Annotated in this window: 52 protein-coding genes and 3 pseudogenes (1 of these 55 only partly in view); 16 read left to right on the forward strand and 39 right to left on the reverse strand. The window is 62.6% G+C overall.

The features are described 5' to 3' along the window. Positions 1–238: 238 nt before the first annotated feature. From MRBLAR12_RS06880 to MRBLAR12_RS06890, 3 genes are read right to left on the reverse strand one after another with little or no spacing between them, the layout of a single operon-like run. The gene (locus tag MRBLAR12_RS06880) at positions 239–1,684 is read right to left on the reverse strand and encodes an FGGY family carbohydrate kinase (protein ID WP_364744626.1); all 1,446 of its coding nucleotides are present in this window, start codon (positions 1,682–1,684) and stop codon (positions 239–241) included. Between the two features lie 37 nt (positions 1,685–1,721). Next, positions 1,722–3,167, reverse strand: coding sequence for an FGGY-family carbohydrate kinase (locus MRBLAR12_RS06885; RefSeq protein WP_364744628.1), 1,446 nt, complete (start codon positions 3,165–3,167; stop codon positions 1,722–1,724). 13 nt (positions 3,168–3,180) lie between these two features. Then, positions 3,181–4,020: a class II fructose-bisphosphate aldolase gene (locus tag MRBLAR12_RS06890; RefSeq protein WP_364744631.1), complete on the reverse strand. Its 840-nt coding sequence runs from the start codon at positions 4,018–4,020 to the stop codon at positions 3,181–3,183. 345 nt (positions 4,021–4,365) lie between these two features. Between MRBLAR12_RS06890 and MRBLAR12_RS06895 the strand changes: the two genes are divergently transcribed. The 5 genes from MRBLAR12_RS06895 to MRBLAR12_RS06915 all read left to right on the forward strand — a co-directional run bounded on the left by MRBLAR12_RS06895 (position 4,366) and on the right by MRBLAR12_RS06915 (position 10,298). Next, positions 4,366–5,751, forward strand: coding sequence for an ABC transporter substrate-binding protein (locus MRBLAR12_RS06895; protein WP_364744633.1), 1,386 nt, complete (start codon positions 4,366–4,368; stop codon positions 5,749–5,751). A gap of 71 nt (positions 5,752–5,822) precedes the next feature. Then, positions 5,823–6,758 carry a carbohydrate ABC transporter permease gene (locus tag MRBLAR12_RS06900; RefSeq protein WP_364744635.1) on the forward strand — a complete coding sequence of 312 codons (936 nt, stop codon included), beginning with the start codon at positions 5,823–5,825 and terminating at the stop codon, positions 6,756–6,758. Further along, a complete protein-coding gene (locus tag MRBLAR12_RS06905) occupies positions 6,755–7,639 on the forward strand; it encodes a carbohydrate ABC transporter permease (RefSeq protein WP_364744637.1) in 885 nt (294 codons plus the stop codon). Before MRBLAR12_RS06900 ends, MRBLAR12_RS06905 begins: the two co-directional genes overlap by 4 nt. A gap of 328 nt (positions 7,640–7,967) precedes the next feature. Beyond that, positions 7,968–8,963 carry an alcohol dehydrogenase catalytic domain-containing protein gene (locus MRBLAR12_RS06910; protein WP_364744639.1) on the forward strand — a complete coding sequence of 332 codons (996 nt, stop codon included), beginning with the start codon at positions 7,968–7,970 and terminating at the stop codon, positions 8,961–8,963. A gap of 27 nt (positions 8,964–8,990) precedes the next feature. Beyond that, positions 8,991–10,298, forward strand: coding sequence for an MFS transporter (locus MRBLAR12_RS06915; RefSeq protein WP_364744641.1), 1,308 nt, complete (start codon positions 8,991–8,993; stop codon positions 10,296–10,298). 68 nt (positions 10,299–10,366) lie between these two features. Here the strand turns inward: MRBLAR12_RS06915 and MRBLAR12_RS06920 are convergent, their stop codons facing one another. Next, positions 10,367–11,149 carry a GntR family transcriptional regulator gene (locus MRBLAR12_RS06920; RefSeq protein WP_364744644.1) on the reverse strand — a complete coding sequence of 261 codons (783 nt, stop codon included), beginning with the start codon at positions 11,147–11,149 and terminating at the stop codon, positions 10,367–10,369. 285 nt (positions 11,150–11,434) lie between these two features. On the opposite strand from MRBLAR12_RS06920, the gene MRBLAR12_RS06925 reads away from it, so the two are divergent. From MRBLAR12_RS06925 to MRBLAR12_RS06935, 3 genes are all read left to right on the forward strand, one after another. Continuing rightward, positions 11,435–12,217: a class I fructose-bisphosphate aldolase gene (locus MRBLAR12_RS06925; protein WP_364744646.1), complete on the forward strand. Its 783-nt coding sequence runs from the start codon at positions 11,435–11,437 to the stop codon at positions 12,215–12,217. 43 nt (positions 12,218–12,260) lie between these two features. Further along, complete coding sequence (locus MRBLAR12_RS06930; protein WP_364744649.1) at positions 12,261–13,601, forward strand: FGGY-family carbohydrate kinase; 1,341 nt, start codon at positions 12,261–12,263, stop codon at positions 13,599–13,601. 198 nt (positions 13,602–13,799) lie between these two features. Next, a complete protein-coding gene (locus tag MRBLAR12_RS06935; RefSeq protein WP_364744651.1) occupies positions 13,800–14,102 on the forward strand; it encodes a hypothetical protein in 303 nt (100 codons plus the stop codon). A gap of 209 nt (positions 14,103–14,311) precedes the next feature. On the opposite strand, the gene MRBLAR12_RS06940 is transcribed toward MRBLAR12_RS06935, so the two are convergent. From MRBLAR12_RS06940 to MRBLAR12_RS06950, 3 genes are all read right to left on the reverse strand, one after another. Beyond that, positions 14,312–14,776, reverse strand: a complete 465-nt coding sequence (locus MRBLAR12_RS06940) for a RidA family protein (RefSeq protein WP_364744654.1) — start codon at positions 14,774–14,776, stop codon at positions 14,312–14,314. Next, complete coding sequence (locus MRBLAR12_RS06945; protein ID WP_364744657.1) at positions 14,739–15,290, reverse strand: amidohydrolase family protein; 552 nt, start codon at positions 15,288–15,290, stop codon at positions 14,739–14,741. The genes MRBLAR12_RS06940 and MRBLAR12_RS06945 overlap by 38 nt, the downstream gene beginning before the upstream one ends. Positions 15,291–15,437: 147 nt before the next feature. Next, positions 15,438–15,818: an amidohydrolase family protein gene (locus MRBLAR12_RS06950; protein WP_364744659.1), complete on the reverse strand. Its 381-nt coding sequence runs from the start codon at positions 15,816–15,818 to the stop codon at positions 15,438–15,440. A 1,505-nt stretch (positions 15,819–17,323) separates the two neighbouring features. Between MRBLAR12_RS06950 and MRBLAR12_RS06955 the strand changes: the two genes are divergently transcribed. After that, the gene (locus MRBLAR12_RS06955) at positions 17,324–17,560 is read left to right on the forward strand and encodes a hypothetical protein (protein ID WP_229993626.1); all 237 of its coding nucleotides are present in this window, start codon (positions 17,324–17,326) and stop codon (positions 17,558–17,560) included. 37 nt (positions 17,561–17,597) lie between these two features. Here MRBLAR12_RS06955 and MRBLAR12_RS06960 read toward each other — a convergent pair. The 18 genes and pseudogenes from MRBLAR12_RS06960 to MRBLAR12_RS07045 form a co-directional block, all read right to left on the reverse strand. After that, a pseudogene (locus tag MRBLAR12_RS06960) lies at positions 17,598–17,699 on the reverse strand (DUF4193 family protein); the annotation flags it as partial. 186 nt (positions 17,700–17,885) lie between these two features. Then, on the reverse strand, positions 17,886–18,254 hold the full coding sequence (locus tag MRBLAR12_RS06965; RefSeq protein WP_364744668.1) for a PDDEXK nuclease domain-containing protein: 369 nt from the start codon (positions 18,252–18,254) through the stop codon (positions 17,886–17,888). A gap of 302 nt (positions 18,255–18,556) precedes the next feature. Continuing rightward, entirely contained in the window at positions 18,557–20,542 is a 1,986-nt protein-coding gene (locus MRBLAR12_RS06970) for an FAD-binding monooxygenase (protein ID WP_229993624.1), read from the reverse strand. 362 nt (positions 20,543–20,904) lie between these two features. Then, complete coding sequence (locus tag MRBLAR12_RS06975) at positions 20,905–22,278, reverse strand: pyridoxal phosphate-dependent decarboxylase family protein (RefSeq protein ID WP_229993623.1); 1,374 nt, start codon at positions 22,276–22,278, stop codon at positions 20,905–20,907. 17 nt (positions 22,279–22,295) lie between these two features. Then, on the reverse strand, positions 22,296–22,826 hold the full coding sequence (locus MRBLAR12_RS06980; protein WP_229993622.1) for a MarR family winged helix-turn-helix transcriptional regulator: 531 nt from the start codon (positions 22,824–22,826) through the stop codon (positions 22,296–22,298). Continuing rightward, positions 22,823–23,110: a hypothetical protein gene (locus MRBLAR12_RS06985; RefSeq protein WP_364744673.1), complete on the reverse strand. Its 288-nt coding sequence runs from the start codon at positions 23,108–23,110 to the stop codon at positions 22,823–22,825. Before MRBLAR12_RS06985 ends, MRBLAR12_RS06980 begins: the two co-directional genes overlap by 4 nt. 49 nt (positions 23,111–23,159) lie before the next feature. Beyond that, complete coding sequence (locus MRBLAR12_RS06990; RefSeq protein WP_229993620.1) at positions 23,160–23,357, reverse strand: hypothetical protein; 198 nt, start codon at positions 23,355–23,357, stop codon at positions 23,160–23,162. A gap of 399 nt (positions 23,358–23,756) precedes the next feature. Further along, positions 23,757–24,032, reverse strand: a pseudogene (locus tag MRBLAR12_RS06995) (carbohydrate ABC transporter permease); the annotation flags it as partial. 327 nt (positions 24,033–24,359) lie between these two features. Next, complete coding sequence (locus tag MRBLAR12_RS07000) at positions 24,360–25,469, reverse strand: Gfo/Idh/MocA family protein (RefSeq protein WP_229993619.1); 1,110 nt, start codon at positions 25,467–25,469, stop codon at positions 24,360–24,362. A 770-nt stretch (positions 25,470–26,239) separates the two neighbouring features. Then, a complete protein-coding gene (locus MRBLAR12_RS07005; protein WP_364744677.1) occupies positions 26,240–26,971 on the reverse strand; it encodes a helix-turn-helix domain-containing protein in 732 nt (243 codons plus the stop codon). Between the two features lie 97 nt (positions 26,972–27,068). After that, positions 27,069–27,992, reverse strand: a complete 924-nt coding sequence (locus MRBLAR12_RS07010; RefSeq protein ID WP_364744680.1) for a sugar phosphate isomerase/epimerase family protein — start codon at positions 27,990–27,992, stop codon at positions 27,069–27,071. A gap of 12 nt (positions 27,993–28,004) precedes the next feature. Beyond that, positions 28,005–29,108: a zinc-dependent alcohol dehydrogenase gene (locus MRBLAR12_RS07015; RefSeq protein WP_364744683.1), complete on the reverse strand. Its 1,104-nt coding sequence runs from the start codon at positions 29,106–29,108 to the stop codon at positions 28,005–28,007. A 47-nt stretch (positions 29,109–29,155) separates the two neighbouring features. Then, positions 29,156–30,211 carry a maleylacetate reductase gene (locus tag MRBLAR12_RS07020; RefSeq protein ID WP_364744686.1) on the reverse strand — a complete coding sequence of 352 codons (1,056 nt, stop codon included), beginning with the start codon at positions 30,209–30,211 and terminating at the stop codon, positions 29,156–29,158. Next, a complete protein-coding gene (locus MRBLAR12_RS07025; RefSeq protein WP_364744689.1) occupies positions 30,208–31,155 on the reverse strand; it encodes a dioxygenase in 948 nt (315 codons plus the stop codon). The genes MRBLAR12_RS07020 and MRBLAR12_RS07025 overlap by 4 nt, the downstream gene beginning before the upstream one ends. A gap of 44 nt (positions 31,156–31,199) precedes the next feature. After that, complete coding sequence (locus MRBLAR12_RS07030) at positions 31,200–31,934, reverse strand: SDR family NAD(P)-dependent oxidoreductase (RefSeq protein WP_364744692.1); 735 nt, start codon at positions 31,932–31,934, stop codon at positions 31,200–31,202. A gap of 37 nt (positions 31,935–31,971) precedes the next feature. After that, a complete protein-coding gene (locus tag MRBLAR12_RS07035; protein ID WP_229993612.1) occupies positions 31,972–33,015 on the reverse strand; it encodes an ABC transporter permease in 1,044 nt (347 codons plus the stop codon). A gap of 62 nt (positions 33,016–33,077) precedes the next feature. Next, complete coding sequence (locus MRBLAR12_RS07040) at positions 33,078–34,607, reverse strand: sugar ABC transporter ATP-binding protein (RefSeq protein WP_364744696.1); 1,530 nt, start codon at positions 34,605–34,607, stop codon at positions 33,078–33,080. Between the two features lie 57 nt (positions 34,608–34,664). Then, positions 34,665–35,720, reverse strand: a complete 1,056-nt coding sequence (locus MRBLAR12_RS07045; RefSeq protein ID WP_364744699.1) for a sugar ABC transporter substrate-binding protein — start codon at positions 35,718–35,720, stop codon at positions 34,665–34,667. 417 nt (positions 35,721–36,137) lie between these two features. On the opposite strand from MRBLAR12_RS07045, the gene MRBLAR12_RS07050 reads away from it, so the two are divergent. Continuing rightward, positions 36,138–36,884: a helix-turn-helix domain-containing protein gene (locus MRBLAR12_RS07050; RefSeq protein ID WP_364744702.1), complete on the forward strand. Its 747-nt coding sequence runs from the start codon at positions 36,138–36,140 to the stop codon at positions 36,882–36,884. Positions 36,885–37,089: 205 nt separating this feature from the next. On the opposite strand, the gene MRBLAR12_RS07055 is transcribed toward MRBLAR12_RS07050, so the two are convergent. Genes MRBLAR12_RS07055 through MRBLAR12_RS07085 form a run of 7 tightly spaced genes read right to left on the reverse strand, consistent with a single transcriptional unit; the run spans position 37,090 to position 43,731 of the window. Continuing rightward, the gene (locus MRBLAR12_RS07055; protein ID WP_364744705.1) at positions 37,090–37,527 is read right to left on the reverse strand and encodes a nuclear transport factor 2 family protein; all 438 of its coding nucleotides are present in this window, start codon (positions 37,525–37,527) and stop codon (positions 37,090–37,092) included. Positions 37,528–37,561: 34 nt separating this feature from the next. After that, a complete protein-coding gene (locus MRBLAR12_RS07060; protein WP_364744707.1) occupies positions 37,562–38,362 on the reverse strand; it encodes an SDR family NAD(P)-dependent oxidoreductase in 801 nt (266 codons plus the stop codon). 34 nt (positions 38,363–38,396) lie between these two features. Further along, entirely contained in the window at positions 38,397–39,197 is an 801-nt protein-coding gene (locus MRBLAR12_RS07065; RefSeq protein WP_364744710.1) for an SDR family NAD(P)-dependent oxidoreductase, read from the reverse strand. Between the two features lie 11 nt (positions 39,198–39,208). Then, on the reverse strand, positions 39,209–40,225 hold the full coding sequence (locus tag MRBLAR12_RS07070) for a sugar ABC transporter substrate-binding protein (protein WP_364744713.1): 1,017 nt from the start codon (positions 40,223–40,225) through the stop codon (positions 39,209–39,211). An 8-nt stretch (positions 40,226–40,233) separates the two neighbouring features. Next, a complete protein-coding gene (locus MRBLAR12_RS07075) occupies positions 40,234–41,226 on the reverse strand; it encodes an ABC transporter permease (protein ID WP_364744715.1) in 993 nt (330 codons plus the stop codon). A gap of 4 nt (positions 41,227–41,230) precedes the next feature. Beyond that, positions 41,231–42,244, reverse strand: a complete 1,014-nt coding sequence (locus tag MRBLAR12_RS07080) for an ABC transporter permease (protein WP_364744718.1) — start codon at positions 42,242–42,244, stop codon at positions 41,231–41,233. Next, complete coding sequence (locus tag MRBLAR12_RS07085; protein ID WP_364744721.1) at positions 42,241–43,731, reverse strand: sugar ABC transporter ATP-binding protein; 1,491 nt, start codon at positions 43,729–43,731, stop codon at positions 42,241–42,243. Before MRBLAR12_RS07085 ends, MRBLAR12_RS07080 begins: the two co-directional genes overlap by 4 nt. Before the next feature lie 440 nt (positions 43,732–44,171). Here MRBLAR12_RS07085 and MRBLAR12_RS07090 point away from each other — a divergent pair, with 440 nt between their 5' ends. The 4 genes from MRBLAR12_RS07090 to MRBLAR12_RS07105 are packed head-to-tail and all read left to right on the forward strand — an operon-like array spanning position 44,172 to position 47,204. After that, on the forward strand, positions 44,172–44,567 hold the full coding sequence (locus tag MRBLAR12_RS07090; RefSeq protein ID WP_364744724.1) for a nuclear transport factor 2 family protein: 396 nt from the start codon (positions 44,172–44,174) through the stop codon (positions 44,565–44,567). A 38-nt stretch (positions 44,568–44,605) separates the two neighbouring features. Next, a complete protein-coding gene (locus MRBLAR12_RS07095) occupies positions 44,606–45,805 on the forward strand; it encodes a thiolase family protein (RefSeq protein WP_364744727.1) in 1,200 nt (399 codons plus the stop codon). Positions 45,806–45,808: 3 nt separating this feature from the next. After that, entirely contained in the window at positions 45,809–46,510 is a 702-nt protein-coding gene (locus MRBLAR12_RS07100; protein WP_364744730.1) for a 3-oxoacid CoA-transferase subunit A, read from the forward strand. A 1-nt stretch (position 46,511) separates the two neighbouring features. Further along, positions 46,512–47,204 carry a 3-oxoacid CoA-transferase subunit B gene (locus tag MRBLAR12_RS07105; RefSeq protein WP_364744733.1) on the forward strand — a complete coding sequence of 231 codons (693 nt, stop codon included), beginning with the start codon at positions 46,512–46,514 and terminating at the stop codon, positions 47,202–47,204. A gap of 330 nt (positions 47,205–47,534) precedes the next feature. Here MRBLAR12_RS07105 and MRBLAR12_RS07110 read toward each other — a convergent pair whose 3' ends face one another. Beyond that, positions 47,535–48,065, reverse strand: coding sequence for a GNAT family N-acetyltransferase (locus MRBLAR12_RS07110; RefSeq protein WP_229993598.1), 531 nt, complete (start codon positions 48,063–48,065; stop codon positions 47,535–47,537). Between the two features lie 84 nt (positions 48,066–48,149). Beyond that, on the reverse strand, positions 48,150–48,638 hold the full coding sequence (locus tag MRBLAR12_RS07115; protein ID WP_364744736.1) for a winged helix-turn-helix transcriptional regulator: 489 nt from the start codon (positions 48,636–48,638) through the stop codon (positions 48,150–48,152). A gap of 405 nt (positions 48,639–49,043) precedes the next feature. Between MRBLAR12_RS07115 and MRBLAR12_RS07120 the strand changes: the two genes are divergently transcribed. Then, positions 49,044–49,568: a PaaI family thioesterase gene (locus tag MRBLAR12_RS07120; RefSeq protein ID WP_229993596.1), complete on the forward strand. Its 525-nt coding sequence runs from the start codon at positions 49,044–49,046 to the stop codon at positions 49,566–49,568. Beyond that, on the forward strand, positions 49,565–50,563 hold the full coding sequence (locus tag MRBLAR12_RS07125) for a TDT family transporter (RefSeq protein ID WP_364744739.1): 999 nt from the start codon (positions 49,565–49,567) through the stop codon (positions 50,561–50,563). The genes MRBLAR12_RS07120 and MRBLAR12_RS07125 overlap by 4 nt, the downstream gene beginning before the upstream one ends. Positions 50,564–51,723: 1,160 nt before the next feature. Here MRBLAR12_RS07125 and MRBLAR12_RS07130 read toward each other — a convergent pair. From MRBLAR12_RS07130 to MRBLAR12_RS07150, 5 genes and pseudogenes are all read right to left on the reverse strand, one after another. Continuing rightward, a pseudogene (locus MRBLAR12_RS07130) lies at positions 51,724–52,513 on the reverse strand (alcohol dehydrogenase catalytic domain-containing protein); the annotation flags it as partial. A 146-nt stretch (positions 52,514–52,659) separates the two neighbouring features. Then, a complete protein-coding gene (locus tag MRBLAR12_RS07135; RefSeq protein WP_364744742.1) occupies positions 52,660–54,045 on the reverse strand; it encodes an MFS transporter in 1,386 nt (461 codons plus the stop codon). Between the two features lie 95 nt (positions 54,046–54,140). Continuing rightward, a complete protein-coding gene (locus tag MRBLAR12_RS07140; RefSeq protein ID WP_364744744.1) occupies positions 54,141–55,379 on the reverse strand; it encodes an NAD(P)/FAD-dependent oxidoreductase in 1,239 nt (412 codons plus the stop codon). A gap of 16 nt (positions 55,380–55,395) precedes the next feature. After that, positions 55,396–55,719 (reverse strand): 2Fe-2S iron-sulfur cluster-binding protein, encoded by a 324-nt coding sequence (locus MRBLAR12_RS07145; RefSeq protein ID WP_229994182.1) that lies wholly within the window; start codon positions 55,717–55,719, stop codon positions 55,396–55,398. Positions 55,720–55,747: 28 nt separating this feature from the next. After that, positions 55,748–56,793 carry the 3' portion of a cytochrome P450 gene (locus MRBLAR12_RS07150; RefSeq protein ID WP_364744747.1) on the reverse strand. The gene runs 250 nt beyond the window's last position, so only the last 1,046 of its 1,296 coding nucleotides appear in the window; its start codon lies off the right edge, out of view — the gene reads right to left on this strand; the stop codon is at positions 55,748–55,750.

The following is a 56,793-nucleotide window of genomic DNA, read 5'->3' on the forward strand; positions in this document are numbered from 1 at the left end:
CACGTTAAAGCAAAAACCCCCTCTGACGAGGGGGTCTACTGTGCCCGAGGTGGGACTCGAACTGCATTCCCTCCCTTGCAAACACTGGGCTCCCGCGGAAACATGCGGAATTCGGCCCGATCCGACCGATGTACGACCCAATCCGAGGCCCAAAGTGTGTACTTTGTACACACCCCCTATTCGCCGCTCCAGAGCACCGCATCCGAGTTCGAATGGATGCGGCTCCTGTTTGCGAGGATCACCCGGCCAGTTGGTGCGACTTCGCCTCGTCATAGCCCAGCATCGTCTTGACGGCGGCGTGCTGCTCCACAATTTGTGCTTCCAAAGGGGCGGCGGGTAGTTCGGCCACGGCCACCTGCCACGAGGGGAACGAACCGGTCAGGGCTGCGGCCGCTTGCATCGCGGCGCCCTTGGTCACGTACTCGTCGAATTCGGGTACCACGACGGGTATGTCCACCATCTGATTGAGGATTCTCTGCACGGCAGGACTCTCCGCCGCGCCGCCGATGAGCAGCAGCCTGCCGGCGTTGACGTTGCAATCGCGGAGGGTGTCAAGCATCGCGACCTGGCTGGCGAGTGTTCCTTCGATGACGGCACGTGCGAAGTTGGGGCGATTGAAATTCGTTAGGGACGCCCCGTGCAGGGAGCCTCGGGCATTGGGCAGGTCGGGGGTTCGTTCGCCTTCAAAGTAGGGCAGCAACGTCAGACCGCTGGCCCCCGGAGCGGCCTGCAATGCCAAGTTGGAGAGCTCTGTGTAACTGCAGCCCAGCAGTGCTGCGCCCAGATCGAAGTTGCGCGCCGCGTTCAGCGTGGCAACCAAGGGAAGGTGGACGCCCGTAGCGTCGGCATAACTGCAGACGTATCCGGCGTAGTCATGTACCGGGGTTGCCGATTTGGCGTAGACAACCCCTGAAGTCCCCAGGGATAGCACCGCGTCCCCCTCGGAAAGTCCGAGGGCAAGGGCTGCGGCGGCGTTGTCGCCACTGCCTATACCGATCGGGATGCCGGCAGGGATGCCCGGGATTCCGGTACCGGTCACGCCTGCTTTGTCGAGTGGGTCAAGGACGCGTGGAAGGAACGCGGATTTGCCGAATGCATGCTCAAAAAGATCCACGCAGTACTCGCCGGTTTCACCGGACCAGTACGCCGTGCCGCTCGCTTCGGACCGGTCAGTGACCAGTTGGTCCACGCCGCCGGTTCCCGGGCCGAAGCCCATCAGACGCCAGGTCAGCCAGTCGTGGACGACGGCCACCGCCGCGGTCCGTCCCGCAGCTTCGGGGTTGGTATCCCGTAGCCACCGGACTTTCGTGACAGTGTCAGAGAGTGTCAGGGGCAGGCCGGTGCGGCGGATCCACTCCTCCCTGCCAAGTTCGTTGTTGAGGTCGGCCATCTGCGAGTGCGACGCGGTGTCATTCCACAGAGGCGACTCGCAGACGACCTCGCCTGCCCCGTCGAGGAACACGGGGGTGTGCTGCTGTCCACTAACGGAGATGGCGACAACGTCATCCAATCCGCCCGCGCGTCGCACCGCTGTGAGCAGTGCGTTCCACCAGGCGTCAGGGTGGACGATTGTTTCGGGCGGGTGCGAGGCTTTGCCTTCACGAACCCGCATTCCGGTGGCAAGGTCCCTCACGGTGACCTTGCAGGTCTGGGTGGACGAATCAACTCCTGCAACCAGCATCATTGCTGCCCTCCTCGATCTTGGTCGCTCGTTCCGGGTTTCACGCGGGGACTCCTTTCAGGTACTCCCACTGGGGTTGATTCTCGGCATGCCACTCGCCCAGGCGGGCATGTCGGCGGTCGTTGACGAGCACGTCTTCGGGTTGGCAGCTGTCCCAGTCGCATGAGACGTCGGAGGCCAGGGCTTGGGCTCCTCTGGAGACAACCTCGTTGAGCTGTGAGACGCTCAGCGGTGTTCCCAGCAGGTCGGCCTTCAGCTGCAGCCATAGCGGGTTGAGGCTTGCCGGTCCGATGACCTTGATGCGGTCCGGTTGTGTGGGGAAAAGCTGGAGCACGTCCTGGAACTGCAAAGCCATGCCCAGGAAACATCCGAGGACGAGGTCCTCGGCGCTTGTATCGGTTCGAAGCCCCGCGATTACTCCGCGTGCGGAGGCACGTTTCGTCGGCGGCGGGCTCCCGCGGAACTGCGGCAGGACCAGCGGGACAGCACTCAAATCCACTTGCCCCGCGACGTAGCGTTCATGCAGCGTGATGATGCACGCTGAGAGCTGTTCGGCCGTCATTGCGAGCATGCTTTGCAACGTCGCGAACGCAGAACCGCCGGTAGGTATGGAGGCGAACAGCGTGTAGTCGGCTCCTGTACAGGAAAGCCCGTTCGCCAGCTTGGACTGTTCAGAGGACTCATCGAGGCTGGGCGCATCACGGAGGAACAGCAATCCCTCCGTGGTGCCGGTGGAGTTCAGCAGCTCGCCGCGGTGGAGGCCAGCTCCGACCGCGCCGACCATGTGGTCGTGGCCGGCTACATGGATCCGTACGTCCTCGGGCAGACCCGTCTCCCGGGCATAGCCGCCTGCGATAGCGGAACCGTCCACGGCGTTGCGCAGTTCGGGAAAAATGCCGACGTCGAGGCCGACGAGGGCGCACGCCTCGACTGACCACTTGCCCAGGCTCAGGTCCAACGCCATGGTGCGGCTGGCCAGGGAGTATTCCGACCAGCGCTGGCCCGTCATCAGTGCGGCCAGATACTCGGCGATATTCAGCCACTGGGCATGGTTGCCTGCACCGCGGGCCTGCCCCGCTGCCCATGCCACCTTCGATAACCCGTAGTTGGCGTTAACCGGCAGGCCGGTGATCCGGTAGATCAGTGCACGGTCGGCCGGCTCCAGCGGGGCAAGATAGTCGGCGCCGCGGTGGTCGTGCCAGAGAATCATCGGAGATGCCAGCGAGAGGTCCGGACGGACGAGGCCGCCGGACTCGCCAACGCCCGTGATTGCTACCCTTTTCACGGTCGCCCGTGCGGATGGTTCCAGATCGCGGATGAAGTCGACGACGGCTTCCGTCAGGGATTCCAGGTCGTAGATTTCTCCCCAGGCGTCCTGGACGGTGGGCGTGGCGTGGCGCGCCGAGGCCACCAGTCCTCCGCCTGCGCCAAACATGCACAGTTTGATACTGGTCGTTCCGACGTCGACCGTGATTGTGGGTAGCACCGGTGTTTCCTCGCTATGCCGCGGACGGGTTCAGGGTGCGGATCCGGCGCTCGACGACATCCGTGATGGCGGTGACGGCGTTCTTTGAAACGCGGATCAGTGAGGTCTCGTTGGGGTTGGCCGCGTAGGCCTCACCGAACGTGCGGATCATGGCGTTGCGCAGGTCGCTGGCGACGTTCACCTTGACCACGCCGAATTCGTGCAGTCGGCCGAGCTGTTCGGACGGCAGGCCGGAGCCGCCGTGAATAACCAGCGGAACAGGGCTTTCCTCCCTGACCTTGGCCAGCAGGTCAAAATCGATCCTGGCGTTCGGGGCATACCCGTGCTGGTTGCCGACCGAGATTGCGAGCATGTCGCAGCCCACGGTGTCGACGAAGTGCTTTACCTGGTCCGGGTTGGTGTAGCTGGCGTGCTCGGGTGCGACGTCGTCCTCTTTGCCGCCGATGCTGCCCAGTTCAGCTTCCAGAGCCACGCTCGGGGGGCACATGAGGCGGGCCTCGGCCGAGACTTTGATGTTCTCTTCGTAGGAGTACTCCGAGTAGTCGATCATGATCGACGTGAACCGGGCGGCCAGGGCTCCTTCGACGGACTCCAGCGACTTGCCGTGATCCAGGTGCAGCGCGACGGGTACGTCGCAGGTCGCCAGGCGGCGGCTGACCATGTCGTAGATGTACTCGTAGCCGGACAGGGAAACGTTGGTCGGTGCCACCTGGATGAAGGTCGGCACTCCCACCCGCTCGACTGCGGCGATGATGCCCATCGTGGTCTCAATGTTGGTGGTGTTGAACGCACCGGCCACGAGTCCCCGGGAGGTGCATTCCTTGATTACATCGATGCCGCTGACCAAAGCCATTGATAGTCCTTTCGAAGCCCGCCGCCTGACAGCGGCGGCGGGGACACGGGTGATGCGCCTGAATCCGGCGTTCGTGTCTGCGTATGAATCTGAGGGGTGACGGCTTCGCGGGTGCCAAGCTGTTCCGTCAATCACAATAAACCGTCATGTACATATTGTCGAGTCTGTACGTACAAAAAGACACTCTAAACGAAGAATCCCTGGGCGCCGAATGGCGGGCATGTGACCAAAAGCCCACACTTGTTGACCACTTCACCCCCCGACCCTATGCTATAGACAGTCCAGCCGATACGTTCTGTACGTACAAGCTTGATAACCAGTGTTGTTTATCCAGGAAGGTTTAAGATGCAAATCGGACCACAGCGCACCAAGGCAGTTGCCCGGGTGCTAGCCGTTACGGCGGCGGGGGCGCTCCTCGCGGGCTCCTTCACCGCCTGCTCCACAGACAACGGCGGCAGCACCGCCGGAGGCGACGTCACCATCAATGTGGCCCTCGCCGCCAATCCCCAGATGAAGACCGCCGAATCCCTCATCAGCGACTTCGAACAGAAGAACCCGGGGATCAAGGTCAAGTTCACGACCCTGCCCGAGAATGACCTCCGGCCCACAGTGACCAAGGACGTGGCGACCAAGGCCGGACAGTTCGACGTGGCCATGATGGGCAGCTACGAGGTCCCGATCTGGGCCAAGAACAACTGGATCATCCCGCTGGAGGACTACGCCACGAAGGATAACGCGTGGAAGAAGGATGACCTTCTGCAGCCCATCAAGGACATCGTCTCCTCCGACGGCAAGCTCTATGGGGCCCCGTTCTACGGGTCCTCGTCGTTCCTGTTCTATCGCAAGGACCTCGCCCAGAAGGCCGGGGTCACGATCTCCCAGACCCCGACGTGGGAAGAGATAGCAGCGGCGGCGGCGAAGATGGATGACAAGGCCAAGGGAACGTCGGGTATCTGCCTCCGCGGCCTGCCGGGCTGGGGCCAGAACCTGGCATCGCTCACCACGGTCATCAACACGTTCGGCGGCCGGTGGTTCGACGAGAAGTGGAATCCGCAGCTGACCTCGCCGGAGACCACGAAGGCGGTCAAGTTCTACGTGGACCTCCTGCGTGCACACGGCCAGGCCGATGCCGCCAAGGACGGCTGGGAGGGCTGCCTGCAGAAGATGAGCCAGGGCACCACGGCCATGTGGTACGACGACACGGTCTTCGCGGGCTCCGTCCTCAATTCCGCGACACCTGAGGTCAAGGCCAACCTTGGCTTCGCCATGGCGCCCACCGGCCCGGCCGATATCAAGTCCGGCTGGCTTTGGTCCTGGGGCCTGGGCATCACCGCAAGCAGCAAGCACCCGGATGCGGCCTGGAAGTTCATCTCATGGGTCACGAGCCCTGACTACATCAAGCTTGCCGGGCAGAAGGCCGGCTGGGACTCCATCCCCCCGGGATCACGCACCTCTACCTACGAACTCCCGGAATACAAACAGGCAACCGCCGCGTACGCAGGCCTGACCTTGGATTCGATCAACGCCGCGAACCCGCTGCAGCCGACCAAGGACAAAGTGCCCTACACGGGTGTTCAGTACGTTCAGATCCCGGAATTCGTCGACATCGGAGATTTTGTCTCCCAGCAGATCGCCGGCGCCATCAGTGGCACCCAGTCCGTGGAGGAAGCCCTTCAGAAGGGCCAGGACTACGCCACCAACGCGGTCAAGTCCGCAGGGTATCTCAAGTAGGACAACTGCGTCGTCCGCGGGAACTCCCCGGAGTTCCCGCGGACATCGCTTAGCTACGATCGGACAATTCCATGGCTACGACCATCACCGCCCCCCCGACCCCCTCCCCGTCCATCGTCCGCGAGCTCACCCGCGTGGAACGCTGGAAGGCGCGCAGCCCGCTTCTGCCGGCCCTCATCTTCACCATCCTGCTGACGCAGCTGCCATTCGTGCTCACGCTGATTTACAGCTTCATGAGCTGGAACCTTCTGAGCAACAAGCCCCCACAATTCAATGGCGGCGCGAACTACCTCGCAACCCTCCAGGACGAAGTCTTCTGGCGCTCCATCGGTAACACCGGAGTCATGACCGGCGTCTCCACGGTGGCCTGCATCGTCATCGGGCTGCTTCTGGCACTGCTGCTCAATCACTCCTTCCCGGGGCGGGGACTCGCGCGCACGCTGGCGATCACTCCCTTCTTCGTGATGCCGGTGGCCGCCACGCTTTTCTGGCGGTCCGCCATATTCGATCCGGGTTTCGGGCTCCTTGGCTGGCTCGCCCGCCAGGTGGGGCTGCCCGCGGTCTCATGGCTCAGCGAGTATCCGATGGCGGCACTGATCATCCTGCTGACCTGGCGCTTCACCCCCTTTGCCATGCTGATTCTGATCGCCGGACTGCAGTCCGCGCCGCAGGATCAGCTTGAAGCGGCAAAGGTGGACGGAGCCGGACCCTTGCGCCAGTTCGGCTCCATCCTCGTCCCGCACCTGCGCCCCTACATTGAGCTGGCCGCCCTGCTGCTGGCCATGAACCTCATCCAGACATTCGGCGAGATCGCGCTTCTCACGGCAGGCGGCCCCGCCTACCAGACCACCAACATCACCTATTACATCTACCTCAAGGGCTTCAATTCCTTCGATTTCGGCCTGGCTTCAGCCCTCGGCGTCGCCGCGCTGCTGATCACCATCGCACTCATACTGCCGGCGCTGCGCCTGCTCTCGGGCATCTTCCAGAAAGAAGGCCGTCGATGACCGCCACTACGACCCGTCGGGCCGCCGGCATCCGCGCCGAAAGCCACACACCCATCCGCCGGCGCCGCCCGACCAAACGACTGAAAAACACGATGATGGGCATCGGGGGATGGCTGGGAAGTCTCATCTTCTTCCTTCCGGTCGCCTACATGCTCCTGAAGAGCTTCCAGACGGAAACAGATGCGGCAGAAGCCACACCCAAACTGATCTTCACACCCACCCTCGGGAACTATGCCGGCGTCTTCCAGGCGGGCTTCTGGCCCTATGCCATCAACTCCCTGATCGTCGTGCTGGCGTCCACGGCCGTGGTTCTCATCCTCGCAGTACCCGCGGCCTACGCCTTGTCGATCCGGCCTGTCGAGAAGGCCCAGGACAGCCTGTTCTTCTTCATCTCCACCAAGATGATGCCCGTGGCAGCAGCCATCATCCCGGTCTACGTCATTGCCTCGGCACTCGGGGTCCTGAACACGCTCGGCATTCTCATCGTCATGCATATCGGCATGAACCTGCCCCTGGCCATCTGGATGATCCGTTCATTCATGCAGGAGATCCCGGAAGAAATCATGGAGGCCTCTGCCGTCGACGGCGCGACCCGGTGGCGCGCCGCACGGTCGATCATTCTCCCGCTGATCAGGCCCGGGCTGGCATCGACGGCACTGCTGTGCGCCGTGTTCTCTTGGAACGAGTACTTCTTCGCGTTGAACCTCACCAATTCGACGTCGACACTGCCGCTGTTCATGCAGAAGTTCCTCAGCTTCGGCGAGCTGTACACCGCACACATCGCCGCGGCAGCCACCATCGTCAGCATTCCCGTTGTTATCGCCGGCTGGATGGCACAGAAATCCCTGGTCCGCGGACTCCTCTTCGGCGCCGTGAAGTAGCGAGCCAGACACGTTTGTCCTGCATGCAGAACATCCGTACCACGAGTTAGGCCCCCGCCGCGCGGCGGGGGCCTTACTCGTGCGTGCAGTGAAGCGTTCCCTGACTGTCGCAGGATGGCCGCGCCCGGCCGGAATATGCCCGGAACCTGGCACGCCTTTGCTCAGTCAAATCAATTTGTACGTACAGTACGTTTCGTCTAGACATATGGGGTAAACCTGACGTATTCTTGTGATCCAGTAGACATCCCGCTCCTGGTGTTCCGGAGCCGGACCAAACTCTCACGGTCGAGGATCGCCCTCTGCCGTAACGAAGCGGAGAGGAGCGCAGATGCGCGCAGTAATTCTGGACGGAACTGGATCAGTTGAGGTTACCGAGATCGAGGACCCGGTCGCAGGAGCCGGCGAGCTCGTCATCGCCCCTGAAGTGGTGGGCATTTGCGGCACCGACATCCATCTTGCCTCCGGCGACTACCCCACCGGCACTTTCCCCGTCGTCCCTGGGCATGAGTTTGCCGGCACGATCGTCCAGGTTGGGTCCGATATCAACGGCTTCAAAATCGGCGATCGGGTCTGCGTGGACCCGAACGTGGCATGCGGCACCTGCGACCAGTGCCAGGCCGGGGCAACGAACCTCTGCCGGAACCTCGTCCCCATCGGAGTCACCAGCAACGGCGCCGTCGCGGAACTGGTCAAGGTCCCGGTTTCTGTGGTTTTCGCCCTGCCCGACGGTATCGACTGGACTACCGCGGCACTGATTGAACCGCTGGCCTGCGTTCTGCACGCCCTGGGCCGGGTCGCCCCGGTCACCGGCAAGCGGGTCCTGATCTACGGCGCAGGCTCCATCGGCCTCCTCGCCGCCGCCCTGGTCAAGGCACGTGGCGCGGCCAGCATCGACATCGTCGAACCCAGCCCGGTTCGGCGGGAGGCAGCCCTCGAGTTCGGCGCGGACCACGCGTACGCCCCCGGGAAACGAACCACCGAACGCGACGTCGACCTGGTCATCGAAGCCAGCGGCCACCCCTCGGCCGTCTCGGACGCCATCGCAAAACTCGCCGAACGAGGCACACTGCTGCAAATGGGCGTCGTCAGCCCAACCGCCAGCATCGATCTCTTCCCCTACGACCTCTTCGACCGGGAACTGTCCTTCGTCGGCTCGCAGTCACTCGCGACGTCCTACCCGGCGGCGGTCGAGGCCATCCAGGAACTCCCGGAACTTGCATCCCGCATGGTGACCCACACGTTCGGGCTCGAAGACTACGCCGCTGCCCTTGAAGCGGCGCACTCCGAATCCGCCCGGAAAGTCCACATCCTGCCGCAGCGCTAAGCCCGGCCTTCACGAAAGTACTCACTGATGTCTGTACAATCCGCTGCAAACAGCGCCACCCGGCCGGCTCTTCTGGACCGGATGGGGCTGCCCCGCCCCCTGATCTGGGGATTTGTCGGGCTCCTGCTCTTCATGGTTGGCGACGGGGTCGAATCCGGCTACATCGCACCCTTCATGGCCTCCCACGGCGCCGGCACCGAAACCAACGCCGCCGTCATCATTACCGCCTACGGCCTCATCGTCACACTAGGCTCCTGGCTCGCCGGGGCGCTTTCCGACGTGCTGGGCCCCCGACGGGTCATGCTGTTCGGCCTCGCTGTCTGGGCTGTCTTTGAGGTGCTCTTCCTGGCCGTCGCCGTCCCGTCCCAGAACTACACACTGATCCTGCTCACCTACGGCATCCGGGGCTTCGGTTATCCGATGTTCGCCTACGGCTTCCTGGTCTGGATTCTGGCAGGAAGCCCGGCGAACCGGCTCGGTTCGGCAGTGTGCTGGTTCTACTTCGCCTTCACCGGCGGCCTTCCCACGCTCGGCTCCCTGCTGGCCAGCGGCACCGAACCCGTCATCGGTGAATATATGACGCTGTGGATCTCACTGGGCACGGTCATCGCCGGCGGCATCATCTGCCTCGTCGGGATCCGCAATGCAAAGGGCGGCGACCGTCTGGCCGCCCCCGGCGTTACAGCCCGCCAGAGCATCATCAACAGTGTCTCCATCGCGGTGAAAATTCCCCGCGTCGGCCTCGGCTGCCTCATCCGTGTCGTCAACACCGCACCCCAGTTCGGATTCCTGGTCTTCCTTCCGACCGTCTTCGCCACACAGCTCGGCTTCGGCACCGCCGGTTGGCTGCAGCTGATCTTCACCATGGGATTCGCGAACATCTTCGCCAACCTGTTCTTCGGCGTCCTCAGCGACAAGCTCGGCTGGCACCGCACGCTGCGCTGGTTCGGGTGCATCGGCTCTGCCGTCAGCTCCTTGTGCTTCTACTTCGTTCCCCAAATGACCGGCCCGCAGTACTGGGTCGCGGTTGTTTGCGCCGCCTTCTACGGCGTGACCCTCGCCGGCTTCACGCCCATCTCGGTACTGATGTCCTTGATGGCACCTGGACAAAAAGGCAACGCTGTGGCTCTGCTGAACCTGGGCGCCGGCGCGGCAACCTTCGTCGGCCCGCTGATCGTCGCGCTCTTCCTTGGTCTCATCGGACCAGGTGGGGTCACGATCATCTTTGCAGCACTGTACGTCGCCGCGGGCGTGGCAGTACGGTGGCTTCGGATTCCCGAGGAGGCCGAGGCCGACAAAAGCGATGCTCCTGCGTCCGCGTTCGTAGGGGTCTAGCCGTACCCGCTTCTTAAGAGGACGAGCCTCCGTTTCAACACCTGAAACGGAGGCTCTTCCTCTTTGCTTTAGCGGTCGGAACTGAGATCCAAGCTGCTTACATTCACCTCGAGGGGAACGATCTCGCTGCGCACCCACGTCTCGTAGACGTCGAAGCGCTCCCCCGCCCTCGTCCAGGACGTGGAGTGGATCCGGATCAGCGGCGAGCCGTCCGTGACGTTAAGCGCCTGGGCGATCTCCGGCGTCGGGTTGACCGCCCGGATCGTCCTGTTGGCCCCGCCGAGGCCGTAACCGGCGCCGGTCAGCAACGCAGACAAGGAAGCCTGCCCGGCGAGGACTTCCTGTGCGCCGGCGATGATCGGCGCCACCGCCGGTGGGCTGTAGTTGATGCTGTACACCGCAGGGGTGCCGTCGACGGACCGCACACGGACCAATTCAAAACCCCTGGTCCCCTCCGGGAGTTCCAAGGAACGGCACGCACTCTCGGGCAGGACCACAGGTCCGGAACGCAGCACCTGGGTGGTGACAGGCCTGTTCTGGTGACCCAACGCGTTCTCCAGGAAGCCCTGCTCGCCCTGAATCATCCAGCCACGATCGGCCGAGGGCTCGCTGGCGAAGACCCCCCGCCCCGGAATGCGGTGGGCAAGGCCCCTGGATTCCAGCAGCTTCAAGGCCTGGCGCACCGTTGCCCTGGACAACCCAAATTCTGTGCAGAGTTCATTCTCGCTCGGCAGCCGCACACCGGACGCGATGTCCTTGGAAGCAATCCTGCGCTCCAGGACATCGAACAACTGGCGGTAGTACGGGGTTGGGGACTGACGGTCGATCGCCTCAGCAGATGCTATGGACACGAGGCCCTCCTTCGTTGAGGTCTGCGCAGAGTGACATTGTCTACCTCATTATAGACGGACCGTACAGTACAGTCAGCTGCCCCCGGGGCGTGATTTTCCGTATTGCCATCCCCGCGTCGCCCCGGCCGGACTTGACTGGTCCCGGCGAGCACCAATAGAGTGAACCTGCTGTCCATACTGTACATACAGTTCGAGCGAAGCGGCTCGGAGTCTGGTGCTGGACGACATCAATGCAAGCAGGCCGTCCGACAGCGACGTGGCTCGTCTACTGAAAGCAGGGCTTCAATGTCCATGGAATACCGCATGCGCCGCACCCTCCCCAGCGCCCGCGCCGCTATCATCATGCCCGTCGACCACGGCCTGATCTTTAAACGCATCGAGGGTCTTGAAACCCCTGCAGCTCCGTTCGCGGCGTGGGCCGCACAAGGGGTCACCGGCTTCATGATGACCCCTGGACAAGTCAAGCAGACAGAGACCTTCTTCGCCCGGAACCCCCACCTGAGCCGCGTACTTACCATCGACACGTACTATGACTACCGGGAAATGGACGGCCGGGGTTCCCACGGCCTGATCACCACGGTTGAAGACGCCGTCCGGATGGGCGTCGATGCCGTGAAGATGCTCTTCCCCTGGAACATGTCCAACGCCGAGAGAGTCGCCATGTGCACCAGGGTCGGGCAGGTCGTGTCCGCCTGCGACCGTTGGGACATCCCCTCGATTCTGGAGCCGGTTCTCATCGGCGCCCCGCGCACCGAAGACGTCATCGCCGAGGAAGAACAGGTCGCCCGTATCGCCTATGACCTCGGCGCCCACATCATCAAGATTGCTTTCCCCGGGGAGGAGCGCACCAAGCGACTCGTCGACGAACTCGGCGTGCCACTGGTGATCGCTGGCGGCCCCCTCGCCGGCGAGCCTGCAGATACCATCGACGCAGTTGCGGAAACCATCCGCGCTGGTGCTCGAGGTGTGATCGTCGGCCGGAACATCTGGCAGCGTGAACGCGTAGTCGCGGAGAAAACTCTCGCGGAAATTGCTTCCCTGACCCAGAGCGTTTCCTTCAACGACTAAGACCGGCAACCTTTACACCACGTCGATCAAAGGATGGCGAAATATGGGCGGACCAAGCGAACGTACTGAGGTCGCCTGTGGCATCGACATCGGCAGCACGAACCTCAAAGTCGTCGCCCTTGACCGCACCGGCCGCGTCGTCGCACGCGCCAGGCAAACCACACCCCGCGATCCCTCCGACCTTTCCATCGATGCCCAGGGGATCCTGGACGCTATCGAGGACATGATCATTGAGGCCTGCGGGACCGAGTACATCGTTGCCGCGGTGGCATCAGCGGGCGTGGGAGAAGACGGGGTTCTCGTGGACAAGAACCGCCGGCCACTTGGCCGCGCCCTGGCGTGGTTCGACCCGCGCCGGACCCGGCTTTTCGAGGGCTTGGAACCGCGGCTTCCCTCCGCGGAAGGGATCGGCGTCAACACCAATCCCTCCCACACCCTCATCGGTTGGCTTTGGTCCAGCCGACAGGACAACAGCGGCAGTGCCGCCTCATGGGCGGCCGTCACCGACTTCGCCTCATGCTGCTGGTCACGAAAGTCTTTCATCAGCGACACCCTCGCCGCGCGCACCGCGGCCTGGGACATGCGGACACGGACGTGGCTGACGGACCGCGTTGAGATGACGCTGGGTTCGTCCGACCTGCTGCCGGAAGTGGTCCGGACCGGGGAACCGGTCGGGTCCCTGCGTTCCCCTCGCCTAAGCGGCGCTGGCGTACTAGCTCCCCATGCCACCGTAGTCGCCGGTGGCCACGACCACCCCATCGGGGGGTGGGGCGTCGACCAGCTGCAACCGGGCGCGATTCTTGATTCCATGGGCACCGCGGAAGTAGTGGTAGCCCAGTCCCCCACATCGCACGTGCCCCGATTCGGCAACTGCGATGTCGCACCAGGCATACTCAGCCAGGGCAGCACCCTCCTGAACGTCACCGAGCTGGCCCGCAACGTCCATTGGGCGTCACAGGATCCAGCCGTAGCCGCCGCACTTCAGGCTATTTTCGACGGAAGCCAAGAACCTGACGAATATGTCCATTCGGAAAGCTTCATTCCGGGCGGCCCGGGCGGCATGCGGCCGAGGTACGCCCACGACGCGCCGGCCGCCCCAGGATCGCGGGCTTCGGCCGTGGCCGGTGCCCTGGCCCGGGCCGGCGGAGCGGCCATCCAGTCAGTGGCTTCCAGGATGCCCCCCGGCGCTCCCGTATATGTCGCCGGCGGCTGGGCACGATCGCGGGGCTGGATCGAGATCAAAAAGGCCGTAATCCGCACCGATGTCCACATCATCCCGGAGCCGGAAGTCACCGCCGTCGGGGCCGCACTCTTGGCCGCCCATGCCATCAACTGGGACATTCCCGCAGGAAAGGCCCTGTCGTCGCCAGCCGGGATCGCCTAACGTCCCACCGGCACCAAGCACTAAGGAAGAACATGACCGAAAACACTGGGACCTCCTTTCGTTGGGAAGTCACCGGACATGAACCGCTTCAGATCCGCAAGGACCTGGATGAGGCCGTGGACCGCGCAGTCTTCCACGCCCTCCAGGTTGGGAGTCACGGTGTGCTGGTTACCCAACACAGCTGCACCCTCTACACAGTTGCTCTCAGCACCGACGTCCCCTACGGACAAATCCACGAGCGACGAAAAGCTGAACCTCGGAGCACCGACCGACGGAACGCCGGACCAGATGTCCTGGGATGACCTTGGGCTACTGCTGCGGCTCTCCCCTGGGGAACTGATCGAAGCCACAGACGACAGCACCGGCCAGCGGTGGCAAGGAACCGTCGACGTCGTTGCCCCCAAGCAGGGCCGGCTGTGGATGTACACGGACTTGGGCGAGCGGAAGCTGTTCGACGCCGACATGCACACCATCAGCCAAGGACCCGTGCAGCCTTCGTAAACGAACTCACTGGAAATCAGGCAGCGGCCTGTGCTTCTCAGAAATAGTTCTCAAATGGACCAATCGAACTCCGGTCATTAAATCGAGTTCTGGAAGAGGGAACCTCGACTGACCAGCCGCGTTGGCAGTTCTCCTCACGACGCGATCCGCCGCGTCCCCCCGTCGCGGAAATCAGTCCAATTGCTAGGCCGGCTGTACTGCCCGTCTGATCAGCTGCCGGTGAGGGCGGCTGATGCGGTGAGTTCGACTTTCATGCCGGGGATTCCGAGTTCGTTGACTCCGACGGCGCATCGGACCGGGCGCGGAGATGGGAAGTACTCGCGGTATATGTCGTTGAAGACCTGCCGTTCGCGGAGGTCTGTGAAGTAGATCGTGATGTGCAGGACGCTTTCCAGGCCGCTTCCTGCGCGTTCCAAGGCTGTTCGAAGGTTGTCGAGTATCTGGCGCGATTGGGAGGCGATATCAGGTGACAGCGCGCCGTCTTGTCGGGTGGGTATCTGCGTTGTCCAGATTATTCCCCGGGCGGCTGCGGTGTCTGCCACGAGATCCCCGGCTCGCTTGCGTCGGAGATTGTCATCTGCCCTACCCGTTCTCCGGTTCGCTTCATCCGTACCGATCACCCCGCTCACGGGTCGATCAGCCGAACTCCGGGAAGAGGCGAAGGACGTTGTCACGTGCGATCGCCTGCACGTCCGCCGGTGCGAATCCGGCGTAGTTCTGCACGCCCTCGACTCTGATCGGCACCGCCGCCTCGGCCGCGAACACGTAGTCGGTTCCGAAGACGATGTGCGAGCTGTCGACGACGGTGAGCAGCGATGCGAAGCAATGAGCTGAGGCCGACAGAGCCGTGTCGTAATAGAAGGTGCCCAGAAAATGATCAGGGCCCTCCGGGAGGACGTTGTCTTTGAACCGCAGGTAGTAGCTGAGCTGCTCAGGCATCTTCGACTGCCACTTCGACGAGAGCGAATAGATCTTCCCCATCCCCTCGGCGATCGCCGGCATGGCTCCCCCGAGACCGGCCAGCATCGATGCGGTGACGCTCACCCGGCCGGCGAGGTAGGGGACGGCGCCGCCGGCGTGGGCGAGCACGAAGCGGATGTTCGGGTATTTCTTCGTCACCCCGTTCACCACGAGGGAGAAGGCGGTCCGTGTCGTGTCGAACGTGGCATCCGACGTGGACTCCGGCAAGCAGAGATGAGACTCCTCGAGCCCGGGGCGGTGATTGGGGATGCACAAACGCGACAGCATTCCGGCGGTTCAACTCGTCGAACAGCGGATCGAAACGGGGATCACCGAGGTAGTAGCCGTCATAGTTGCTGAGCAACACCACCCCGTTCAGTGCAGCTCGTCGAACGCGTACCTGAGCTCCTCTAGCGCGGCATCCACGTCGGGCACCGGAAGCGTGGCAAAGACGCCGAACCGGCCAGGGTGGTCGCGCACGAGCGCCGCGCACGCCTCGTTCATCGCCCTTGACAACTGCTTGGCGACAGCCGAGGTCGGGTCCTTGGCCGGGAAATAGACGCCGGGCGCGGAGATCGACACCACAGATCTCGCGATGCCGTGGGCATCCATCACGTCGAGGGCTTTCGAGGCCTCCCACTTAGGAAGCTGTACTCCCAGCCCCTCTGTGACGCCCAGTTTCGACAGGGCCTTCGCATACTCACGCGGGACCACGTGATGATGCAGGTCGATCGCCGCCCAGGTCGTGCCGCTCATCGCTCCTCCGTGCTTCAACGGTTTCAGTGATAAGTGAAGCATCCGCTGGGCAAAGGAGGAACCCTGAAGGCCCAGTACTCCTGAAGCTGCCCCACCCTGCAAAGGTCATCTCATGTGGGCGCCCTTTTTCGGGTGCGGAAGGTTCGGAATGGATAGATCCGGTCTATCCGCCGGCGGCGCGATGTCCGTACCAAGGATTAGGGCGCGCACAACGCCACCTAATCGGTGACGGAAATCCTCGAAAGCGCCAGAGGCGCCGGCTAATGCGGTCCCAGCCCCGTCCCATATGCCGGTCCCCCATCGCGGCCTTTCTCCCCCGCCGCAAAAATCCCATACTGACGCTTCGGGATTCCCGTATGCCGCGCCCGCAAAACTGTCCCGGCTAGGTTGCCCAATCACTACGGCTGCAAGAACCAAGGCCAATGTCATGTCACCCAGAAGTCGTGCCTGCATGAACTCGTGTCAGTAGAAATAGGCAACGGGGGTCACCGATGAGCCACGGCATCCCACGCACACCGGTGTGGACACTGTACACATCACCTTTGGCCGGACAAACGGCCACCAGCTTCTCCCCCAGTCCCCAGGAAACAGCGAATCGGGGCCAAGAATCTGGAAAAGAATTTCGCGCAGGTCATGTCATCACCGCAACCCGACGGCATGGATAGGTGCAAGACCAACGACGCCCACCAGAACACGAGAAAGGAGACCCGGATGACCCCATACGACAGCAGGCGGAGGGCCCACCAGCCAGGGCCCTGAACCCGCCACCCACACAACTTCAAAGGCCACCGCGGCGGCCAGGCACCAGCCGCGAGAAGCGTCAGAGGGACCCGCTCCGGGTAATGTACACACGTTAAAGCAAAAACCCCCTCTGACGAGGGGGAATGCTGTGCCCGAGGTGGGACTCGAACTGCATTCCAGCCCCCGCAACCACAGGGCTCCCGCGGAAACATGCGGAATCCGGGCCGGACCGGCACCAGTACGACCCAGTCCGAGACCCAAAGTGTGTACTTTGTACACACCTTAATTTTGATCGCCGGCCCGGCCCCGGTTTATCCGCTTAGTTCCGCCTGAGTCCGACCGCTTCCTGTGCGAGCCTGGTGATCTTGATCTCGGCGCTTCGGTGAGCGCGCGGCTGCCGTTGGAAGCTGTAAACGACGGAATTCGCATGTTTGGGGACAGAACAAATTCCCCGGTGAGGATCGTCATCGAACCCTAGGCGCCGCTTAAACTGCCGCGGGGCAGCTCCAGCCGGGCACGGCACTGCTACAGCCGACTTTTCGGGCTTTGTATTGCGGCTGGCCCGCTGATCATCCAGACTGGCTACAGATCCGCAGGAGATTGCTTCGGCCGATCCAGCCCGCCAAGTACTCCGGCCGGCCCCGCCCCATCAGAGAATGCCGGGCAACCCCTCTGGAACCACCGCTTCCCGCTCTCCGGCTGTGCCCGGTCCCGGAAGCCCGTGCCCGCTGAGAGCCCCGGCACTTCCCGCAGCGAAAGAGACCATGATGATCAAGCGCCACTCGGATGTCGTCCTGGAAGTCACTGCCCACGACCCGGACACCGTCGAGAACGACCTGAACGCCGCCGTGGAGATCGCACGTGAACACGCCATGAAGGAATGCCGACACGGCATCCTCGTTACCCAGCACGGTTACACCAGCTACACCGTCGTCGTAAGCCGCGATGTCCCCTACGGGCAGACACACGAACGGCGCGAAGAGCCCGCGACTCACGGATAGAGACGGATTCGGGTCCGGCATCTGGAGCGGGGTCGTCCTAGCCTTCGCAGTCGATGCAGTATGAGGGGCCGTTCATTTCGCGCGCGAGCTGGGACCGGTGCCGGCCCAGGAAACAGGAGTAGCAGGTGAACTCGTCCTCGCCACTGTCGTCATTCTCTTTCTGGCGTTTCTTGTCTGACGGGAATGCAAGGTATGCCGGGGGCCCGGTGTTTCTGTGCGGCGGGGACTGGCAGGCCTCGCCGGGGCCCGACAACTGGTCCCGGTCCCGGTCCCGGTCTTGGCCGGCAACGTGGGGAAACGCGCCCCAGCGCTGTCCCGGGAGTCCTTATTGGTCTTGCGCCTCCGGGGTCTCGGATTCGGCCCATTCCAGCGCTGCGACGATGTGTCCTTCGTTGGGCAGTGCCTGTTGTTCGGCCGGGGGGAGGTTGTCGTAGGTGTAGGCGGCGACAGCCATGGGTGAGGTGGAGCGTCCCAGGCTGTACCGGACGCTGCGGTCGTTCTTGGTGCCGCAGATGAGGATCCCGATGGTTTCGTTATGGTGCTGGCGCCGGAGCACGTCGTCCACGAGCGCGACGTAGAAGTTGAGCTTGCCGGCATACTCGGGCTGGAACTTGCCGGTCTTGAGCTCAACGACGACGTAGCCCGTTGGCCGCACTAAGCCGGCACGGAGTGCCGGCTCGCCGGCAGCGGTCACCGATGCCCGCTCGCATAAGTTGCTTGAGGCGGCGGGGCGACTGACTGTATAGACGGGCGGTACACCATTGGCATTTGCGCTATCCGGTGAGAGGTCGCCAGAGCGGTGGAAGCGGGGGATTGAACTGTGGTGCAGATTTGCGGATAAGGCCTGAAAGCTTTGTCAGGCGCCGGGATTCCCGGAGTGCTGGCGGTTGTGCCGGTCGTGGTTCCGGCAACCAGACAGCGGTCCGCCTCGCTCATGCCCTGGCGTCGTGTGTGCGGATGCGTGGTCTGAGACGGTGACATCAAGGCTCCATTGTTTTAGTTGTTCATCATGGCTGAGGGTGTGGTGGTTGAGTGAGCGGTGGGCCCGCCAGACAGCGCGGAGGATGGAAGCTCCTCCGGCCGCCGTGGCTGCAAGAGGGGTGCAAAGAACGCGGCGAGCTCGGCCGTTGCCGTGAGCGGCAAGACGTTGGCCACGTACTGGTCAGGACGAACGACTACCACGACGCCGCCGCGGTCGAGACCGCGCAGGTCGAAGATGTCCGCCGTCGGGTCTGTAGCGTAGACCTTTTCGTAATCCGTGAGCTGCAAGGGGCCGACTCGGGGTTTGAACGCCGCGGGTACGGCGCCGAAGTCGATGGCGGTATGGTCCTGCTGGTAGATCACGTTCACGTCGAACCAGGCATCGGGGTCGGCGCCCTCCGGGGTGGCGGCGAGCGGTGATTCCGGTGAGTTTGCGATCCAGTCGGCGAATTGTTCTGTAGGCGACGCGGTTCCGGCTTGCGGGGTTTGGGGCGTGGCCGGGTCGGCGAAGACGTAGATCCGCCACCGGCCATCCGCTTTCGCTTGGTGGCCGAGCTGCACCGGGTTGGCGTCGCAGACCCGTACAACGGGCGCGGACTTGAAGCGTTTGCCGACGGTGAAGCCGGTTGCCAGGTGCTGGTGTTCAGGGGCGGCCACCACCATGGACGGCGCGTACTCGGTCATGAACCCGGCCGGGAACTCGGCGGTGCGGACGTAGAAGTCCTCCAGCTCCGAGGGGTCTTCGAACTCCTCCGGCCTCTTGGCCATGAGGGTGGACCACTCTTTGTCGAAGTCGATGAGGTTCTTTGCCACCACCTGCCGCTCTGCGGAGTAGGTGGACAGCAGGCTTTCCGGGCTGCGGCCCTCGAGGACGTGTCCGAGCTTCCAGGCCAGGTTGAAGCCGTCCTGCATGGAGACGTTCATGCCCTGGCCGGCCTTGGCGCTGTGCGTGTGGCATGCGTCGCCGGTGATGAACACACGCGGTGTGCGGGTGCCGCGCTGCTCCGGCAGGACGTCGTCGAACCGGTCCGTGAGCCGGTGGCCCACCTCGTACACGCTGTGCCACGCGATGTTGCGGACGTCGAGGGTGTAGGGGTGGAGGATCTCGTTCGCCTTGTGGATGATTTCCTCGATGGTGGTGTTGCGCACGGCGCCCTTGTTGTTGGGGTCCACCTCACCGAGGTCAACGTACATCCTGAAGAGGTGGCCGCCTTCGCGAGGGATCAGCAGGATGCTGCCGCCGGAGCCGGACTGGATTGCGCACTTGAGGCGGATGTCCGGGAAATCGGTATTGGCGAGCACGTCCATAACGCCCCAGGCATGGTTGGCCTGATCCCCGGCGAGGGTGCAGCCGATCGACTCGCGCACCTTGCTGCGCGCGCCGTCCGCACCGACAACGTATTTGGCCCGGACAACGCGCTCCTGCCCCTCATTGGGGCCGGAGGTGTGGAGAAGGGTCACGGTGACGGGGTACTCCCCCTCGTCCGCGACGCTCAGGGAACGGAACTCAAAGCCATAGTCGGGTGACATGCGTGTGGGCGAGTCGGCCATGAACTCGGCAAAGTAGTCCAGTACACGGGCTTGGTTAACGACAAGGTGCGGGAACTCGCTGATTTCGGCGGGGTCATCCGGGGTGCGGGCAGTGCGGATGATGCGGGAGGGGTCCGCGGGGTCCGGCTTCCAGAACGCCGTCTCGGTGATCCGGTACGCCTCGGCGATGATCCTCTCGGCAAAGCCGAAGGCTTGAAAGGTCTCGACTGTGCGGGTCTGGATTCCGTCGGCCTGACCAATGGCGAGCCTCCCGGGGCGACGCTCCACGATGCGCGTGGCGACACCGGGGAACTGGGACAATTGCGCGGCCGCGAGCATGCCGGCAGGCCCGGTGCCGACAACCAACACATCGACCTCCTCCGGGAGCTCAGCCGGCCTGTTAATGCCGACTCCTGCTGCCGGCTGGACCCGCGGGTTCCCGGATACGTAACCGTGATGGTGAAACTGCACCGATTCCTCACTTCGTTGTAAGCGGTTAGCGTCGAAGTTCCTCAGAACTAGACGCTTGGTATCTGAAATTTTGACTATCCGCACTTGCCAAGGCGGTACGGACTCCAGGGATCCATCCCAAGTTACTGCTACTGTTGCGTGGCTTCACCGGGACAGGCCCGAACAGAAAAACGTCGGGCGGCGGGCATGGAGCCCGCGAACCTCGGAACGAACCTCCTGGGGATGCCCCGGGTTCAACGCCTGTGGTCGATCGCGGTACCCGTCCAGTTGCCGATGAACCAGCTGAAAGTTCGGGGTGTGCGTGGGGAAATCAGGGGCTATCCGGATTCAAGGCCCCCTGCGAAACAATATTGGCCGCCCCTTTAGTCTGTCCGTGAGGGCTGTTGCTCCATCGATGCAATGAGGCGGTAGCTGAATTCTTGGGCCACTTGGAGATGCTCGGGTTTCATGGTGCAGGATCTCAGGACAGTGGTGTAGTCACTATCAACTACGATCGAAGGATGGTTCCGCGCAAGCCACTTGCTGTCGACCCGATACAGTGCCAAGTGCCAGCCGTCCCGGGCCATGTCCGCAAACGCATCCTCTGTTGCCGCAGATATCTGGCTGCTCGTAGGACGTCGAGGGAAGGCACAAACGATGTCAAGTTCAGGTTCGACCACTAGCTCGGCGCCGTCGGCGGCTCTGATGATTTCAGCTACTTGCAGTGCGGCCCTTCGGCCGTCGGCGATATTCGATCCCATTCCGTCGCGTGACAACCCGAGAGCTTCAACCGTGGCCCAAAAAGCCGCCGCCGACGCCCCCGCTCTCGAGCACTCCAGACTGATCTCCCCAAGATGGAGGTCAGAAGATGTGAAGTAGGTGTAGGGGGAACTGTGCGAATAGAGCTTGCCGACAGATGGGTCAGCGAAGAGAACAGATCCGCATCCGTACGGTTGAAGTCCGTGCTTGTGCGGATCTACGACGATTGAATCCGCCCGGCGAACGGCTAGGAAGGGGGCAGGATCAACCAGCGGTTCCGGACCAGTTGCCAGGAGGGTGTGAAATCCTCCGTAAGCTGCATCGATATGTAGCCGGGCGCCGAATTCGGCTGCCAGGTCGGCGGCCTCATGGACTTGGTCCAGTGCACCAAGACCGGTCGTGCCCAGAGTCACGACAACGGTGCCGACCCCGCCTCGCGCCAGCCTAATCCTTAGATCCGCCATCGAAAGACGGCCCCGGTCGTCTTCCGGAATGGTCTCATGCGGGGTTCCGAGCAACCGGCACATGCGCTCGTGGGTGTAGTGGGCGTTGGTTCCGGACAGTATGACCTTACCTGGATGCAATTCCCTGGCAACCCAGAGCGCCTCAAGGTTAGCGATGGTGCCGGACGATGTCAGATGGCCCAGATGTTCCTCAAAACCGAACATCACTGCGAGTTTGGCCACGACTTCCTTTTCAAGAACCGCGGTGGCCGGGCCGCCGTCCAGAGCATGATTATTCGGATTGATCAATGCTGTGAGGGCCTGTGCAACCCAAGCCACGGGGTGCGGCGGTTTCAGGAGTTGTCCGATATATTTCGCATCCCCGTACGGATACATGTTGGCCAGTCGTTCAACCAGGGAAGACAGGGCGGCTGAGCCTGATGAGTCAATGCTTGGTCCTCCGGCCCACAAAGTGGCGTACGCCTCCAAGTCTTTGGCGCGCTGCCTTAGTTCGGCGATCACGTCGTCGTCCAACCGGACGTCTTGAGCCCTCATTAGTATCTCCTATCGTTCTAGCTGGTCCGGGGAGTCGGGTGGTGCAGCAACAGCTTGCGCAGCAGTTCGGCCAGGATCGAGGCTTCGGTTTCGGTGAGTCCCGCGGCCCAGGCCTGCTCGCGCTGGTTGTTGATCTGGCAGAGATCGGCCACCATTTGCTCGCCTTCGTCCGAAAGCTCCACTATGGTCTTGCGCTTGTCTTCTGGATCCGGCGCTCGGGTAACGAGCCCGGACTTCTGCAATGTGTTGAGCAGGCTGGACATGGAGGCCGTGGAAACGCTGGACAGCCGGGCGAGCTCGTTTGGGTTCACCTGTCCTACCGACCTGATGGTGAACAGCAGGCGGTAGCCGGCGAAGCTGATGCCCATGGGACGGTGCACCGAGACTTCCATGTCTGTGGTCATCCGGTTTGCGGCGCGGATGAGATTAAAGCACAACGCCATGGCGGGAGAATCGACGTCCGGGTACAGCTCGATGGCAGCGGTACGGGCCAATGATTCGTATTCGGAGGACCCGATGCGCTGTATCTTCTGGGTATTAGTGGTCATTCCGACTCCAGAGTCTTTTTCGCGACGGTGACGCCGAACACGCGTATCTGCGCCAGATGCTGTTTCTTGCTCGCCGATGCTGATGTCAACGATGTTGTTGTGGCCCAATAGGATGTCACTGGGAGTACGTTCAGCACGCTGCCCTGAACGTCCCAGCCCATGGTGACCTGTCCCTCTTCGCCCTCGACTACGACAGCCAAGTTCTTGTAGGACTCGTCGAACGGGTACCGGCATCGGAAGCACTCCTCGACAGTGGCGAATTCCTCTGCGGCTGCAGCAATCACATTTTCTCCAAGAGTAACCAAGCGATGGTGGCTGAATTTAGCTAGAAGTCTAGCCTATTTTTTCGAACCGCGCCAGCTCGAACTGAAGCGCGGCGCGCCCGCATTGGTATTTTTTTCCTGCACCATCCGCTTGACCAGCTGTTATCAGGCGGGTAAGACGCGGCTCATTAGAAGTTGTACTCGCCCACTTGCCACATATTTCGAGCACGGTCTTGTTCGCGCACTCCACCTGTGGCTTGTTGTCCATTGGAGTTTGTTAGCTATCTAGCGATTCTTTTCCAGGCATATATTGAGATCGGTACGTTTGCGAGAAAGGCATGCGGCGCCTACCAAACGACTCAATCTGCAGTGGAGAGCAGCCTGATCGGACCACGTATCGCAAACGATGCTTCGTTTACGGAGATCGCTGACACCGTTCACTGACGCGACTTGCCGATGTTGGCCAGATCCAGGCCAAGTATCTTGTGGATGGTCGTTTGCGATAGATGCAGTCGCTGCGTTCACTAGTGAGTTGTCGGAATCCGACAAAGACTGAGAAGAGACACAATCCCCGCAGCAACCGATGCTGAGTCGAGGTCGCAAACGGGTACGGGAAGAGCGGCGGGACACGCGTTTGCATGCCCTCCGCCGCTCTTCCTTTGTGGGTTCATTTGCTGAAGCCTGCTGTCACGCCGGCGACGAGCTGGCGGCGGCCAACGATATAGACAAAGACGAGTGGCAGGGCGGAGAGGACGACCGCGGCGAGGATGGCCGGGGTGTTGATGGTGAACTCTCCCTGGAACGCCCATAGTGATAGTGGCAGCACTCGGTTTGCCGCACTCTGGGTCAGGATCAGCGGGAAGAGGAAGCTGTTCCAGACGTTGAGCGCGTTGTACACGGCGATTGTGGCGATTGCCGGGCGGATCAGCGGGAACGCCAGGCGGTGAATGAGTGACGGCCAACAACTGGCCACCGGAAACAGCAAAAGGACGACACATAACCCTAGATATTCCAGCAAGCAGAGGGCCCACCGGCCAGGGCCCAGATCCCGCCACCCACACAAGCGAACAGGCCACCGCGGCGCCAGCCACAAACCGCGGACAACGTCGGAGGAACCCGCGGAGGGTCAATGTCCACACATTAAAGCAAAACCCCTCTGACGAAGGGTTATGCGTGCCCGAGGGGGCCTGCTGCCGCCTAGCATGCTCGTCGCGTAGCGTGCTCGTTGGGCGATGCGAGCAGTGGCGAGCACTCCCCCAGCGAACGGCTGTCATGTTGTGCGCTGCGCGTCCAGGATCACGCCTTGAGCCACCTGAACTGATGCCCCCAGCTCTTTCTCGGACCGGTAGCAGGCGTCGATAATCCGCGCTACGGCAAGGGCATCCGTGACCGGTGCCACCACAGATTCACCAGTGCGGATGCTGTCGATCCATCCGCGCATTTCCGTGCGGAAATTGCTGATGTTCTCCAACTCGGGCAGCTCAGAGAACTTGTTCGCATCAGTACGGGCGAACGGCGGAGTGAAATAGCTCTGCGTCCATTCGGTCCAGCCGGCGGACCAACCGGCCCGGTCCTTCTCGACGTAGACCCTTAGCTTTTGGGGAAGGACGCCGATCCCGATCATTCCAGCGGTGCCGTAGACGGATATACCTGAGCTTTCGAACCATTCGAGTCGGTCATGGCTGTCGAAGCTGAACGTAGCGGACATGTCGGGGTAATTCAGCAGCACAGCCGCGGAGTCCTCGCGGCTCGACTCGTCGGAGAGCATCGGGGACTTGTGCACTCGCGCATTGACGGACTCCGGCACCCCAAACATGCTGACCAGGGAATCGAGCATGTGGCACCCGATGATCCACAGCGCCCCGCCCATGTCCCCCGGTTGGTTGAGATGTGCTGTGAGATGCTCCCCGGCCAGGGAGGCACCTCTGGCCGACACGCTGACCACGTTCCCGATGGTCCCGGCGCCTATGAGCTCCTTTGCCCGAGTGACCGACTGTGCCAGGCGGACGTTGTAGCCGACCTGGACTACCAATCCCGGAGCGGCCAGGGTCTCCGCCTCGGCCAGCTTCAGCAGGTCATCGACTGTTCCGCCGCCCGGCTTCTCTACGACGACAGATTTTCCCGCGGCGAGGGCCCGCAGAGCATGGGGGACCATGTCCTTGCTCTTGGAATGCACCATGATCGCGGTGATGCGGTCGTCCTGGAGCACCCCGTCGATGTCGCGGGCCTCCATGTCGTACTTGTTGGTGAAGTACTTCAGTCGCGGATCGTCGTCTGCGGCAGCCACCACCTCGACGCCTGCTATTTCGCGGAGGGCGCGGACCCGCGCGGAAGCGTGCGGGTGGGTGATTCCCAGAAGTCCTACGGCGATCGGTTTCAAAGTGCTGTCTCCTGTCGATTTTTACTACCGGGGCTTTGGTCATGGTGTTGGATCTGGCGGCTACCTTGCAGGCCAGGTTCTGTTGTTTGTGCCCCTAGGCCTCAGCGGTCACCTATGGGCTGCGCTCTCATCCGGCTCATCGTGCCACCAGCCTTCCCAGGGGAATGACGCCAGGACTCCCTGGGGGAACCCCGTCTCCATTGGGCTGTCCTGCGCGATCAGGTCGCCGCCGTAACCAGCGCCGTCGACCAGAACGGAAATTCGGTGGAGCAGCAATCTCATCGTTTTCTCCCAGACTGAGTAACCAGGTTTATCGGCGTTTGAGCAGACCAAAGGTTGCGGGTCTGGTTGTTCGTGACCTCGGCCTGAAGGTTTACAAAGTCCCGCTCTTTCAGGCCGCACTGAGGTAAGAGAGGTCAAAGCGTTGGTCGTGACCGCTTGGCGAGGTCCATCGGATCGACATAAGTCCTGGTTACCTCGGCCCTGGTGAACAACCTGCGACCGTGCCCGCCGTTGAGAAGCACCCACAGATACTCACCGTCAGCAGATGCAGCGTCAACAATCCCGGAGTGGGAAGATTTGGCGCAAACCACCCAGACGTGATCACCCGGGCAGAGCTCGCCCCAGTGAGCAGGGGTGGCCGAATTGTTTGCATGAGCCTCGCCAGCGGGCTCCTTGCCCCAATTCTGTGTGGATGACGAATTCAACTGGGACTCCGTTTCAAGGCTCCGTGAGTGCATGTGATGGTTTTTTTCTGTTGCTCGTCTTACTTATGCGACCGGCGAGACCGGGTTGTCCTGCTGATGGTTTCGCCGGCCGACCACCACCCAAATTGCGATGCAATCTTCGTTGAAAGGGTTGCTGAGCCGGTGAGGGGCGGAAGAGACGAAGTTGATGCTGTCTCCGGCGCTAAGTGTTCCCATGGAGGACCCGGCCTCCACGTTGAGTCTTCCTTCAAGAATGTGGAAGTATTCATGTCCCCCGTGCCGCATGAGGTTATCCGGCGGGCAGGATTCAGTGCCGCTTCCGTACGTGACGCGAAGCAGTTCCACATTGGGGTCGTTCTCCGCAGTGAGTCGCTCCCAGAGGACACCATCGACACGGAGTTTTGGACGGTTCTTCGCTTCCAGAAGTCCAGGAAGTTCGTTACTCCCTGTAGATGGCACCAGAGGTGTCACCGCACCTTCGGATGACCAGGGCCGCCCGTCTTCAAAGACGGCTGGAGTTTCAACAACCCGAAGACTGGTACCTGCCGACGGAAATTGCCCCGCATCCTGCAGTACCGCATCAAGGGACAAGCCCAGTGCTGATACGAGGGCGTAAAGGGTTCCGACAGACGGTGTTGTGCGGCCCAGCTCGACCTGTGAAACGAGGCTGGCGGAGACGTCCACACGGCGCGCAAGCTCGCGTACGGAGAGCTTGGCGCTCTGCCGGGCGTAACGAAGACGCATGCCAAGCTGGATGGCGGCGTCCGATCGTGCCTCCGGGGCTGGTGCGCTCATGGTGTTCCGCTTCTCTTGTAAGGCTCCGTGGCAAACCTGGCCCACGCGCCACCCTGCAGGGTGGCAGGTGGGCCAGGCTTACGCGGATTAGCTCGGGTTAGACCTTTTCGGACTGTTCCGCGGCGATCAGTTGGGACGCTGCCTCGAGTGTCGCCGCGGCTGAATCGTGGGCGCGTGCCAATGCCTGATCCAACGGCAACAGGCGGTGTGATTCCGCGAGGATTTCCACGCCCCAGTGTCCGCGCCATCCGGCTTCATGAATGGCTTTGACAAAAGCAACCGTGTCGAGGTCACCCTCACCGGGGTACAGACGCTCATTGATGGTGTCTTCCCACAGCGAACCGACGACGTCTTTGCGGGCATCATCGATCTCTACGATGAAGACTTTGTCCATCGGCAGGATGGCGGCCAGGTCTTCGTAGCGGGTGCCGCCGCGGCTGGTGTGCCACGTGTCAACGGTGAGCCCGCCATGGGGGTTGTTGACCTCGCTGATGAACTTCGCGCCGATTTCGATGGTCTTGAGGTTGTTCATGGGCATCGGTTCCAGAGCGACGCGCGTGCCCACTTCCCCGGCCTGGGTGGCGAGCCGGTCGAATTCCTGGTGGAATGCGGTTTCATCCACAGGCGCCGGCTCACCTTCAAGTGCGAGTTCGGCGCCGATCTTGATGGTCTTGACGCCGAGGATTTCTGCAGCGTTGAACAGGACCTTGCGCCAGCGGTCGGATTCTTCGCGTTCGGGGCCGGTCTTCCACCAGTCCGCGAGGAATTCCATCTCGACGTGGACGATGCCGTTGTCGTCCAGCAGCTGACGGAGCCCCTTGAGACCCATGGTCTTTTCGATCTCCGGAAGGTCGGCGTGGATAAAGCCCAGTCCCTTCCAGCCTGCCTTGGCAGCAGCCTCAACCCGGGTGCGGACGTCGATAGGGCTCGTCTCATCGCCCCGAAGCGGGGCGGCGTTGCCTGCCCAGGTCCAGCAGGAGGCCAGGAGGTCCCGGTTCTGAATGATGTTCGTGTCGTTCACGTTCGTCCTTTGTTAGTTGGCTTTGTGGGTTGAGGAGGCGGCCACGCCGTCGGCGTTGGTGGCATCCGGGGCAAGCATGACCTTCGTTTCCCGGCTTGAGTCCTGTGCCCTTTGGAGGGCTTCGTCTCCGCGGGAGAACGGGACGACAGTGGAGACGATCTCACCGAGGTTGAGGCGGGTGTTTGCCACGTAGCGGATTGCTGCGGGCCATACTGCTACCGGCGCCCCGGTGGAGCTGGTAATCAAGAGGTTTCGTTCCTGGACCAGGCCCAGGCGCGCAGGCGCAAACTTTGGTGTGGAGACACCCATCAGCAGGACGCGTCCGTTGTGGTCTGCGCTTTCCAGGGCTGCTGCTTGCGCTGCGGAGTTGCCGGACGCTTCGATGACGACGTCGGCGAAGGACCGCCCCATGGCTGCTGCTGCAGCACCGGTGGTGTCCGGGGTTTCAACCGGATTAACGGCGGCCGTAGCTCCCAGTTTCATCGCCGTTTCGCGACGAAGTGGGCTGGGATCAAATACGACCACTTCCGCTCCCGCCGTAACAGCCTGGATCACTGCATTCAGGCCGATTGCTCCGAGCCCGTGCACGTGGACCGTGTCGGCAGCACTGATGCCGCCGATCTTCTTGAGTCCGTTCAATACGCAGGCGAAGGGTTCAATAACGGCGGCCGTGAGCATGTCCACCTCGTCAGGGATGTGGAAGCACATGTCGGCCGGGACGGTGAACAGCTCGGCGGCGGCTCCATCGTGGGTGACCCCGAACCAGTCGTTGCCGCCCAGGTGTCCGTGCCCGAGAACGCGGTCCCCCGGGTGGAACCCTTCAACAGCCGCGCCGGCTTCCACGACGACGCCTGACCATTCATGGCCCAGGATGTGCGGGTAATTGATCTTGAAGGTCTCGGGCATGCTGCCGTGCAGGATTTCGATATCAGTGCCGCACACCCCCACGTAAGCGGGCCGGATCAGGAGCTCGTTGGGCTTGGGTGACCTGACGGCTGCTGTGCCGGGTTCGACTGTGACGGTGCCGCCGGCGTCTTTGCGGACCAGGACGGCCGGCACGGTCCCGAGCGGAGGTGCTGCGGGTGCCGTGCGCACGTCGTTGACGGTCTCAGACATGTTGTGTTCTTTCTCTAGGTTCAGGCAGGGGCAGGAACAAGGACGCGTTATACGTCGCTGCCGTGAAGCGCGGCCGTGGCAAGTTCCCGGATGCCCTCGGGGGTTACTTCCCGAGGGTTGGCGTACGGGTTCCTGGTGGCGATTTCGACGATCTTGTCGATGTCGGATTCCTTCAGGCCCAGCTCGGCCAAGGACGACGGTGCACCGAGGGAGAGGCTCAGTTTCCGGAAGTGGGCCGCCGGGTTGTCTGCTCCGGTGGCGCGCTGCAGGGCCGCGATCGCCTGCGGGGCGTGCTGGGCGTTGTAGGCCAGGGCATAGGGAAGCACCACGGTGTGGGTTTCGGCGTGGGGAAGGTTGAAGGTCCCGCCGAGCGTGTGGCACAACTTGTGGTGCAGGGACATGGTTGTCGCACCCAACGTAGCTCCACAGAGCCAAGCTCCATACAGGGCATCGGAGCGGGCGTCGATGTTGGATGGGTCTTCGACGATCTTTGGCATCGCTTCGAGCAGGGCGCGGGTGCCCTCCTCGGCCATCAGGGAGATGATGGGCGAACCGTCCGGCGCGTACAGTGCTTCCACGGCGTGGGCGATGGCGTTGAATCCGCTGGTGACCGACATCTTCACCGGGAGGGACACGGTGAGTTCGGGGTCGTAAATGACACTGGTGGGCAGAACCTTGGAGTCGCGTCCGGTCTTTTTCTCGCCGTTGGCGGTCAGGCCCCATACGGGCGTCATTTCGGAGCCGGCGTAGGTTGTGGGGACGGCAATGATGGGCTGGCCGAACTCAAGCGCGATGGCCTTGCCCAGGCCGGTTGTGGACCCGCCGCCGACCGCAACGTACCCGTCGGCCTGGGCAGCAGCAGCTACTTCACGTGCTTTGTGGGCGGATTCGATGGGCACATGCATTTCTGCTTCTGCGTGCACGCCGGCGCTGAGCTCGCCCAGCTGTTGTGAAACCTTTTCGGCCATGTCCGCTTGGAAGGGTGTAGCCAGGACCAGGACACGCTTGAGGCCAAGGTTGACGACTTCCTCGTTAAGTGAGGCAAGTGAGCCGGCTCCGAAGCGGACTCGCATCGGAAGTGCCTGGTACTGAAAATCCTTCATCGGGTGTTCTCCTGTGCTTCGATAATCCGTGCAGTGGACGGGGACATCACGGCGGTGTGGATCATGTCCGGGTCGACGAGCTCGGGGTGGATGACAATGTCGATCACTGCCTCCATGAACGGTGAGGTGAGCCTGTAGCAGGCTGCGTCGGCCTCTGAGGTGTTGGGCACGAATTCGGCGATCAGGCTCTGCTTCACGGCGAAAACGGCGTCTGAGTCGATGTAGTCGCTGCCGGCAACAAAAATGTGGGTGGTCAGTTCCCGGAAACCCGGCGCGGTGACGATGAAGTGGATGTGCGCCGGCCTGTTCGGGTGCCGGGCAGTCGCGTGCAGCAGGTCCCCGACAGGCCCGTCGGTCGGGATCGGGTAATAGCTGGGGATGACGCTGCGGAAGTAGAACTCTCCGGCGGCGTTGGATGTGAACAGGCCGCGGCCGTTGCCGATGCTTTGGATGCCGGGTTGCTGAACGTCGTAGAAGCCCTTGGTGTTTGCCTGCCAGATGTCGATGGCGGCATTGGGGACGGGCTCACCGGCGACGGAGAGGATGCGGCCCCTGACCAGGCAGATGTCTCCTTCGCTTTCCGGGGAGGCGTTCTCGCCCAGTTCGCGTTTCGGGGATTCGACCATGTGGAAAGGGCCCAGGACAGTGGAGTCGGTGGCGTCCGGAGTTTCGGCGTCATTGAGGGTTTCCACCATCATGGACACGCCCAGTACGTCGGAGAGGAGGATGAACTCCTGTCGGACGGAGTCGCACTTCTGGCCTGTGGCGGTCAGGAAGTTGATGGCGGTTTCCCATTCTTCGATCGTGGGTTCAATCTCCCTGACGAAGTTGTGAAGGTGGGTGGTGAGGCTGGTCAGGATGGTCCGAAGCCGGTCATCCGGGGTATTGCGGAAACTGTCGATAACAGCGGCAGTCAGTGTTCCGGGGCCGAGGTCCGTGCTCATGGTGCTGTTCCTTCCTTGGAGCTGGGGCGGCTGGTAAGTGGGGCTCAGATGCTGGTGAATCCGCCGTCGACAACGAGTTGCGCGCCGGTAATGTATGAGGCTTTGTCGGAGGCGAGATAGACGATCGCATCGGCGACTTCGCTGGCGCGCCCGGCCCTGTGCATGGGGGTCTTGGCGATCAGCTCATCGGAGATGGCCTGGTCCTGGTTTTCCGTCAACGGGGTAGTGATCAACCCGGGGTGGACCGAGTTCACGCGGATCCCCTGCGCTGCCCACGTGGCGGAGGCGTTCTTCGTCATCATGGTCACGGCACCCTTGGATGCCTGGTATGCGGCGACGCCAGCTGCTCCGACAAGTCCCCAGATGGACGAGACATTCACGATGGATCCGGATTCCTGCGCCAGCATGGCCGGTGCGACGGAGCGCATTCCCAGGAAGACACCGGTCTGGTTGACGGAGATGATCCGGTGCCAGTCCTGGATGTCGATATCCGTGATCGATTCGTACGATCCGACCAGGCCTGCGTTGTTGACCAGGACGTCGATGCGGCCGTGGGCCTGAAGCACTTCTTCCGTGAGTGCCTTCCAGCCGTCTTCTTCGGCGACGTCGAGGCGCCGCCACTGGATGGCCCCGTCAGCTGCGTCGCCGGCGGAGGCGGCTATGTCGGCTCCGTAGACGGTCGCACCCTGTGCGGCAAGTGCCAGTGCTGTGGCGTGGCCAATGCCGCTGGCCGCGCCGGTGACGATGGCGACCTTTCCGTCAAAGGATGGTGAACTCACGGTGTGTGCTCCTTGCTTTCAGAAGTGGTGGGATTGGTTAGACGACGCGGCGGGTACGCCGGGAACCGGCCAGGTAGTTGAAGATCAGGGCGCTGAGGATGATCAGACCGTAGATGGCCTGGATCCAGAACGAGGGCACTTGGGACAGGACGAGGATGTTCTGGATGATGCCCAGCAGCAGCACGCCGCTGAGTGCCCCGATCATGGAGCCCTTGCCACCGTTGAGGCTGATGCCACCGATGACAGCCGCTGCGAAGACGGTGAAGATGAGGCCGTCGCCCTGGTTGGCGGTCACGGAGGCGATACGGCCGGTGAGCATGAGGCCGGCGAACGCGGCGATGACCGCGCCGGCGACGAAGACGCCGATGGTAAGGCGTAATGTTTTGATGCCTGCGGCTGCGGCGGCGGCGTTGTTGCCGCCCATGGCGTAGAGCTTACGGCCGACCGGGTGGCTGCGCATGAATACTGCGGCGGCGACCAGGAAGATCACGAAGAGCCAGATCTGGATGGAGATGCCCAGCCACTTGGTGTTGCCCAGCGCCAGGAATTCAGCGGGGAGCCCCGAGAGGGTCTTGCCGCCGGACAGGCCCATGGTCAGGCCGCGGAGCAAGGTGAGCATGGCGAGGGTGACGATGAAGGCGTTGAGTTTCAGCTTGCCGACAAGGAACCCGTTGATCAATCCCACCACGATGGAAAGCACGAGCATCGCCCCGAACGCGGCCCAGGGTGACCATCCCCAGCCGGAGCCGCCGACCGCGGCGGGCAGGACCAGCCACACGGCAAGCATCGGAGCCAGGCCCACCACGGACTCGAGCGAAAGATCGAAGTAGCCCGAGATCAGGATGATGCTTTCGGCGATGACCACGATGCCAAGTACGGCGGAGGTCACAAGGACGTTGTTGAGTAGGTTGTTCGCTGTGAGGAACTGGGGCGACAGGAAGGCGCCGATGACCATGGCCACGATGATGGCGGGCAGCAGCGCAAGCTCCCGGGCCCAGCCGGAGGAGCGGGCCTGGTCGATGATATTGAGGGGCCGGCGGCTGGTCGGCGTCCCCGCAACAGTCGGGGTATGCGTGGACATTGGAGTTTCTCCTTGGTTCTTTGACTCTGTGGTCGTGGGCTGCAGGGGCGGGGTTGACGTTGTCATGCCGCGGCCTCCGCCCCCTGGATGGCGCCTACGAGTTCCCACTCTTCGTAGCCGGCGTTGAGTTCGGCGTGAATTTCGCCCTTGTACATGACGATGACCCTGTCGCAGATTTCCAGGTCGGTGTCGTCGGTGGAGACGATCAGCAGCGCCCGTCCGCTGTCACGCAGCGCCCGGAGTGATTCGTAGATGGATTCCTTCGCTGTCACGTCGACACCGGCGGTGGGGTGGACGAGGACGAGTGTGTCCGGGTTTGAAGCGAGGGCCCGTGCGAGCACGACCTTTTGCTGGTTGCCTCCGGAGAGCTCTTCGACGGCCTGGGTGGGTCCGTCGCATTTGATGGACCACGCGCCGGAGAGTTCGGTGAAGCGTTCGCGGCGCCGTCCCGAACTGATGAGGCCGCCACGGCCGCGGAGCCGGTCGACGATGGTCAGGGTGGCGTTTTCTTCGACGGACAGTTCCGGGACGTAGCCGTTGACGTGGCGGTCTTCGGGAACGAAGCCAATTCCGGCGTTGATCGTTTTGATGACGTTTCCGTGCCCGAGGGTGTGGCCGTTGTGTTCAACGGTTCCCGCATCGAGTGCCAGCTGACCTGCGATGGCCTGGGCGAGCTGGACGTGGCCTGCGCCATCGAGACCTGTGAGGCCGACGCATTCGCCAGCGCGGACCGTCAGGTTGGCTTCCAGGACGCGGGAGCCGACGGCGACGCCGGTCACGGTGAGTCGCGTTTCGCCAAGATGGTCCTGGCGGTTACTGGTGGCGGCAGTATCTTTCCTAGCAGCTGCAGCTTCTTGCTCCGTCACACCGGCCATGACGTTGACGATCCGGTTGACGGTGAGGTCGGCTGTCTGGGCGGTCAGGACGTCGCGTCCGTCGCGCAGGATGGTGACAGAGTCGCAGACCTTGAAGATTTCTTCCAGGTGGTGGGAGACGTAGATGACGGTCACCCCGCGCTGGCGGAGGCTGTTGATCTGGGCGAATAGTTCATGGGAAGCCCCCTCGTCGAGGCCGGCCGTCGGTTCGTCCAGAAGGAGGATCCGCGGTCCCCGGGACAGTGCCCGGCATACTTCGACGATTTTCTTTTCCAGCGGTTCAAGGTCCTCGACGTTTTTGTCGACGATGCGCTCGTAACCCCAGTCCTTGAGCTGGTCGGTTGCTGCCTTGCGCATCGCCGGCCAGTCCACGCTCCCCCACCGCTTGCGTGGGTAAGCGCCAAGGCTGATGTTTTCCGCCACGGTCAGTTCCGGCACGAGGGTGCTTTTCTGATACACGCAAGCGATGGAATCGGATCCGGGACCTTCAGTAATTTCACCGTCCGCGCCCTGGATGTGGATGCTTCCGGCGTCCGGAGTCACCAGCCCGGTAAGCATCGCAATCAAAGTGGACTTTCCGGCACCGTTCCGGCCGAGAAGGGCCCGGGATTCGCCTGAACGAACGATCAGGTTGGCATCTGTCAACGCCTGGGTCGATCCGAAAGACTTCTGTAGTCCGCGGATCTCGATGGCATTCTGGGTGTTAGCTGTGACCACGATGTCACCCTTTCTGAAATTCAGTCTTCACCTTGGCCCTGCTCGGCCGGGAGCGAGTTATTTTTTGTTTCCCCAGAGGTTCTGGTCATCAACGTTGTCTTTCGTGATGACCGGAGAGGGAAGCATGTCCGCGAGATTGCCCTTGTAGTCGACGATTTCGCTGCCGTGCTCGGACGGACCGACCTTGTATTCCTTTCCGGCGATGGCGTCCTTGAGGTACTGGACGGCGTACTTTCCGTAGAGATCTACCGGCTGGGAAACGACGGCGTCAACGTGTCCGGACCGGACAGCATCCAAGGATCCCTTGGAACCGTCGATGGTCACCAAGGGGACGTGTCCGGGTTGACCGGTGGGGGCCCACTTGCCCTGACCCTCCATCACGGTCTGCACGCCGGAGAGCATCACGGAGTCGCTGGCCAGGAAGACGGCGTCGATCTTCGATGTGCTGAGAACTGTCTGGGCGTTTTCCACCGCCTTGGCAGATTCCCAGTTGGTGTCCTTGCGGATGATATTTACATCCGGGAACTTGGAGGACATGCACTCATCGAAGCCCTTGTTCCGGTCAAACCCGGAGGTGGTTGACAGCGCGCCGTGCAGTTCCAGGACCGTGCCCTTGCCGCCGGTCAGCTTGCCGATCTGTTCACAGACGCTGGTGCCCATGGCAACATTGTCCGCCCTGATGTTCATGTAGATCTTGCCGCCATTGGCTGCGGTGTCCACGGTAACGACGGGGATGTTTGCGGCGTTCGCGGCCTGGATGGCCGGGATGATGGCATCGCTGTCCCGGGGTATGGTCACCAGGCCTTTTACATCCTGGGAGATCAGGGTGTTGATATCGGTCACCTGTTTGGCCGGGTCACCCTCGGCGTTGGAGGCCGGGAGCATCTTCAGGCCGTTCGAATTGGCCTCGCTAACGACGGAGTCCACCAGACCTGCCGTAAAGGGGTTGTCGAGGACACCGGCGGAGAAGCCGACGGTGGGCGCGTCGCCACTTCCCGATGACGCACTCCCGCCGCAGGCGGAGAGCGCCAGCGTGGCGCCGGCGAGCACGGCGACACCAACGTGACGGCGGCTCAGTTTGAATGCGGAGGCGCCTTTGCGATCCTGCACCATCAATTGCTCCTAATTAGAAGGTAGACATACACAAGTGGAATTCTTGCTTCGGTGCCGCCCGGTCCTCGACTTCGAGTCCGGCGCTCCGGAAGCTGTGGCCGGTGCGCCGACGGGCCGGGAGATCCCCCGCCCTTGTCAGCTCCCGCGGCTGCATCACCCTTCCAATGTAAAGTGATACACCGCACACTGTCAAGTAATACAGCACACTGCACTTTACATTCGGTTGATTCGGACGTTTCCGAGATTTTCCGCCGTAGTTAGGCGTAATAACCGTGAAGTCTGGGCAATTTTGCGGTAGAGAAGCTAAAGTGGTGTGTACGCGAACTGTACACTCATGGCTGGTTCCCCGGTCCGTTGGTGGACAGACATATCAGCGGTCCCCTCTTTTGCCGGATTGGATCGCCGGAAAGGCCGAGGATGAGCATTCAAGCCACTGCACCGGTTACCCAGGAGGGTCGTGCCCAACTGGGCAGTCAGCTCAGGGCCGCCAGGATGAAGGCGAAGATCTCCCTCAGGGAGCTCGCCCGCAGGGTCGGTATCTCCGCGAGCTTTATGTCACAGGTCGAGCTGGGCCGTGCCGTCCCTTCCATCGGAACCCTGTACACCATCGTTTCGGAGCTTGGGCTCTCCTTGGACACGCTCATGAGTGGTGAGCACTCGGCTCCTGCCCCGGAAGAAAACGGCGCGACCGTTGATTCAACTGTCAGCGGCCTTCCCGGTTTCGCCCCGTCTGCAGGCACGGCCATCCCGGGAATCCAGAGGGCAGGGGACCGTCCGGAGATCAACATGGGAGGCGTCCGCTGGGAGCGGCTCACGGAACGGGCCGACCCTCTGGTCGAGTTCCTGCGCGTTACGTACGGGCCGGGGAGCGAGTCCTGCGCCGCGGACGCCCTGATGCGCCACCCCGGATGGGAGTACCTCCACATCCTTTCCGGCCGGCTAAACGTCCAGGTCGCCTTCGACAGCGATGTTCTAGGGCCTGGAGACAGCATGAACTTCGATTCGAATGTCCCGCACCGTTTCAGCAACACCTCCGCTGAAGACTGTGTCGCCATCTGGGCCGTGGTCGGTCGTCAGGGCTTCGCCCATCCCCTGGATCTGGCCAGGGCCGGACAGGGGTCGAACGGTGAGGCCTCCGGGGCGATGGAACACTCCCACTCTTAGCATTCCTCCACTATCGTGGCACGGACGTGTCATGCCGTCAGTGCCGAAGCTTTGGTTAGTGAGTGTCAACCGGGGGAATACAAGCCGGACCCCGCACTCCTTGCAGCATTGGGCTGCCTGGCAAGGGGTAGACGCGGTAGACGTCAAGAGAGTGCCGGCGACGGGTGTCGCCGGCACTCTTTTGGCTTTGCGGGCCTGGTGCACTTTAGACAGTTGAGCGCGCGGAGGCTGTTGTGCCTTCCTGACCGAGGGCAGCCTGCCCAGGCTTGGGCGTCGGCTGGTAGGCCAGTAGCTTCCAGGATGAACCCACGCGGATCCACACGGCTAAGGCGGTGTTGTCCAATGCTGTAGGCGTGCCCCGGATGGTCAGATCGGCGTGCATTTCTCCCATGACGAGGGCTACATCGCCTACTATTTTGACCTGCTCCACCGGATGATCGATCCTGTGATAGACGTATACACCCTGCCGGCACTTATCGATGTAGCCGCTCAGGTCATCGCGTTCCCCATTTGAATGCGCGTAGACGAGGTCCTGATGGCAAAGTTCGGCGAAGGCGTCGAAGTCAGACCTGAGTACCGCCTCGTAGCGGTGGTCTTCGAGGGACAGGATCTCCTGTTCGTCTGAAGAATGGTGATCGGGCACGTGGGGCTCCTTCCGATCCAGGGCGGGCTGAAGGTTAGATGAGTCCCCGGATGCTGCCGCCATCCACGCCCCAGACGGAACCGGTGACGAAGCTGGTCACCGGGCTGCAGAGCAACGCGATGACGCGCGCTACTTCCTCCGGAGTGCCGAGCCGTTCCAGGGGCAGCTGGCGGAGCTTCATTTCATGTTCGACGGCTGCCTGGCGTTCCATCCCGTGCAGGGTTGCGAACGTGTCAGCAAAACCGCCCGGCTTGGTCCAAAACGGTGTCCAGATGGGTCCCGGTGCCACGGCGTTGACCCGGATCTTCGGGCCCTCGGCGCGGGCAATGGACTTCGTCAGCGCCAGGACAGCTGCCTTGCTTGCCGAGTAGTCGACAGGCTGGGCTTCAGGCTGCCGGGCCAGATCGGATGCATTGTTCACGATGCACGGCGCTGGTGATTCACGGAGCGCAGGCAGTGCGGCGCGGATGGTCCGCACGTAGCTCATGAAGTTCAGCTCCATCGTCAGCTGCCAATCTTCATCTGAGATCTGCTCGAAGGTACGGACCGCCCCGGAGCCGACGTTGTTGATCAACAGGTCGAGGCCGCCGAGCTGGCTGATGGCCTCCGCGACGGCGTTGGTCGTGGCCTCCCCGTTGGTGAAGTCCACGACGGAGGGGACAATCCGGCCCGGATTGTCCGCCGCCAGTTCTTCGAGCTCGGTGAGGGCCGATTTGTCGATGTCCAGGGCTGCCACGGTGGCCCCTTCGGCGGTCAGCAGAAGTGCGGTCGCTCGCCCGATGCCCTGGGCGGCACCTGTCACGATGGCCTTCTTGCCGGTCAGTTCCAGTTCCATGAGATGTACCTTTCGGTGTTCGCTATTGCAGTGCTTAGTTCTGATGGGCCGAAGAGCCTTCGGAGCCGGTCCGGAAATCAAAACCGGTGGTCAGGCCCCCGTCAGCTACAACGGTGGTGCCGAAGACGGCCGAGGACTCCTTGGAGAGCAGGAAAAGTGCCGAATTGGCGACTTCGTCCGCTCCCGTGATGCGCCCGAGGGGCTGCCGCGCCTCACGGGTGGCCAGGAATTTCTCCGGATCGCTGGCCGAGGCCAGGTGGCGTTCGAAAAGTCCCGCCCGCATGGGCCCCGGTGCCAGCAGGTTGAATTGGATGCCCGTACGGGCGTAGTCCAAAGCAATGGTTCGGACGGCTCCGGTGAGGGCGGCCTTGGACGACGCATAGGACGCCAGCTGCTGCTCCGCGAAGTGGGCATCGACGCTGGTCACCACGACCACGGAAGCGTGCTCGGCTTTCTGCAGGTGCGGCATCAGCGTTTTGAGGGCGATGACGTTGCCGAGGACGTTCACCTCCCAGGTCTGCTTCCACGACTCCAGCGTTTCTTCCTCGAGCGTGCCGACACCAAGGATCGCTGCTGCGGCGATCAGCCCCAGGGATCCGTTGGCGCCTGCAGTAGCCGTTTTGGCTACTTCCTGCCAGGTCGCCTCTTCTGCGACGTTGCCGACGATGTGCTGGTACCGGGGTTGGTCCGTCAGCTCTGCGGGGCTGCCTCCGAGGTCCACACCGAAGACGTGGCTTCCCGCGGACAGAAGTGCCTTCGCGCATTCCAGGCCCAACCCACTGGCTGTGCCCGTAACGATGACATGGTCGGGAAGAGTGAGTGTCCAGTCAGTCATAAATTCCTCCGTTACTTGCCTACTGCTGCAGCACAGTCAGCAAGGTTGGCTTTGGTGATCGTCTTGGGGGTCAGATAGTTGTTCTTCTCCACACTCTTGCCTTCGAGGACATCAATGACAGCCTTGGCTGCGAACTCCCCATCCTCGATGGGGCTTTGCAGAACCGAGGCGTACTGGACTCCCTTTTCAATGCCGGTATAACCCTCGGTGGAGCAGTTGGAACCGACCATGGCCAAGTCCGTGGATTTCAGGCCGGCCCGGTCAGCGGCGACGATGGCGCCGGCGAGCATGTTGTCTGCCTGGGCGTAGATGCCGCGCAGGTTCTTGTTCCCGAACTGGGTGATGAGACTGGCAGCTGCGGATGTGGCCTGGGTCTGGTCCCAGTTGCCCGGCTGTGAACCGGCGATGGTGACTCCAGGGGCCAACTTTGCCAGCTCGTCCTTGAAGCCTTTGGTGCGGTTGATGGCCGGCGGGGTTCCGGGTACACCTTCGACGATAACGACCGAGCCCGAGTCGCCGAAGCCCTTTTCTTTGAAGCCCGCGATCATGGCCTTGGCCGCCTCCTGGCCGTTGGCGTAGTCATCGGGCCCGGTGAAGGTGTTCCAGAGGCTGTCATCGTCGGACTGCGGGTGCGAGTTGGTCACGACCACCGGGATTTTGGACTGCTTGAGCCGTTGCAGGGACGGCATGATGGCGGTCGCATCGGCGGGCCACAATACAACGGCGTCAGGGCGTGTGCTGATGGCCTGGGTGACCTGCTGGGCCTGTTCGGCGGCGTTGAAGTCGTTGACGACGACCGTCACCTGGACGCCTGCGGCTTCCGCGACCTTCTTGAATTCTTCGGTGTGCTTGGCGCAGTAGTCACAGCTCTGGGCGACGGTCAGCAGGGTCACCTTCTTGCCTTTGACGTCGGCTGAACCGCCCCCGGCGTTCGGGGCTGCTGCTGGCGTTGATCCACAAGCTGCCAGGAATAGTGCAGAGGTGAGGGAAAGGGCGACAGCCAGTCTCTTCATTGAGGTGGTTTTCATGGTGATCCTTAGTGGTTGGTTGGTACGCGGGGTTGGGAGGTGGACATGCTGTTCTCGACCGACTTGTTCACGATGCGGTTCAGCGGGCGGTCGATGACAACGATGAGGAGGAGAATTCCGCCGTTGATGAGCTGGATGATGGCGGTTGATGTGCCTTGCAGGCTGAGGCCGTTGCCGACCACGGCCAGCAGCATGGCTCCGGCGGCGACGCCCGGGATGCTGCCCTTGCCGCCGGTCAGCGCAACTCCGCCGATAATTGCCGCGGTGACGGCCTGCAGGAGGGTCGCTTCATCTGATCCGGGCGCCCCTGATGCCAGGGTCAGGCCCTGAAGGGCGCCTGCCACGCCGGCGAACAGACCGGAGATGACGAACGCCAGGATCAGGACCCGGGTCACCGGAAGGCCGGACGCTGAAGAGCGTTGGCGGTCGCTGCCCACGGCGCGGATTTTCATGCCGGACCACGTCTTGGCCATGAGCCATCCCGCGGCAATGACGAGAACCACGTAAATGAGGGCACGGGGTGAGACGATCTCGGCGATGGCCTGGTCCAGCCAGAGGCCGGGTTCAAAGTCGGTGAGGGTGACGATCTTGCCACCCGCAACAGCGAAACCCAGCCCGATGGTCAGCACCAGGGTCCCAACAGTGACAGCCAGCGACGGTACGGCGTAGTGGGCGGTCAGCCAGCCGTTGAGGACCCCCACGGCGACGGCGACGGCGGCGGCGGCAGTCACACCGAGGGGTATCCCGGCGGTTTCACCTACTTTGACCGCGATAAGCCCGGCCAAAGGGATGCTCCCCGCAATGGAGAGATCGAATTCACCGGCGATCATGACGAGCGCCAGACCTGTGGCAACCAGGGCCAGGACGGCGAAGGATTGCAGGAGGGAGTATAGGTTTCCGGCGTTGAGGAAGGCCGGGTCTGTCACCGCGAAGGCGATGAATGCGAGGACTGCCAGCAACCATGCCAGCAGGGTCCGGAAGTGCCAATAGAGTCTAACCACGGGATCAGCGCTTTCTTCCTGATTGACGGCTGGATGCGATGCCGGTTGCTACGACGGCTAGCAGGACGAGGACGCCCTTGAAGATGAGCTGGACTTCGTAGCTGAGCCCGAGCAGGACCAGTGCGTTGCCGAGCAGGCCGACGAGGACGGCCCCGGTTGCAGCGCCGACGGGATTCCCTGTTCCGCCCTTGACGCTGACGCCGCCGACAACGACAGCCGTGATGGCATCGAAGCCGAAGGTGCCGCCCAGTTGGAGGTTTCCTTGTCCCGATTCAGAGGACAGCAGTCCGCCGGCCAGACCTGCCATGGCGCCCGAGGCGATAAAGGCAAACAGGACCACCGGCCAGGCGCGCATTCCTGAGACAAGGGCTGCTTTTTCGTTCAGGCCCACGAGGGTTACCCGCCGGCCAACTACGGTGTAGCGGTGTGTCCACCAGGCGAGCACTGTGAGGACGAAGAAGGTAAGCACCTGGACGGGTATGACGCCGAAGATGGTATGCCCGAAGACGCTGGCGTCGCCTGCGCCCTGCACGTTGCGTCCACCGGTCACGATCTGCGCGAAGCCAATAAGGATCGCTGCGGCTGCGATGGTGGTGACGATGGGGTCGGTGCCGAGTCGCCCGACGAAGAACCCCTGCGCTGCACCGGCGAGGGCCCCGAACAGGATGGCGGCCGCCATTGCGGTCCATGGACCGGTGTGAAGGAGGGAGGCGAAAACGATGGTGGACACCGCGACCATCGCACTGACGGACAGGGCGAATAGCCTGCCGACGATGGTGATGATGCTCAGGCCGACCGCGGCAATTCCCACCAGGGCAACTGAGAGGAAGAGCGCACGCAGGTTGGTGACCGTGGCGAATTCGTTGACGAAGATGCAAGCCAGGAGGAACAGCACGACGGTGGTCACGGCGATGATGGCTGAGCTGTCCGTCGTGATGCTTTTGATGGTTTCAGCGAGGGGTCTGGCTGGTACGGCCGGTTTTTGCTCTGTCGACCGTGCCGCGATTTTGGTGTTCATGCGTTGGCTCCATGAAGGATTTCGGTAAGGATCTGGGAGTCCGTGACATCGGCTGTACGGTTGCTGCTGACCGGGCGGCCGCGGAACATGGTGATGACCCGGTCGGCCAGTTCGCGAAGCTCAACGATGTCGCTCGAATAAACGATGACGATGACGTTGTTCGCGGAAAGCTGCCGGAGTGCGCGATAGATTTCCGCGCGGGCACCGATATCCACGCCACGGGTCGGCTCGTTCAGGACCAGAACGTCGGGTTGCGTGGCAAGGGCCCTGCCGATTGCGATCTTCTGCTGGTTGCCGCCGCTGAGGGATCCGACGGGAACCCGGATGCGTGACGGGTCGAAGGCCACCATTCTCGCAATGGAACGGGCAAGGTCCGTTTCCAGCTCTGCCCTGATGGTGCCCAGTCGGCTCACGCCGGCCAGTGCGCCCGAGCTGACGTTCTGGGCGACACTGCCGCTGAGGAAGACACCCTCCAGGACGCGGTCCGCGGAAACGTAGGCAATACCGTGTTTCTGGGATTTGGGTCGTGTCAGGGCTGACAGCTGAATCTCGTTCAGTTGAATGTCCCCCGCGGTCACGGGGATGAGGCCGACCAGGGCTCGAACAACGTCATCAGCTCCGGAGCCTATCTGGCCAAAGAGCGCGGTGACCTCCCCGGCCTGCGCGGTGAAAGAGACGTCCGAGAAGCGGTGTCCGGAGGCCAGTCCGCGGATGTTCAGCTTCCGGCGGCTTTCCGGAACAAAGTTTTCCTTGACGTGGATTGCCTCCCCCGCTGTGTGTTCTTCGCCCAGCATGTGCGTAACAACCGAATCCATGGTGAAATCGGCCGTCGGGCCGCTGGCTACCACGCTGCCGGAACGCATGATGGTGATCCGGTCAGCCAGCCGGAAGACTTCGCCCATCCGGTGCGTGATGTAGACGATTGACCGTCCGCCTGCCACAAGCGACCTCACGACCTCATGGACCCGTGAGATTTCAATGTCCGACAGAGTGGCGGTGGGCTCATCCAGGATCAGGGTGCGGGCATCGGCGACGAGCCCGCGGGCGATCTCAAGCAGTTGGCGTTTTGCCAGCGGCAATGCCTCCACGGGCATGTCCAGATCCAGGTCTTCAAGACCCGCAGAAGCCAGCGCGGACTGCATCCGCTCCTGCAGTTTTTCCCTGCGCACCAGAAGACCTGAGGTCCGGCGCATGCTGAGAGCCATATTGTCCCGGACGGACAGCTCGGGGATCACTGAGAGTTCCTGGAACACCATGGCTACATCGGACGATCCGGCGCCTCCCGGGAATGTCACCTCGCCGGTATCAGCGGTAACTACACCGGCTATCACTTTGACCAGGGTGCTCTTTCCGGCGCCGTTTTCTCCCAGCAGCGCGTGCACTTCACCCGCCCGGAAGTCCACCGAAACGTCGTGGAGCGCCTTCGCCCCGCCGAAGCTTTTGCTGATCCTGCTGACAGAAAGCAGGACCTCGGTACTAAGGACCACGTTGACCTCATTCCGCTTGATTGGTTCGAGGACGACGTTAAGTGATTCAACACACAGGTGTCAAGTAAAAGATTACATGTGCACCATTCCTGTAAACCTCAAGCCGCTGGTCAACGCCCCATGGAGGGGTCCTTAGAAAGCGCGTTCTCCTTCGAATTAAGGCCGTTCCTCTGTTGAATATGCGGTAAGAGAAGGCTGGGCGCAGGCTCTGTCGCGCAATCAGACCCGCGCGGATTGTGTCAACTATCAGTTGACGGCCAAGCCTGCTGTCAATTACCTTGGAAAGAGGCTGGGCCAAGAATCATCAGCTCAGGTTTGGCTTTCCCTAACGAAGGCCCGGCTCAACGTCGTGAAGAGGCAGCGTTGGGCATGGACATCGGGGCGAAATCAGACTCGTGGCGGCCGATAGCCTCCAACACTTTAAGCAAGGAGAGTGCTCCGTGGATAACGCCACTGCAGCCGAGAAATACAAGATCGAAACCTTGGAAGCAAAGCGCTACCAAGCCGTAGTCGACGGTGATTACGACGCCTTCGAGGGCCTGTGCCACCAGCGCCTGGTGTACACCCATTCGCTGGGTGACCGTGACACGCTGAGCAGCTACCTGGAAAAGCTTCGCAAGGGCTTCTACAGGTACCACCGGATCGACCATCCCATCGAAGACATCGTCCTGGTTGGGGACACCGCACTCGTACTGGGACAGATGAACGCGGACCTCACTGTCAACGGAACCCACAAAACGCTTGCCAACAGTGCACTCTCGGTATGGATAAAAGAGGGCGAGAGCTGGAAGTTCCTGGCGTACCAGCCGACTCCCCGCAAGCCCGCGGCAGCCTAGACCCCGCAACCCCTGCTCGCGCCAACGAAGGAAGAACGATGAACCAGGCTTTTGTTTACGACGCCGTGCGTACCCCCTTCGGCAAGTTTGGCTCCGGCCTCGCCGCCGTCCGCCCGGATGACCTTGCAGCGCACGTCATCACCGAATCCGTGAAACGCGCCCCCGCGCTGGACCCCGAGCGGATCGATGAGGTGGTGTTCGGCAACGCCAACGGGGCCGGGGAGGAAAACCGCAACATCGCCCGGATGGGCACCCTGCTCGCGGGCCTTCCGGTGTCCATTCCCGGTACCACCGTCAACCGGCTTTGCGGCTCATCCCTGGACGCGGCGATCATCGCCTCCCGGCAGATCACCACCGGCGACGCCGAGCTCATGCTGGTCGGCGGCGCCGAATCGATGTCCCGGGCCCCGTGGGTGCTGCCCAAGACCGAGAAACCGTACCCGGCCGGGGACCTCACCCTGGCCTCCACCACGCTGGGCTGGCGGCTGGTGAACCAGGCCATGCCGACGGAGTGGACCATCTCCCTGGGCGAGGCCACCGAACGGCTGGCCGAAAGATACGGCGTGGGCCGCGAGGCGCAGGACGAATTCGCCGCCAACTCGCACAACCTGGCCGCCAAGGCGTGGGACGAGGGCTTCTACGACAACCTCGTCGCCCCGGTCCCGGGCACGGACCTGGTCCGCGACGAGGGCATCCGGGCCGGGTCCTCGGCGCAAAAGCTCGCCGGGCTCAAAACCGTCTTCCGGGCCGAGAACGGCACCGTCACCGCCGGGAACGCCTCCCCGCTCTCCGACGGCGCGTCCGCGGCCTGGCTCGGCTCCGAGGCCGCCGCCGGGATCCTCGGCCTGGACCCGCTGGCCCGGATCGCCGGGCGCGGCGCGCACGCCAACGACCCGCAGTACTTCGGCTACGCCCCGGTCGAGGCCGCGAACAAGGCCCTCGCGAAGGCCGGCATCGGCTGGGACCAGGTCGGCGCCGTCGAGCTGAACGAGGCGTTCGCCGCGCAGTCCCTGGCCTGTATCAACGCTTGGGGCATCGACCCCGCGATCGTGAACCGGCACGGCGGCGCGATCGCCATGGGCCACCCGCTCGGCGCCTCCGGCGGCCGGATCCTGGGCACCCTGGCCCGGTCCCTGCAGGCCTCCGGGCAGCGCTGGGGCGTCGCCGCGATCTGCATCGGCGTCGGACAGGGCCTCGCCGTCGTCCTCGAAAACGTAACTTCGGGAGTTAAGGGCTAGGCCATGCTGAATTTCATTGACACCGTCGGCGAGGCCGTTGCCGGGATCAAGGACGGCTCCACCGTGATGATCGGCGGGTTCGGCAACGCCGGCCAGCCCTTCGAACTGATCGACGCGCTGCTGGACGGCGGCGCCACCGACCTTACCGTGGTGAACAACAACGCCGGCCAGGGCGATCAGGGCCTGGCCCTGCTGATCAAGGAGGGCCGGGTGAAGAAAGTGATCTGCTCTTTCCCGCGGCAGTCCGACTCCTGGCATTTCGACGCCAAATACCGTGCCGGCGAGATCGAACTCGAGCTGGTCCCGCAGGGGAACCTCGCTGAGCGGATCCGTGCCGCCGGCGCAGGGATCGGCGGTTTCTTCACGCCCACCGGCTATGGCACCATGCTCGCCGAGGGCAAGGAAACCCGCTACCTGGACGGCAAGTGGCAGGTGTTCGAGACCCCCATCCACGCCGACGTCGCCCTCATCAAGGCCCTCACGGCGGACGGCAGGGGCAATCTCGTCTATCGCAAGACGGCCCGGAACTTCGGTCCCATCATGGCCGCCGCCGCGAAACACACCATCGTCCAGGTATCCGAGATCGTGCCCACCGGCGGCCTGGACCCGGAGATCATCGTGACCCCCGGAATCTACGTCAACAGCATCGTCCGTATTGATTCCAGCGGAGCTGCAGCCGCAGGCAAGACAGAAAGCGTGGCCTGAGATGAGCATCCCCGCAAATGACCAGGTGAACGTCCGGACCGGCATCCAGGCTTCCGACAAGCCGCTGGGCCGTGACGATCTCGCCCGTCTCGTGGCCCGCGACATCGAGCCCGGATCCTTCGTGAACCTCGGCATCGGCCAGCCCACCCTGGTCTCGAACTACCTCGAGCCGGAGCAGAACATCACGCTCCACACCGAAAACGGCATGCTCGGCATGGGCCCGGAGGCCACCGGAGACCAGATCGACGGCGACCTCATCAACGCCGGCAAGATCCCCGTCACCGAATTGCCGGGGGCGTCCTACTTCCACCACGCGGACTCCTTCGCCATCATGCGCGGCGGACACCTGGACATCTGCGTCCTGGGCGCCTTCCAGGTTTCCGCCACCGGCGACCTCGCCAACTGGCACACCGGCGCCCCGGACGCGATCCCCGCCGTCGGCGGCGCCATGGACCTCGCCACCGGCGCCAAGGACGTCTTCGTCATGATGACGCTCCTGACCCGCGACGGCGCGTCCAAACTCGTGGAGACCTGCACTTACCCGCTCACCGGGATCGGCTGCGTGACCCGCGTCTACACGGACAAGGCCGTCTTCCTCACCGGACCCGACGGCGTCCAGGTGCGGGAGACCTTCGGCTGCACGCTCGAGGAACTCCAGACACTGGTGCCCGTCCCCCTCAAGGCGACGGTCTAGCTATTTTCGGCATGCCATACCGGCATCAGAGTGTAATCGCGTCCTGTATCTCCAAATTGGCCTTCAAGGTCGGAGGTACCCTGTCAGTGCATTGGGATGCCCGAAGCTGCCTGAGCCAAGGCGCTCCGGGCTGAGTGGATTCGTCTTATTGCCCAGGGAAACCTCTACCAGTACATGCGTCACGCCAAGTTGGGGTGAAGCACTCTCCTGCCGGCGCCGTAGTTGCGCCGTTGCCCCGCCGCCGTAGCTTACGAAAGGTCCACTATCGTGGTTCGAGCGAGACGAAAAGCTCATGTCAGAGTTGGACCTTTTCTGCCAACGGCCGGACCTCTATTCCTGGCCGAGAACGGACGGGAGCCGGTCCTTCATAGGCTGAAGCTGTTTTGCAAAGCAGATCGACGTCGGGATGGCGTCCTCGTAGGGAGGATAAGTTGGTATCTGCCGGTATCCAAGTTTCCGGTAAAAGGCTTCAGCTTCCGGCTGCTTGCCCCCGGTTTGCAGGATAACGCGACGGGCGCCGGCACCGGCGGCAATCCTCTCGAGTTCAGCCATGAGTACGGTCGCAGCGCCCATACCTCGGGCTGCAGGGTCTGTAATGACCCGTTTGACCTCCCACTCCCCATCTAACCGGCGGAGAGCGCCGTGCCCTATGGCTTCACCTACGGTATTAAGTACCAGGACGCTGGCGATGAAATCTTGCGGTGGTACGGAGAGCGCTGTCTGCGCTGCTTCGGAAAGATGAGGTTCTTCTTCGGTAGCGTACCGGGCGAGGAGCTCGTCTGTTAGCAGATCCCGCAGACGGGTTGCTCTGGGGTCTTCAAAGTCAACTATTTGCAGTGTCTCTGCCGGATTCCCGGACATCTATCTGCTCCTGATGTACGTCTTATCGATATTCCATGGTTTGCCGCTACAGGAGACGACCGCGGGGTGTTCCGTCGTCGCCCTTCAAATTTGTCGTTGCTGGTCCACCGGTATCGCGTCGGCCGTAGACACAAGCGGTCCCAGCATCAGACTGCCCAGTCTGAATTCCTCGCCGCATTCCGCGCAGGTCAGCACCGGTTTCAGGTCGGCCCCGCAACTGTGCCGGTAAGAGGCGCGGGGGGTCTCGTCGCGCATCCAGGTACTGCTCCACGCTGCGAGTGAGATGAGAATGGGAGCAATCTCGGCCCCGGAAATTGTGAGGTGGTACTCATGGCGCGGGGGGTGTTCGGAATATTGGACGCGCTCAATAACGCCATGGCTTTCGAGCGTCCGCAGCCGGCTTGTCAGTATGTCGCGGGAGGCGCCTGTGTTACGGGCTATCTGGTCGAATCGATGAACGCCCAGGGACATCTCCCGAAGGGCCAGCAGCGCCCACCGCTCTCCCAGCACCTCGAGCCCTGCTGCGATGAAGCATGCCCTGGGCGCATCCCTGGCCGTATCGGTTGGTGTCATGACTTACCTGCTTTCAGTGCTTTCTATAAGCATACAAGTTAGTTGGAAATTCAAACCGACTGAGCTAACCTGATCTTCGAAGGCTGCAGCAACCGCGTCGCCGCCCTGCAGAGATCAGGAGAATTCATGCCACTGCTGTCTGGTGCCGTCGCCCTTGTCACGGGTGCGAATGGAGGGCTCGGCCCCGAACTCGCGGAACAGGCCCTCGCCAGGGGCACGGCCAAGGTGTATGCGACAGCCCGCCACCTAAGGGAGATTACAAGGTCATCGTGGATGACATCACTGCCGGCGTGAAGCTTGGCCTCTCTGGTGCGATCTCCGGTCTTTACCCGGCGCTGGCAGCCAACGGCCGGCATGACCCCGGCAAAGCCTGAAGACCTCCTAAGAACTCAGAGAGATACATTCATGACAAGCAACACCTCCGCAGAGCGCTCGGAGACCTTCACCTGGATGGACCCGGCAGTAGCTCTCCAACAGCTGCCACTACTGTCGGGTATGGACTACTTTTCCGGCCTCCGTAACGGCAGCATAGCGCCGCCGCCGATCGCATCCCTGATGAAATTCGATCTCGTCGAAGCTACACATGGCCACGTCGAATTCGAGTGTCGGCCGGGAGAAGCCCACTACAACCCCCTTGGAATGGTGCACGGCGGCCTAACATGCACACTCCTTGACACGGCCCTCGGCTGCGCAGCACACACCACCTTGGCAGCAGGTCTCGGCTACACCTCCATCGACCTGGCGGTGAAGTACCTGCGGCCCGTCACGCTCCGGAAGGGCGCCCTTCGAGCAGAGGGGTCAGTGGTGAAAGCTGGTTCGCGGCTCATCTTCACAGAAGGCCGCCTCAGCACCACCGAAGGTGAACTCCTCGCCACCGCCACAAGCACACTCCTCGTCTTTCCCCACCAACCGGAGGCGCTGGCACCATGACACATAGTGCCACCACTGTTGCCCAGGCGCCTGTGGCGCAGAAACCTGTTCTGCTTCCGCACGCCGAGCCAGGGATGCATAAGTTGAGCCGGTTCGGCGTACCGTTGGGGCTTGCCGGCCTGGGCGGCGCCTGGTCCGCCGCAAGGGGCACCCTCGGATCCCCTGTATGGCCGGAGGAAACTCTCTACGGAGCAGCCACCGCCCTGTGGCTGGTCCTGACCGTCCTGTACGTGTTCCGGGGCCTTCGGCGGAAAGGAACATTCCGTTCTGACCTCAAGCACGAGGTGGCAGGGCCTTTCGCATCCTTTATTCCACTCGTCGGGATCCTGCTTTCCTCCCACTACAGCCAGTATTTGCCGCCCTGGGGTGCCTGGCTATGTGTGGCGTCCATCGCCGCCCTGGCCATCGTCGCCGCACAACTTCTCGCCCACTGGGTGACAGGCGGGGTATCGATGCAGTCCATCCATCCCGGCTACCTGCTGCCTGTCGTTGCCGGGTCCTTCGTTGCGAGCATCGGATTTGCAAGCCTCCACGTCCATGATGCGGCCATGGCTGCGTTTGGCGTCGGCGTATTCTTTTGGCTTGTCGTGGGCACCGTCGTCACCGTCCGGCTCATGACCGGAGGCGCGCTGGCACCAGCAGCCAAGACTGGACTGTCCGCATACCTGGCTGCGCCTGCAACGGCCAACATCGCCTGGATGGTGTCACACCCGGGACCCGTAGGGACCGTGCAACTCGGGCTCACCGGCGTGCTGGCAATCATGGCGCTAATGCAGGTCATGCTCCTCCCCCAATATCGCAAGCTGCCTTTCTCACCAGCGTTCTGGGTGTTTACGTTCCCCGTGGGCGCGACCACCAACTACGCCATCCGCTGGCTTGCCACAACTAACCTCCCCGGCTGGGAAATTTACGCCTGGACGATACTCGGGCTCGCAACAGCCTTCACCCTCGCCATTGCCGCCCGCACCGCGAAGACGGGAAGTGCCCGCGCATAGCCAGACGCGTCGGACGAGGTGAACGAAGGCGACTGACCGTCGATTAAGGTCGCAGGGCAAGAATGCACCAGCCACGGAGCGAGGGCATGATCTCGTCCCCCGTCTCGTATCCCCTAGGGATACGAGACAACCGGGCAGCAGCCGAGAGCCGGCCTGACTGCCTCATACCCGCGGCGGGGCACCGAGAGCGACATGCAGCAGTGCTGAAACGCCTCCGTTTATCGCCGCAGATCACACCGCATCCCAGTCTCGTTGCGCTCCAAGAACCACTTCACGGGCACCGCGATCGAAGGGTTTATGGCCCAACCTGACATCGGACTCAATTCGTCACGTCCTCGAATAAAGCAGACGACAGCGTGGAGACTGTACACACCCTCTTTGCTAGGACAACAGCGCCGCACGGCGTACGCGGGTGTTCCTATGATCAGCCTCCCGGTGCTTCCTACAGCGCAATCGTCACAGTCATGTAGTCCCCGCTCCCCCGGTCCATGAATAGGTGTAGGCCACCACTGCCCACACCGACAAAACCGGAACGAGGAACCGCATAACCCCAGTCACAGCGCGCGGAAGGCCCACCAGCCAGGGACTTGAACCCGTCACCCCACACACGTGAACAAGCCACGCGGCGGCCAGGCCAAAGCCCGCACACCAACCGTCAGAGCGACGCGACCACAAGCTTTGTACACGTCAAAGCAAAATCGCCTCTGACGAGGGGGAATGCTGTGCCCGAGGTGGGACTCGAACCGGGTTCCACCCCTTGAATTTCCGCCACTCCCCCGAATATCTCCGCAATCCGGCCCAGTCCGGCACCAGTACGACCCGATCCGAAGCCCAGGGTGTGCACATTGTGCACACCCTCTTTCTGCCCATAATCTTCCCTGGTCCAGAAGTCTGTCGTGACGCTGCGGGCCACGACAGGTTCACGCTGTCCGTGATGGTGCTCCGCTCTGGCGTAATGTTCTCCGAACCGTCGGTGACGACTGCTACCAGACACCCAACGCGGCGGCATTGGACAGTTTGGGAGTCGACATGGGTCATGGCTGTTCGTCCCTCCTTTCCGAACATCTCATAATAGGCAAACGGTTACGTAGCCGCATGACCGACACTCACTGGCCGCCCCTTGTAGAAGTGGGGCACCCAAGGCTCCGCAGGCGCCGTTAGAAGGCCTGCTTTTGCGTTTTTGGAACGGCCGACGGCGTCAATCACCAGGTCCGCGCCGCTGCCCCGCAGTGCCGGATGGCCTCAATGGGATCTTCCCGGCTGGACGCCGTCGGTGGCGCCAAAGGACTTGGCCATCTCCACCTTGTTCGGGTCAATGTCAACGGCGACGATCGTGGTGGCGCCGGACAGCATGGCGCCAGCGATCGCGGCGATACCCACACCGCCGCAGCCGATGACGGCGACGGATTCGCGGCGCTTGACCTCACCGGTGTTGATGGCGGCACCGATGCCTGCCATCACTCCGCATCCGAGCAGCCCGACGGCTGCCGAATCACTGTCCTCTTCAACCTCGGTGCACGGCCCGGCAGCGACGACCTTCTTCTTCTCGGCGAAGGCGCCGATGCCGAGGGCGGGCGAGAGCTCCGTGCCGTGCTCGAGGGTCATCTGTCCGCAGCGTTGTGGGTGTTTAAGCAAGACTGCGGCTGGCCTTGGCGCACGCCCGGCATTCACGGCACACCGTCCGCCAGTTCAGAATCACGCGGTCGCCGGGGGCCACCTCGTTGGCGTCCGGTCCGACGGCGCTGACCACACCGCTGGCCTCGTTGCCCAACAGGATGGGCAAATCGTCAGTGATTCCGCCCTGCTTGTAGTGCGGGTCCATTTGGCAGACGCCGCAGGTGAGAATGTCCACCAGGGCCTCTCCAACCCGGGATCCGGCACCAGGATAGTCTCCACCGACATCGGCGCATTCTTTTCCCTGGCTACAGCTGTCCTAACCCGGTGTGCCATGATTAGCTGCCCTTCTTCCGTCCGCCGTGCAGCAAGCCATTGTGGTCTTCAAGTCTTGTGCTTCATTGTTGCCGGCTCGACGCTGTCATCCGCCGCGCTTGGGGCCAGGGCCTTGTCAGCTACCCCGGCCCCAAATGACGGCGTGATCAGTTGGTGCGAATGAGCTCATTTGGAACGTCCGCGGTGCGCCGGTCAAAGACGAGGGCTCCAACTTCCTGTTCGGCCTGATTCCGGATGGAAAGGTCGATACCTGAGCGGTCCCGCACCAGTGAGACGGCCACAAGAGAGATGAGGGTCATCCCGACCAGGTACAGGGAAACGGCATCGGTTCCGCCTGTGGCCTGTACCAATGCTGTGGCTATAGTCGGGGCAAAGGCGCCGCCCAGGATCGCTCCCAAAGCGTAGGAGATGGAGACACCCGAGAAACGCACCGAGGCAGGGAACATTTCCGAGTACAGGGCAGCCTGCGGGCCATACGCCAGTCCCAGACCGACGGTAAATATGGTCAGCGCCAGATAGAGCATCGCCAAGGACCCTGTGTTGATCAGCCAGAAGAGCGGGAAGCAGGCCAGCAGCTGGGCGCCGAAGCCTATGAAGTAGGTGCGCTTGCGGCCAATCCTGTCCGAGAGGTATCCGGCGAGGTAGGTGAAGACGAGCCAGATAGCAGAACCGTAAGCGACTGCAACGAGCACGTCAGTGCGTCCGTGACCGACAGCGGGGCTGGTCGCGTAGCTGGGGATGAAGCCGCCCGTTGCCATGTAGCCTGCAGCGTTGTTGCCCGCGAAGATCAGGGCGGCGATGATTACGAGGAGTCCGTGGCGCCGGAATAGCTCCACGATTGGTGTCCTGGGCTGTTTCTTGGCTGCAGCGATTTCCTGGAATACAGGGGATTCGTCCACCGCGCGGCGTACGAAGTAGCCCACGGCAACGAGAACGATACTCAGCAGGAAGGGTACCCGCCATCCCCATTCGAGGAAGGCTGCCCCGGGGGAAACTACACCGGTCATGAGTGCTGTGACGCCGGAGGCCAGCAGCAGTCCCAGTGGAACGCCCAGTTGCGGGAACGCCCCGGCCCGTCCGCGGCGGTCGCTGGGGGCGTGCTCGACTGCCATCAGGACGGCGCCTCCCCATTCACCGCCGGCGGAGATGCCTTGCAGGATCCTCAGCAGCAGGAGCATGACCGGGGCGATGATACCGGCGGTCGCGTAGGTCGGCAGGAGGCCGATCAGGGTGGTTGCGACGCCCATGAGGATCAGGGTCAGCACAAGCATGGCGCGGCGGCCGATCCTGTCGCCGTAGTGGCCGGCCAGGAAGGCGCCGAGGGGTCGGAAGAGGAAGCTGATGCCGACGGAGGCGAATGACAACAGCAGTCCGATGGAGGAGCCGGCTGGTTCGAAGAACAGCTGGGCGAAGACCAGGCCGGCGGCCGTGGCGTAGATGAAGAAGTCGTACCATTCAACGGTGGTGCCGATGACGGTTGCAAAGGCGACGCGACGTTGGTTCGCCTTCGAACTGTGTGTGTACATGCTCATGGTTCTCCAGTTGGTTTAAGAGCTGTACCCAGAGAGGAAACCCTGGGGCATCAAACTTTGCTGCCGATTTTTTGGGCGGAGACTGGTAATCCGTGTCAGGCCACTACTGGCACTAACGGGGTGCTGGCAGCTGCCTTCAGGGTGAACCCCTCGGTTTCTGCCTGGGCGCGGGTGATGCCTGCGCCGGCGACGAGTAGTTTGCGGGCAGCCATATGGTCCGCGGTGACGTTGACCGATTCCACAGCCGTGAGGACGCCGTCCCTGAAGCAGAGGACGGAGAACTTTGCTGCCGCCTGGTCACCCACGACCAGCATGTCGTCGTCGGGTCGTGCGAGCCCTGCCATCTGCAGCCGGTAGGGGCCCTGTATGGACCAGAACCAGGGCAGCTCCGTGTAGGGGTGTACAGCCCCGAGAATGGTACGGGCGGCATGCCGGGCCTGATCGGTGGCATTCTGGACCGACTCCAGACGCAGACGGACCTGGGCGTGCGCGCTGGGGAAACTGGCGCAGTCGCCTATCGCCAGAACGGCAGGGTCCGCCGTGCGCAGCGTTTCATCGACAACGATGCCGTTGCTGGTTTCGAGGCCGGCGTCCGAGGCCAGGGTGTCGTTGGGCTGCACGCCGATGCCCACGAGGACCAGATCAGCAGGATATGACGCCCCTGTTGTTGACACTGCGGCTCCGACGCAGCCATCCGTGCCAGGCTCGAAGCGGTCGATGCCTTCGCCGAGACGCAGGTCGACACCTTGTGAGCGGTGAGCGGCTGCAAACCACTCCCCCATGACGGGGGTCAGTGCACGTCCCATCGGGCGAGGCGCGAATTCCAGGACGGTCACCTTGCATCCGTGGGCCAGGGCGGCGGCGGCAAATTCCAGTCCAATGAATCCGGCACCGATGATGACGACATTGCGGGCGGTGGGCAGCGCCCGGTGCAGCGCCTCTGCATCTGTCAGGGTTTTCAGTCCATGGATGCCGGACAGGGACGCGCCCGGACAGTTCAGCATCTTGTTTCGGGCGCCGGTCGCGAAGACGAGGTGGTCGTAGTCGAGTGAACCCTCGGTGAGCTTCACCTTCCGTTCGGCCAGGTCAATGGCGAGTGCCTGGACACCTTCATGGAGTGTGACGCTCTTGTCCTCAAAAAAGGATGCGCCGCGCAACGGCAAGGGAGCCGGTTCCTTGCCCGGGGCCAGGTAGTCCTTTGACAGCGGCGGACGCTGATAGGGCAGCCCGGATTCCTCAGCGATCACATGGATCTTGCCCGCATACCCCTCGGTCCTCAACGTATCGGCGACCTGCAGGCCGGCCTGTCCGCCGCCAATGATGACAACGCTCATGTCATTTTCCCCGCTTCTAGAGTTGGCCGGCAGGGATGTCGACGACAATCTCTGTGAGTTCTGCGTCGATTTTGATCTGGCATGCCAGACGGGATGTGTCCAACCGCTCGGCTGTGGCACAGTCGAGCATTTCGTCTTCATCGTCGCTGATTTCGGGCAGCGCCTGTGCATATTCCGGCCGCACGTAGACGTGGCATGTGGCGCACATGGCCTGCCCGCCGCATTCGCCGATGATGCCGTCAATGCCGTTGGTGACGGCGGCGCGCATCAGTGTTGTGCCCTCCTGGACCTGGAGGGTTTGCTGGGTGCCGTTTGGCTGAGTGTAGGTGACGGTGGGCATCGTTGCTCCTTGGTATTTGGTGGTGCTTCTAGTTCCAGGTGACGGGCAGGCTGGTCAGTCCGCGGAAGACCCAGCCATCCCAGCTTTCATTCCGCCGTTCATCTACGCGCAGCCCTGGGAAGCGCTTGTATGCCAGCGGTACCGCCACCTGGCCGATTGAAGTCTTTGCGGCCCAGTGCCCGGCGCAGAGGTGGACGCCGCTGCCGAAAGCGAGGTGGGGGCGCTTGGGCCGGTGGATGTCGAAGTCTGCAGCGGATTCTCCGAAGTGGGCGGCGTCGTGGTTGGCGGATGCAACGACCACGCCTATACCGGCGCCAGCGGGGATCCGGACCCCTTCGAGGACGGTTTCCCGGGTCGTTTCGCGCGGGTACATCCCGATCGGCGATTGCCATCTGACAGCTTCGTCAAACACCGAAGCCCACAATGCGGGGTTGGCTAGGACCTGCGCGCGTTGTTCGTGGTGGTTGCTGAGGGCCCAGACCATGTTGGTGACCATGTGCTGGGGCTCGTTCATTCCGCCGGAGATAGTCAGCTTGATGTTGGCGGTGACGTTGGAGGTTGGCAGCCCGCTGTTTGCGAATGCGGACACCATCGAGGCGTCCGGGTTCTGCCGGTAGTAGGGGATCAACTCCTCGAGCAAGCGGTCGGCCTCCTCGGTCGAGGAGTCACATCGGTCCCAGATCGACTGATCGTCCAGAACGTTTCCCATGCCAGCAATGAAGTCGTGGGACCAGCGGCGTACCTGATCGACCGAAACGTCCTTCAGCCCCAGCAGGTCAATGAGGTTCTGCGAGGCCACGGGCGCGGCGTAGTCCCGGTTCAGGTCTGCTTCCCGGGGACCGATCTCGGCGAACTTCTCAAGGTAGGTTTCGGCGTTGCGTTCAAAAACCGGTCCCCAGACTTCCTTGATGGACTTGGGACGAAGTACAGGATTTACGGGTGCCCGGTCTGCCGAATGCTCTGGATCGTCCTTGCGCAACATCGGCCGGGCTCCAACGGCCCGGGTCATCGTTGAGCCGGAGACGTTGGCGCTGAAGATTTCCTGATCCTGTTCCACCGTGTGGCAGCCGGCGT

The sequence above is a fragment of the Arthrobacter sp. LAR12-1-1.1 genome (assembly GCF_040676555.1).
In the GTDB taxonomy this organism is placed as follows: domain Bacteria; phylum Actinomycetota; class Actinomycetes; order Actinomycetales; family Micrococcaceae; genus Arthrobacter.

What these genes read in the sequence shown, in the direction of transcription:
- MRBLAR12_RS06880 (WP_364744626.1), bottom strand. Translation starts at nt 1,684, where the DNA reads ATGATGCTGGTTGCAGGAGTTGATTCGTCCACCCAGACCTGCAAGGTC.
- MRBLAR12_RS06890 (WP_364744631.1), bottom strand. Translation starts at nt 4,020, where the DNA reads ATGGCTTTGGTCAGCGGCATCGATGTAATCAAGGAATGCACCTCCCGG.
- MRBLAR12_RS06895 (WP_364744633.1), top strand. Translation starts at nt 4,366, where the DNA reads ATGCAAATCGGACCACAGCGCACCAAGGCAGTTGCCCGGGTGCTAGCC.
- MRBLAR12_RS06900 (WP_364744635.1), top strand. Translation starts at nt 5,823, where the DNA reads ATGGCTACGACCATCACCGCCCCCCCGACCCCCTCCCCGTCCATCGTC.
- MRBLAR12_RS06905 (WP_364744637.1), top strand. Translation starts at nt 6,755, where the DNA reads ATGACCGCCACTACGACCCGTCGGGCCGCCGGCATCCGCGCCGAAAGC.
- MRBLAR12_RS06910 (WP_364744639.1), top strand. Translation starts at nt 7,968, where the DNA reads ATGCGCGCAGTAATTCTGGACGGAACTGGATCAGTTGAGGTTACCGAG.
- MRBLAR12_RS06915 (WP_364744641.1), top strand. Translation starts at nt 8,991, where the DNA reads ATGTCTGTACAATCCGCTGCAAACAGCGCCACCCGGCCGGCTCTTCTG.
- MRBLAR12_RS06925 (WP_364744646.1), top strand. Translation starts at nt 11,435, where the DNA reads ATGTCCATGGAATACCGCATGCGCCGCACCCTCCCCAGCGCCCGCGCC.
- MRBLAR12_RS06930 (WP_364744649.1), top strand. Translation starts at nt 12,261, where the DNA reads ATGGGCGGACCAAGCGAACGTACTGAGGTCGCCTGTGGCATCGACATC.
- MRBLAR12_RS06950 (WP_364744659.1), bottom strand. Translation starts at nt 15,818, where the DNA reads ATGAGCGGCACGACCTGGGCGGCGATCGACCTGCATCATCACGTGGTC.
- MRBLAR12_RS06955 (WP_229993626.1), top strand. Translation starts at nt 17,324, where the DNA reads ATGATGATCAAGCGCCACTCGGATGTCGTCCTGGAAGTCACTGCCCAC.
- MRBLAR12_RS06975 (WP_229993623.1), bottom strand. Translation starts at nt 22,278, where the DNA reads ATGAGGGCTCAAGACGTCCGGTTGGACGACGACGTGATCGCCGAACTA.
- MRBLAR12_RS06980 (WP_229993622.1), bottom strand. Translation starts at nt 22,826, where the DNA reads ATGACCACTAATACCCAGAAGATACAGCGCATCGGGTCCTCCGAATAC.
- MRBLAR12_RS06990 (WP_229993620.1), bottom strand. Translation starts at nt 23,357, where the DNA reads ATGGACAACAAGCCACAGGTGGAGTGCGCGAACAAGACCGTGCTCGAA.
- MRBLAR12_RS07005 (WP_364744677.1), bottom strand. Translation starts at nt 26,971, where the DNA reads ATGAGCGCACCAGCCCCGGAGGCACGATCGGACGCCGCCATCCAGCTT.
- MRBLAR12_RS07015 (WP_364744683.1), bottom strand. Translation starts at nt 29,108, where the DNA reads ATGTCTGAGACCGTCAACGACGTGCGCACGGCACCCGCAGCACCTCCG.
- MRBLAR12_RS07020 (WP_364744686.1), bottom strand. Translation starts at nt 30,211, where the DNA reads ATGAAGGATTTTCAGTACCAGGCACTTCCGATGCGAGTCCGCTTCGGA.
- MRBLAR12_RS07025 (WP_364744689.1), bottom strand. Translation starts at nt 31,155, where the DNA reads ATGAGCACGGACCTCGGCCCCGGAACACTGACTGCCGCTGTTATCGAC.
- MRBLAR12_RS07035 (WP_229993612.1), bottom strand. Translation starts at nt 33,015, where the DNA reads ATGTCCACGCATACCCCGACTGTTGCGGGGACGCCGACCAGCCGCCGG.
- MRBLAR12_RS07045 (WP_364744699.1), bottom strand. Translation starts at nt 35,720, where the DNA reads ATGGTGCAGGATCGCAAAGGCGCCTCCGCATTCAAACTGAGCCGCCGT.
- MRBLAR12_RS07050 (WP_364744702.1), top strand. Translation starts at nt 36,138, where the DNA reads ATGAGCATTCAAGCCACTGCACCGGTTACCCAGGAGGGTCGTGCCCAA.
- MRBLAR12_RS07060 (WP_364744707.1), bottom strand. Translation starts at nt 38,362, where the DNA reads ATGGAACTGGAACTGACCGGCAAGAAGGCCATCGTGACAGGTGCCGCC.
- MRBLAR12_RS07065 (WP_364744710.1), bottom strand. Translation starts at nt 39,197, where the DNA reads ATGACTGACTGGACACTCACTCTTCCCGACCATGTCATCGTTACGGGC.
- MRBLAR12_RS07070 (WP_364744713.1), bottom strand. Translation starts at nt 40,225, where the DNA reads ATGAAAACCACCTCAATGAAGAGACTGGCTGTCGCCCTTTCCCTCACC.
- MRBLAR12_RS07080 (WP_364744718.1), bottom strand. Translation starts at nt 42,244, where the DNA reads ATGAACACCAAAATCGCGGCACGGTCGACAGAGCAAAAACCGGCCGTA.
- MRBLAR12_RS07095 (WP_364744727.1), top strand. Translation starts at nt 44,606, where the DNA reads ATGAACCAGGCTTTTGTTTACGACGCCGTGCGTACCCCCTTCGGCAAG.
- MRBLAR12_RS07100 (WP_364744730.1), top strand. Translation starts at nt 45,809, where the DNA reads ATGCTGAATTTCATTGACACCGTCGGCGAGGCCGTTGCCGGGATCAAG.
- MRBLAR12_RS07105 (WP_364744733.1), top strand. Translation starts at nt 46,512, where the DNA reads ATGAGCATCCCCGCAAATGACCAGGTGAACGTCCGGACCGGCATCCAG.
- MRBLAR12_RS07110 (WP_229993598.1), bottom strand. Translation starts at nt 48,065, where the DNA reads ATGTCCGGGAATCCGGCAGAGACACTGCAAATAGTTGACTTTGAAGAC.
- MRBLAR12_RS07115 (WP_364744736.1), bottom strand. Translation starts at nt 48,638, where the DNA reads ATGACACCAACCGATACGGCCAGGGATGCGCCCAGGGCATGCTTCATC.
- MRBLAR12_RS07120 (WP_229993596.1), top strand. Translation starts at nt 49,044, where the DNA reads ATGACAAGCAACACCTCCGCAGAGCGCTCGGAGACCTTCACCTGGATG.
- MRBLAR12_RS07125 (WP_364744739.1), top strand. Translation starts at nt 49,565, where the DNA reads ATGACACATAGTGCCACCACTGTTGCCCAGGCGCCTGTGGCGCAGAAA.
- MRBLAR12_RS07135 (WP_364744742.1), bottom strand. Translation starts at nt 54,045, where the DNA reads ATGAGCATGTACACACACAGTTCGAAGGCGAACCAACGTCGCGTCGCC.
- MRBLAR12_RS07140 (WP_364744744.1), bottom strand. Translation starts at nt 55,379, where the DNA reads ATGAGCGTTGTCATCATTGGCGGCGGACAGGCCGGCCTGCAGGTCGCC.
- MRBLAR12_RS07145 (WP_229994182.1), bottom strand. Translation starts at nt 55,719, where the DNA reads ATGCCCACCGTCACCTACACTCAGCCAAACGGCACCCAGCAAACCCTC.